The 57,671-nt window shown below is 60.9% G+C and carries 55 protein-coding genes, 1 tRNA gene and 1 riboswitch (1 of these 57 running past the window's edge); of the genes, 31 read left to right on the top strand and 25 right to left on the bottom strand.

Going from position 1 to position 57,671, the window contains the following annotated elements:
• Window positions 1–240 precede the first annotated feature (240 nt).
• The 7 genes from VSX42_RS01780 to VSX42_RS01810 all read right to left on the bottom strand — a co-directional run bounded on the left by VSX42_RS01780 (window position 241) and on the right by VSX42_RS01810 (window position 8,647).
• Window positions 241–927, bottom strand: coding sequence for an N-acetylmannosamine-6-phosphate 2-epimerase (locus VSX42_RS01780; protein WP_326502698.1), 687 nt, complete (start codon window positions 925–927; stop codon window positions 241–243).
• A gap of 10 nt (window positions 928–937) precedes the next feature.
• The gene (locus VSX42_RS01785) at window positions 938–1,873 is read right to left on the bottom strand and encodes an ROK family protein (RefSeq protein ID WP_326502699.1); all 936 of its coding nucleotides are present in this window, start codon (window positions 1,871–1,873) and stop codon (window positions 938–940) included.
• Between the two features lie 29 nt (window positions 1,874–1,902).
• A complete protein-coding gene (locus VSX42_RS01790; protein WP_326502700.1) occupies window positions 1,903–2,823 on the bottom strand; it encodes a dihydrodipicolinate synthase family protein in 921 nt (306 codons plus the stop codon).
• Between the two features lie 74 nt (window positions 2,824–2,897).
• Entirely contained in the window at window positions 2,898–3,764 is an 867-nt protein-coding gene (locus VSX42_RS01795) for an ATP-binding cassette domain-containing protein (protein ID WP_135013286.1), read from the bottom strand.
• The gene (locus VSX42_RS01800) at window positions 3,761–5,854 is read right to left on the bottom strand and encodes a dipeptide/oligopeptide/nickel ABC transporter permease/ATP-binding protein (protein WP_326502701.1); all 2,094 of its coding nucleotides are present in this window, start codon (window positions 5,852–5,854) and stop codon (window positions 3,761–3,763) included. The genes VSX42_RS01795 and VSX42_RS01800 overlap by 4 nt, the downstream gene beginning before the upstream one ends.
• A gap of 2 nt (window positions 5,855–5,856) precedes the next feature.
• Window positions 5,857–6,810 carry an ABC transporter permease gene (locus tag VSX42_RS01805; RefSeq protein WP_237207258.1) on the bottom strand — a complete coding sequence of 318 codons (954 nt, stop codon included), beginning with the start codon at window positions 6,808–6,810 and terminating at the stop codon, window positions 5,857–5,859.
• 226 nt (window positions 6,811–7,036) lie between these two features.
• Window positions 7,037–8,647 carry an ABC transporter substrate-binding protein gene (locus VSX42_RS01810; protein WP_326502702.1) on the bottom strand — a complete coding sequence of 537 codons (1,611 nt, stop codon included), beginning with the start codon at window positions 8,645–8,647 and terminating at the stop codon, window positions 7,037–7,039.
• Between the two features lie 147 nt (window positions 8,648–8,794).
• Here VSX42_RS01810 and VSX42_RS01815 point away from each other — a divergent pair, with 147 nt between their 5' ends.
• The 4 genes from VSX42_RS01815 (at window position 8,795) to VSX42_RS01830 (ending at window position 12,591) form a co-directional block, all read left to right on the top strand.
• A complete protein-coding gene (locus VSX42_RS01815) occupies window positions 8,795–9,601 on the top strand; it encodes a FadR/GntR family transcriptional regulator (protein ID WP_326502703.1) in 807 nt (268 codons plus the stop codon).
• 233 nt (window positions 9,602–9,834) lie between these two features.
• A complete protein-coding gene (locus tag VSX42_RS01820) occupies window positions 9,835–10,689 on the top strand; it encodes a MetQ/NlpA family ABC transporter substrate-binding protein (RefSeq protein ID WP_326502704.1) in 855 nt (284 codons plus the stop codon).
• Between the two features lie 190 nt (window positions 10,690–10,879).
• Entirely contained in the window at window positions 10,880–11,932 is a 1,053-nt protein-coding gene (locus VSX42_RS01825) for a methionine ABC transporter ATP-binding protein (RefSeq protein ID WP_326502705.1), read from the top strand.
• Between the two features lie 59 nt (window positions 11,933–11,991).
• Window positions 11,992–12,591, top strand: a complete 600-nt coding sequence (locus VSX42_RS01830) for a methionine ABC transporter permease (protein WP_135013287.1) — start codon at window positions 11,992–11,994, stop codon at window positions 12,589–12,591.
• Between the two features lie 190 nt (window positions 12,592–12,781).
• Here VSX42_RS01830 and VSX42_RS01835 read toward each other — a convergent pair whose 3' ends face one another.
• From VSX42_RS01835 to VSX42_RS01865, 7 genes are all read right to left on the bottom strand, one after another.
• Window positions 12,782–13,018 carry a hypothetical protein gene (locus VSX42_RS01835; protein WP_237196471.1) on the bottom strand — a complete coding sequence of 79 codons (237 nt, stop codon included), beginning with the start codon at window positions 13,016–13,018 and terminating at the stop codon, window positions 12,782–12,784.
• A gap of 85 nt (window positions 13,019–13,103) precedes the next feature.
• Window positions 13,104–13,688 carry a hypothetical protein gene (locus VSX42_RS01840; protein ID WP_326502706.1) on the bottom strand — a complete coding sequence of 195 codons (585 nt, stop codon included), beginning with the start codon at window positions 13,686–13,688 and terminating at the stop codon, window positions 13,104–13,106.
• 26 nt (window positions 13,689–13,714) lie between these two features.
• Window positions 13,715–14,455: an HAD family phosphatase gene (locus VSX42_RS01845; RefSeq protein WP_326502707.1), complete on the bottom strand. Its 741-nt coding sequence runs from the start codon at window positions 14,453–14,455 to the stop codon at window positions 13,715–13,717.
• A gap of 71 nt (window positions 14,456–14,526) precedes the next feature.
• Window positions 14,527–14,922, bottom strand: coding sequence for a hypothetical protein (locus VSX42_RS01850; RefSeq protein WP_326502708.1), 396 nt, complete (start codon window positions 14,920–14,922; stop codon window positions 14,527–14,529).
• Between the two features lie 550 nt (window positions 14,923–15,472).
• Entirely contained in the window at window positions 15,473–15,814 is a 342-nt protein-coding gene (locus VSX42_RS01855; RefSeq protein ID WP_326502709.1) for a hypothetical protein, read from the bottom strand.
• Window positions 15,807–16,427: a hypothetical protein gene (locus VSX42_RS01860; protein ID WP_326502710.1), complete on the bottom strand. Its 621-nt coding sequence runs from the start codon at window positions 16,425–16,427 to the stop codon at window positions 15,807–15,809. Before VSX42_RS01860 ends, VSX42_RS01855 begins: the two co-directional genes overlap by 8 nt.
• 82 nt (window positions 16,428–16,509) lie before the next feature.
• A protein-coding gene (locus VSX42_RS01865) for an IS3 family transposase (RefSeq protein WP_326502711.1) occupies window positions 16,510–17,726 on the bottom strand; the annotation gives its coding sequence in 2 pieces (ribosomal slippage) (window positions 16,510–17,447 and window positions 17,447–17,726; 1,218 coding nt in all).
• 492 nt (window positions 17,727–18,218) lie between these two features.
• Here VSX42_RS01865 and VSX42_RS01870 point away from each other — a divergent pair.
• The 10 genes from VSX42_RS01870 (at window position 18,219) to VSX42_RS01915 (ending at window position 30,820) form a co-directional block, all read left to right on the top strand.
• A complete protein-coding gene (locus VSX42_RS01870) occupies window positions 18,219–19,334 on the top strand; it encodes a histidine phosphatase family protein (RefSeq protein ID WP_326502712.1) in 1,116 nt (371 codons plus the stop codon).
• Window positions 19,334–19,774 (top strand): VanZ family protein, encoded by a 441-nt coding sequence (locus VSX42_RS01875; RefSeq protein ID WP_326502713.1) that lies wholly within the window; start codon window positions 19,334–19,336, stop codon window positions 19,772–19,774. The genes VSX42_RS01870 and VSX42_RS01875 overlap by 1 nt, the downstream gene beginning before the upstream one ends.
• Before the next feature lie 99 nt (window positions 19,775–19,873).
• Window positions 19,874–20,665, top strand: a complete 792-nt coding sequence (locus tag VSX42_RS01880) for a DeoR/GlpR family DNA-binding transcription regulator (protein ID WP_185174084.1) — start codon at window positions 19,874–19,876, stop codon at window positions 20,663–20,665.
• A complete protein-coding gene (locus VSX42_RS01885; protein ID WP_326502714.1) occupies window positions 20,662–21,624 on the top strand; it encodes a 1-phosphofructokinase family hexose kinase in 963 nt (320 codons plus the stop codon). The genes VSX42_RS01880 and VSX42_RS01885 overlap by 4 nt, the downstream gene beginning before the upstream one ends.
• A gap of 54 nt (window positions 21,625–21,678) precedes the next feature.
• On the top strand, window positions 21,679–23,685 hold the full coding sequence (locus VSX42_RS01890; protein ID WP_326502715.1) for a fructose-specific PTS transporter subunit EIIC: 2,007 nt from the start codon (window positions 21,679–21,681) through the stop codon (window positions 23,683–23,685).
• A gap of 30 nt (window positions 23,686–23,715) precedes the next feature.
• Window positions 23,716–25,413 (top strand): phosphoenolpyruvate--protein phosphotransferase, encoded by a 1,698-nt coding sequence (gene ptsP / locus VSX42_RS01895; RefSeq protein WP_326502716.1) that lies wholly within the window; start codon window positions 23,716–23,718, stop codon window positions 25,411–25,413.
• A gap of 122 nt (window positions 25,414–25,535) precedes the next feature.
• Window positions 25,536–25,814, top strand: coding sequence for an HPr family phosphocarrier protein (locus tag VSX42_RS01900; RefSeq protein ID WP_135013272.1), 279 nt, complete (start codon window positions 25,536–25,538; stop codon window positions 25,812–25,814).
• Between the two features lie 227 nt (window positions 25,815–26,041).
• Complete coding sequence (locus VSX42_RS01905) at window positions 26,042–27,142, top strand: lipid II:glycine glycyltransferase FemX (RefSeq protein WP_326502717.1); 1,101 nt, start codon at window positions 26,042–26,044, stop codon at window positions 27,140–27,142.
• A 101-nt stretch (window positions 27,143–27,243) separates the two neighbouring features.
• Window positions 27,244–29,352: a threonine/serine exporter family protein gene (locus VSX42_RS01910; protein ID WP_326502718.1), complete on the top strand. Its 2,109-nt coding sequence runs from the start codon at window positions 27,244–27,246 to the stop codon at window positions 29,350–29,352.
• On the top strand, window positions 29,342–30,820 hold the full coding sequence (locus tag VSX42_RS01915; RefSeq protein ID WP_326502719.1) for a threonine/serine ThrE exporter family protein: 1,479 nt from the start codon (window positions 29,342–29,344) through the stop codon (window positions 30,818–30,820). The genes VSX42_RS01910 and VSX42_RS01915 overlap by 11 nt, the downstream gene beginning before the upstream one ends.
• A 28-nt stretch (window positions 30,821–30,848) precedes the next feature.
• On the opposite strand, the gene VSX42_RS01920 is transcribed toward VSX42_RS01915, so the two are convergent.
• Window positions 30,849–31,529: a uracil-DNA glycosylase gene (locus VSX42_RS01920; protein WP_326502720.1), complete on the bottom strand. Its 681-nt coding sequence runs from the start codon at window positions 31,527–31,529 to the stop codon at window positions 30,849–30,851.
• A gap of 63 nt (window positions 31,530–31,592) precedes the next feature.
• Between VSX42_RS01920 and VSX42_RS01925 the strand changes: the two genes are divergently transcribed.
• The 9 genes from VSX42_RS01925 (at window position 31,593) to VSX42_RS01965 (ending at window position 39,453) form a co-directional block, all read left to right on the top strand.
• Window positions 31,593–31,835, top strand: a complete 243-nt coding sequence (locus VSX42_RS01925; protein ID WP_237185136.1) for a DUF3263 domain-containing protein — start codon at window positions 31,593–31,595, stop codon at window positions 31,833–31,835.
• Window positions 31,836–31,934: 99 nt separating this feature from the next.
• Window positions 31,935–32,669, top strand: coding sequence for a LytR C-terminal domain-containing protein (locus VSX42_RS01930; protein WP_326502721.1), 735 nt, complete (start codon window positions 31,935–31,937; stop codon window positions 32,667–32,669).
• Between the two features lie 325 nt (window positions 32,670–32,994).
• Window positions 32,995–34,620 carry a chaperonin GroEL gene (gene groL / locus VSX42_RS01935; RefSeq protein ID WP_135013265.1) on the top strand — a complete coding sequence of 542 codons (1,626 nt, stop codon included), beginning with the start codon at window positions 32,995–32,997 and terminating at the stop codon, window positions 34,618–34,620.
• A gap of 240 nt (window positions 34,621–34,860) precedes the next feature.
• Window positions 34,861–35,013 (top strand): hypothetical protein, encoded by a 153-nt coding sequence (locus tag VSX42_RS01940; RefSeq protein WP_326502722.1) that lies wholly within the window; start codon window positions 34,861–34,863, stop codon window positions 35,011–35,013.
• Window positions 35,014–35,130: 117 nt separating this feature from the next.
• Complete coding sequence (gene rlmC / locus VSX42_RS01945; RefSeq protein ID WP_326502723.1) at window positions 35,131–36,264, top strand: 23S rRNA (uracil(747)-C(5))-methyltransferase RlmC; 1,134 nt, start codon at window positions 35,131–35,133, stop codon at window positions 36,262–36,264.
• Window positions 36,265–36,480: 216 nt separating this feature from the next.
• Window positions 36,481–36,702 carry a hypothetical protein gene (locus VSX42_RS01950; protein WP_326502724.1) on the top strand — a complete coding sequence of 74 codons (222 nt, stop codon included), beginning with the start codon at window positions 36,481–36,483 and terminating at the stop codon, window positions 36,700–36,702.
• Window positions 36,703–36,850: 148 nt separating this feature from the next.
• Entirely contained in the window at window positions 36,851–37,507 is a 657-nt protein-coding gene (locus VSX42_RS01955) for an isochorismatase family protein (protein WP_326502725.1), read from the top strand.
• Window positions 37,504–38,286, top strand: a complete 783-nt coding sequence (locus VSX42_RS01960) for an SDR family oxidoreductase (RefSeq protein ID WP_326502726.1) — start codon at window positions 37,504–37,506, stop codon at window positions 38,284–38,286. Before VSX42_RS01955 ends, VSX42_RS01960 begins: the two co-directional genes overlap by 4 nt.
• Window positions 38,287–38,358: 72 nt before the next feature.
• Complete coding sequence (locus VSX42_RS01965; protein WP_326502727.1) at window positions 38,359–39,453, top strand: isochorismate synthase; 1,095 nt, start codon at window positions 38,359–38,361, stop codon at window positions 39,451–39,453.
• 16 nt (window positions 39,454–39,469) lie between these two features.
• Here the strand turns inward: VSX42_RS01965 and VSX42_RS01970 are convergent, their stop codons facing one another.
• On the bottom strand, window positions 39,470–40,258 hold the full coding sequence (locus VSX42_RS01970; protein WP_326502728.1) for a 4'-phosphopantetheinyl transferase family protein: 789 nt from the start codon (window positions 40,256–40,258) through the stop codon (window positions 39,470–39,472).
• Between the two features lie 69 nt (window positions 40,259–40,327).
• Between VSX42_RS01970 and VSX42_RS01975 the strand changes: the two genes are divergently transcribed.
• On the top strand, window positions 40,328–40,897 hold the full coding sequence (locus VSX42_RS01975; RefSeq protein WP_326502729.1) for a GNAT family N-acetyltransferase: 570 nt from the start codon (window positions 40,328–40,330) through the stop codon (window positions 40,895–40,897).
• Window positions 40,898–41,845 carry an RNase H family protein gene (locus tag VSX42_RS01980; protein ID WP_326502730.1) on the top strand — a complete coding sequence of 316 codons (948 nt, stop codon included), beginning with the start codon at window positions 40,898–40,900 and terminating at the stop codon, window positions 41,843–41,845. It abuts the gene before it with no gap.
• Window positions 41,846–41,900: 55 nt separating this feature from the next.
• Here VSX42_RS01980 and VSX42_RS01985 read toward each other — a convergent pair whose 3' ends face one another.
• The 4 genes from VSX42_RS01985 to VSX42_RS02000 form a co-directional block, all read right to left on the bottom strand.
• Window positions 41,901–42,191 carry a WXG100 family type VII secretion target gene (locus VSX42_RS01985; protein WP_326502731.1) on the bottom strand — a complete coding sequence of 97 codons (291 nt, stop codon included), beginning with the start codon at window positions 42,189–42,191 and terminating at the stop codon, window positions 41,901–41,903.
• Window positions 42,192–42,503: 312 nt separating this feature from the next.
• A complete protein-coding gene (locus tag VSX42_RS01990) occupies window positions 42,504–43,919 on the bottom strand; it encodes a HAMP domain-containing sensor histidine kinase (RefSeq protein ID WP_326502995.1) in 1,416 nt (471 codons plus the stop codon).
• Between the two features lie 84 nt (window positions 43,920–44,003).
• Window positions 44,004–44,714 (bottom strand): response regulator transcription factor, encoded by a 711-nt coding sequence (locus tag VSX42_RS01995; RefSeq protein ID WP_185174100.1) that lies wholly within the window; start codon window positions 44,712–44,714, stop codon window positions 44,004–44,006.
• A 118-nt stretch (window positions 44,715–44,832) separates the two neighbouring features.
• On the bottom strand, window positions 44,833–45,078 hold the full coding sequence (locus VSX42_RS02000; protein WP_326502732.1) for a hypothetical protein: 246 nt from the start codon (window positions 45,076–45,078) through the stop codon (window positions 44,833–44,835).
• A 106-nt stretch (window positions 45,079–45,184) separates the two neighbouring features.
• On the opposite strand from VSX42_RS02000, the gene VSX42_RS02005 reads away from it, so the two are divergent.
• Together VSX42_RS02005 and VSX42_RS02010 are read left to right on the top strand one after the other, a co-directional pair.
• Entirely contained in the window at window positions 45,185–45,760 is a 576-nt protein-coding gene (locus tag VSX42_RS02005) for a DUF3027 domain-containing protein (RefSeq protein WP_326502733.1), read from the top strand.
• A 29-nt stretch (window positions 45,761–45,789) separates the two neighbouring features.
• Window positions 45,790–47,127 carry an MFS transporter gene (locus VSX42_RS02010; RefSeq protein ID WP_326502734.1) on the top strand — a complete coding sequence of 446 codons (1,338 nt, stop codon included), beginning with the start codon at window positions 45,790–45,792 and terminating at the stop codon, window positions 47,125–47,127.
• 91 nt (window positions 47,128–47,218) lie between these two features.
• Here the strand turns inward: VSX42_RS02010 and serC are convergent, their stop codons facing one another.
• Window positions 47,219–48,343, bottom strand: a complete 1,125-nt coding sequence (serC, locus tag VSX42_RS02015; protein WP_418950754.1) for a phosphoserine transaminase — start codon at window positions 48,341–48,343, stop codon at window positions 47,219–47,221.
• 333 nt (window positions 48,344–48,676) lie between these two features.
• Here serC and VSX42_RS02020 point away from each other — a divergent pair, with 333 nt between their 5' ends.
• From VSX42_RS02020 to VSX42_RS02030, 3 genes are all read left to right on the top strand, one after another.
• Entirely contained in the window at window positions 48,677–49,369 is a 693-nt protein-coding gene (locus VSX42_RS02020) for a metal-dependent transcriptional regulator (RefSeq protein ID WP_326502736.1), read from the top strand.
• Window positions 49,370–49,854: 485 nt separating this feature from the next.
• A riboswitch (cyclic di-AMP (ydaO/yuaA leader) is annotated at window positions 49,855–49,999 on the top strand.
• A gap of 4 nt (window positions 50,000–50,003) precedes the next feature.
• On the top strand, window positions 50,004–50,618 hold the full coding sequence (locus tag VSX42_RS02025) for a C40 family peptidase (RefSeq protein WP_326502737.1): 615 nt from the start codon (window positions 50,004–50,006) through the stop codon (window positions 50,616–50,618).
• 230 nt (window positions 50,619–50,848) lie between these two features.
• The gene (locus VSX42_RS02030) at window positions 50,849–51,088 is read left to right on the top strand and encodes a hypothetical protein (protein ID WP_326502738.1); all 240 of its coding nucleotides are present in this window, start codon (window positions 50,849–50,851) and stop codon (window positions 51,086–51,088) included.
• Window positions 51,089–51,155: 67 nt separating this feature from the next.
• On the opposite strand, the gene VSX42_RS02035 is transcribed toward VSX42_RS02030, so the two are convergent.
• From VSX42_RS02035 to VSX42_RS02050, 4 genes are all read right to left on the bottom strand, one after another.
• Window positions 51,156–51,228 (bottom strand) — tRNA-Arg (locus VSX42_RS02035).
• A gap of 184 nt (window positions 51,229–51,412) precedes the next feature.
• Window positions 51,413–52,120: a hypothetical protein gene (locus tag VSX42_RS02040; protein ID WP_326502739.1), complete on the bottom strand. Its 708-nt coding sequence runs from the start codon at window positions 52,118–52,120 to the stop codon at window positions 51,413–51,415.
• A 101-nt stretch (window positions 52,121–52,221) separates the two neighbouring features.
• On the bottom strand, window positions 52,222–53,892 hold the full coding sequence (locus tag VSX42_RS02045; RefSeq protein ID WP_326502740.1) for an ABC transporter ATP-binding protein: 1,671 nt from the start codon (window positions 53,890–53,892) through the stop codon (window positions 52,222–52,224).
• Window positions 53,885–55,705 carry an ATP-binding cassette domain-containing protein gene (locus tag VSX42_RS02050; protein ID WP_326502741.1) on the bottom strand — a complete coding sequence of 607 codons (1,821 nt, stop codon included), beginning with the start codon at window positions 55,703–55,705 and terminating at the stop codon, window positions 53,885–53,887. The genes VSX42_RS02045 and VSX42_RS02050 overlap by 8 nt, the downstream gene beginning before the upstream one ends.
• A gap of 99 nt (window positions 55,706–55,804) precedes the next feature.
• Between VSX42_RS02050 and pcrA the strand changes: the two genes are divergently transcribed.
• Window positions 55,805–57,671: the 5' portion of a DNA helicase PcrA gene (pcrA, locus tag VSX42_RS02055; protein WP_418950755.1), read on the top strand. It continues 869 nt past the right edge of the window; only the first 1,867 of its 2,736 coding nucleotides appear in the window; the start codon lies at window positions 55,805–55,807; its stop codon lies off the right edge, out of view.

Consider the following 57,671-nt stretch of genomic DNA (forward strand, 5'->3'; position numbering starts at 1 on the left):
CCCCCCCCCCCCCCCCGCCCCCCCCCCCCCCCCCCCCCCCCCCCCCCCCCCCCCCCCCCCCCCCCCCCCCCCCCCCCCCCCCCCCCCCCCCCCCCAGTGAAACACCAATATTTCTTGATATTACGAACATTAAATGGCGGAGACCCCTGGGAAATAAGCCAAAGCTTCACCTGCACCTTCAGTGAAGGCACAGGTGAAGCTTTTATCTACCCACCAGAGTTCCAAGAAACCAGGGGCGGGCTAGCCCTTGAGGGCCTCCGTGAACCAACCCGTGATGGAGATGGGGTGGGTGATGGCTGTGCCCACAACCACCGCGTGGGCACCGGCCTCCAGGGCCTGACGGGCCTGGGCCGGGGTGTGAATACGGCCCTCAGCAATCAGGGGAACACCCAGATCTAAATCTGCAATTGCTTCTAGCAGTTCCAGGTCAGGGCCTGCTGTCTTAGGGCGGGCATCGGTGTAGCCGGCTAGGGTGGTTCCAATAAAGTCAGCGCCAGCGTCAGCGGCGGCCTGGGCAGATTCTAGCGAGTCGCAGTCTGCCATGACCAGGGCGGGGGAGTTCTGCTGAACTTCCTGAATAACCTGGCCCAGGCTCAGTCCATCGGGGCGTTCCCTTAGGGTTCCGTCAAGTGCCACAATGTGCGCCCCTGCCTGGGCGACGGCTAGGGCGTGGTGCAGGGTGGGGGTGATGAAGATTCCGTGGTGGCCGTCCTTCCAGAGCCCGATGACGGGGACCTCAACGGCGGTGCGGGTGAACTGGATATCTGCCAGGCCCTGCACGCGTACGGCGGCGGCCCCGCCGAGGACTGCTGAGGCGGCGACCTGGCCGGTGGTGCGGGGGTCGCGCATCGGTTCGCCGGGGTAGGCTTGGGCGGAGACGATGAGCTGGCCTGCGAGGAGGTTGGTGAGCTGGTCGAGAGTGAACACGGTGTTTTTCCTAGCGGGTGGCAAAGTCGGGGATGAGGGTGGCGGCGCCGAGCAGGGGGGCGTCGGAGCCCAGGGTTGCGCGGACGATGGTGGTTTCGGCTGCCTGGCCCAGGGCGGCGCCGAGGTAGGCGGCGGCCATGTCGTTCCACCAGCGGGTGCCGAGGTTGACCACGCCGCCTGAGACGACGATGAGGTGGGGGTCAAGGATGGTGGCTAGGTCGCCGAGGGCGATGCCTGCGGCCCGGGCTCCGAGGGCGATGGCGTCGGAGGCGATGGAGTCTCCGGCATCGGCCAGGTGTTCGAGGTCGAAGAGGTTTGCTGCGGGGTTTTCGCCGCCCAGGCGGTGGTAGCTGGTGACGATGCCGGTTCCTGATGCAACGGCTTCTACGTGGCCTGCTCCGCCGCAGGTGCAGTCGATGCCCACGGCCCAGGGGGATGAGAAGTGGCCGACATGCCCGGCGAGGGAGTGGGCTCCTCGCATTTGGGTGCCGCCGTTGATGTAGGACCCGCCGACTCCGGTGCCGAAGGCAACCATGAGGCTGGTTTCGGCAGCGGCGGTGGCACCCCGCCAGGCTTCGCCCAGGGCGTGGGCGTGGACGTCGTTGACGGCGTAGGCGGGTAGGCCGGTGCGGTCGGTGACGATGGCTGCTAGCGGGGTGCCGCTCCAGTTGTGGATGAGGTTGGCTGCGGTGATGACCTGCCCTTCTTCACCGATGACTCCGGCGGACCCGATTCCGATGCCAACGGGCTGGTAGCCGCGGCTGCGGGCCAGACCGGCAAGGTCTGCGAGGGCGGACGCGGTGTGCTCAGCGAGTTTGATCCCTCCGGCTTGGGCTTGGGTGGGGATTTTGTCGCGGTGCAGGACGTCGCCGGTGGGGGAGACGATGCCGAGGGCGGTTTTGGTGCCGCCGAGGTCTGCGGTGAGTGCTACGGGCTGGTTGGTCATGAAAGCGTCCCTTTCTCAGGTGGAGGGGGCTAGATGAGCTCTACTGATTCGACGATGGCGCGGATGCGTTGGGTTTCGGTGTCGCCGAGGGTTTCCATGGGCTGGGACATGGTGTTGGAGTCAAGAACTCCCATGACCTGCAGGGCGGTTTTGAAGGCGCCAAGGCCTGCTGCACCGCCGGAGACGCTGGGGGTTTCGACAAAGACGATGTCGAAGAGCTTAGCCAGGCGGTCCTGTTCAGTGCGGGCGGTTTCCCAGTCGCCTGCGCGGGCTGCCTCGTAGAGGCGCTTGTAGCCTGCGGGGTCGACGTTGCCGAGACCGGGGACCAGGCCTGCGGCGCCTGAGAGCATGGCCCCATCGCAAACAACTTCGTGGCCGGTGAAGGCGGCGAAACCGTCGATGTCGCGGGTGGCGAGGACGAGCTGGCGGAAGGAGACGTCGTCGCCGGATGAGTCTTTAACGCCCGCAATAACGCCCTCGCGGGCTAGCTTGGTGAGCAGGGGCAGCGGGAGCTTCTGCTTGGTACGGACGGGTACGTCGTAGGCGAAGACGGGCACGTCGACGGCATCGGCGATGGCGCGAAAGTGGCGTTCCTCTTCGAAGGCGTTGTCGATGGCATAGAACTGGCTGGTGACCACGATGGCGTCGCCACCGATGGCTAGTAGGCGCTGGGCTTCATCGATGACGCGGGCGGTGGTCATATCGTTGATGCCGACGATGAGGGGGACCCGGCCGTCGATGGCCTCCACACAGGTTGTGAGCACGGTTTCGCGTTCTTCGTTGGTCAGGTAGAGGACCTCGGATGAGGAACCCAGGGCGAAGATGCCGTCTACTCCGCCGTCGATGAGGTGGTCAATGAGGCGGCGCAGGGAGGGAATGTCGAGGGCACCGTCAGCGGTACGGGGGGTGAGCAGGGGCGGGATGACGCCGGAGAAAGCGGGAGCGGTCATGGGGTGTTCTCCTTGGTGGGGTGGGGACAGCGCAGTGGCTCGACTGTGAAGTACTGCGCCGCCCGGATGGTTAGTTAGACGTGGAGCAGGGTGGGGGCTGCCCCGAGCAGGGTGCGGGTGTAGTCCTGGCTGGGGGTGTCGAAGACCTGTTCGGCGCTGCCTTCTTCGACGATCTTTCCCTTATTCATCACGCAGATACGGTCAGAGACGTAGCGGACGGTCTGAATGTCGTGAGAAATGAAGACCATGCCGAGGAAGAGCTCTTCCTTGAGATCTGAGAGCAGGTTGAGCACCTGGGCGCGCACCGAGACGTCGAGGGCGCTGGTGGGCTCGTCCGCCACAATGACCTTGGGTTCTAGGGCCAGGGCGCGGGCGATGGCGACGCGCTGGCGCTGGCCGCCGGAGATCTGGGAGGGCAGGGCATCCGCTGCTGAGGCGGGTAGGCCCACCAGGTGTAGGAGCTCGCGGACGCGGCGGTCGCGCCCGGCCTTGTCACCGATGCCGTGTACGTCCAGGGGGTCCTTGAGGATGTCTTGCACGGTCATGCGAGGGTTGAGGGCGGTGGAGGGGTCCTGGAAGACGATGGAAACGTCCGAACCGAACTCCTTGCGCAGGGCGGCGTTGCGCTTGAGGGCGCTTTTACCCTTGAAGAGCACGTCGCCGCCGGTGGGCTTTTGCAGGCCCACGATGAGGGAGGCCAGGGTGGACTTGCCGCAGCCCGATTCGCCGACCAGGCCGATGGTTTCGCCACGGCGGACGGCCAGGTTCACCCCGTCCACAGCCTTGACGATATTGGGCTTGAAGATGCCGCCGGTACGGGCCCGGTAGTGTACCTGCACGTCTTTGAGCTCGATGATGGGTTCGCTGACGCGGCGGACGGCGGCCCGGCCGGTGGTGTTGAGCAGGTTTTCTGCTGCGGGGGTCACAGGTTGGGTGTTCATGCTGTCTCCTGTGAGGTAGGGGCGGGGGCCAGGTGGGAGGCCCAGTGGTGGTCGGTATCGCCGGTGACGGGGGTGAAGACCAGCTTCTGCTCGGGGTCAGCGTCGGGGCGCTGGGAGCGGGGGGCGAAGCGGTCGCCGGTGGCGAAGTCGGAGGGGGAGGGCACGGTGCCGGGAATCTGGTAGAGGCGCTCTGAGCCGGACTCGATGGAGAGCACAGAGCCGAGCAGGCCCCGGGTGTACTCGTGCATGGGGTTGCTCAGGAGCTGGCTGGTGGCGCCTGCTTCTACGATTTGGCCGGCGTACATGACCGAGATTCGGTGGGCGACCTGGGCTACCAGGGCTAGGTCGTGGGATACGAAGATCATGGCGAAGCCCAGCTGTTCCCGCAGCTCGTTAAGGAGCTTAATAACCTCGGCCTGGACGGTGACATCGAGGGCCGTTGTGGGCTCGTCGGCAATGACCAGCTTGGGGGAGCGGGACAGGGCCATAGCGATGAGGACGCGCTGGCGCTGACCGCCGGAGAGCTCGTGGGGGTAGGAGGCCAGGGTACGCTCGGGGTCGAGCTTGACCAGGCGCAGGAGCTCTTCGGGGCTCTTGCGGCCACCGCGGCGGGTGAGCTGCTTCATCTGGTCCTTGATGAGCATGGAGGGGTTCAGGGAACTCAGGGCGTCCTGGTAGACCATGGAAATCACTGAGCCACGCAGCTTCTGGAAGTCGTCCTCTGAGGCCCCCACCAGTTCCTGGCCCTCAAAGAGCACGGAACCGGTAATCTTGGCCTTCTTATCGAGCAGGCCGATAATCGCCAGGGAGGTGATGGACTTACCCGAACCGGATTCACCGACCAGGCCCATAGTCTGGCCCTCGGTGACGGTGAAGGAGACCCGGTCAACGACCGGAGTGTCGCCGAAGCGTTCGGGGAAGTAGATGGAGAGGTCCTTGACTTCCAGGATGACGCGGGCGGACGCGTCCGCCCGCAGCCGGTCGGTGCGGCGGGCTTCTGCCCCCTTGAGCTCTTCAAGCACACCTGCCAGGTTAGCTGCGGCGACGGCGTCCCTTTCGGCTGCCGAGCGGGAGCCAGCGTGCTTGATGGGCCCGCCCCAGGGGGCGGCATCCTGCCCTTGTGCCTCGGGGGAGGTGGCCGCGATGGACTTGTCGTCGGCGGTGGAGGGTGCTGCGGTCAGAGCACCGGCGGTGTTGCCAGCCATAACGGAGGAGTCGTCAATCTTGACCTTGCGGCGCAGCTTGGGGTTGACCATGGCGTCGGTCATGCCCTCAGAGAGCACGTTGAGGGCCAGCACGGTCAGCAGGATGACAGCACCTGCGAAGGTGGTAGCCCACCAGCCGCCTGCCAGTACCAGGGCACGGCCGTCGGCGATGACGTTACCCCAGGAGGGGTTGGGCGGGCGCACACCGGCTGAGAGGAAGCTCAGAGATGCCTCCAAGATGATGGCATCGGCGACCATGACGGTAGCGAAGACCAGTACGGGGGCGATGGTGTTGCGGACGACGTGCTTGAGCAGGATGTAGAAGCGGGGGGCTCCCATGACGCGCTCAGCACGCACGTAGTCTTCGTCCCAGGCAGCGAGCACCTGGGCGCGGACCACGCGGGCCAGCTGCGGGGTGTAGACCACGGCGATGGTGAAGATGATGGTGCCTACCGAGTTACCCAGGGAAGCCAGCAAGACGGCTGCCAGGGCAATGCCGGGGAAGGCCATGAGCACGTCCATGACGCGCATAATTAGCTCGGAGACGAACTTGGAGCTGGTCGCTGCTAGGGCACCGAGAATGCCGCCCATGATGAGAGCTAGGGCAACAGCACCCAGGCCGACCTGCAGGGAGGCGCGGGCACCGTACATGAGACGGGAGAGGATGTCGCGGCCCTGGCGGTCGGTACCGAAGAGGTACTCGGAGTTGGGTGCACCGATGGGGGCACCTGTGGAGGCTAGCGGGTCGTGGGGGGCCAGCCAGGGGGCAAAAATTGCGACCAGGGCGATGATGGCGAGGAAGCTGAGGGCGATTTTAGAGCCTGTGGGGAGCGCCCTGAATCGGATGCCTGGCGCTGAGAGGCGTTCTGCTAGTCCGCTACGCATGGTTAGACGCTCCTGATACGGGGGTTGATGAGTAGGTAGAGCAGGTCAACGATGATGTTGACGAGCACAAAGGTGACTGCGATGGTGAGCACGACGCCCTGAACCAGGTTGATGTCGTTGCCGGTGATACCGATGAAGATGAGGTTGCCCATGCCGTTGAGGGAGAAAATCATTTCGATGACCACGGCGCCGCCGAGCAGGTAGCCGATGCGCAGACCGAGCACGGTGACCGGGGTGATGAGGGCGTTGCGCAGCACGTTCTTGGTGATGACCTCGCGGCGGGGTACGCCGTTGCCGATGGCGGTGCGCACGTAGTCCTTGTCGAGTTCTTCGACCATGGAGGTGCGGACGGTGCGGGTCAGCGAGGCGCTGACCGGGATAGCGAGGGCCACCGCGGGCAGGAACATGTGCGAGAGCCAGGTGCCAAAGCCGCTCCCGGGAGGGGCGGAGCCGCCGGTGGGGAACCAGCCCAGGCCCAGGGCGAAGTACTGAATCATCAGAATACCCAGCCAGAAGGAGGGGGTTGCGATGGAGGCCATGGAGAGCACACGGATAATCTGGTCGGGCCAGCGGTCGCGGTAGAGGGCGGCGATGACGCCGAGAATCAGGGAGGCTACCGCCGCAATCAGCACGCCCAGGAAAGTCAGCTGCAAGGTGGTGGGGAAGGCGACCTTGATCTGGTCGATGACGGGTTGAGCCGGCGGAGTGGTCATGCCCAGGTCGAATCGGATAAGCCGGGAGAGGAAGGCGAAGTACTGGACGATGAGCGGGTCGTTGAGGCCCCGTGACTCTCGGTAGGCTTCTTTGGCTTCTTCTGAGGCACCCTCACCCAGGGCGATGGTTGCCGGGTCCCCGGGGGTGAATTGCAGGATGACGAAGACCAAGATGGTGACGCCCAGAATCATGATGGGCAGGGCGATAAGGCGCCTGCCGAGCAGTCTGAGAAAGTTTGACACGGGTCTGGCTCCCTAAAGTTTTTAGGACGGAGCCGGGGCGGCTCGGGGGTATGATGGGCGGCCCCGGTGGGGTAAGAGGTCTTGTGTGGGCTCGGCACCTGCCCAAGAGTGGGCGGGCAGGTGCCGAGCAGGGTGTGAAAAGGGGATGTAATGTGTGGAATTGGGATGCCCTTTTCACGGGGTACCGGGTAAACCAGCTGGGGGAGGCTGGTGCCGGTGGAACCACCTAGGCCTGGGTTGTGCCTACGTTCTGGAAGGACAGGCCGGTGGTGGGAATGGGGGCGAAGTCGGTGAGGGTATCAGCCGACCAGGCGGCGGGCAGCTTGCGGTGGAAGAGGGGGTAGAGGGGGACGTTCTCTGCCACGATGTCGAAGATGCCCTTCCAGTCGGGGCTGTCAGATGCGACAGCCTCGGCCATGGCATCCTGCAGCTGGGTGTACTCGGCGGTGGTTGACCAGCGGAAGCGCTTTTCGGGCCAGGTGGCACCGCGGTACCACCAGGAGAGCAACAGATCGGGGTCGTTGCCGAAGACGGAGGGGTCGCCGGGGGCCAGGACGACGTCGAAGTCGCCGGTGTCGACGTAGTCGGAGTAGAGGGAGGAGCTCTGGGAGTCCTGCAGGTTGACCTCGATACCGGCGTCCTTCAGGGATTCCTGAACCAGCTGGGAGCACTGCTTGACCCAGTCATGGTCGGTGGTGCGCAGGGTGATGGAGAGGTTCTCGACCCCGGCGTCCTTGAGCAGCTGCTGGGCCCTGGCCTTGTCGTAGCTGTAGACGGTGGAGGCCTCGGCGTAGTCGGGGTGTTCCTTGTGCAGGAAGGAGGTGGCTGCGGTGGCGTTGCCTAGCAAGCCGGTGGAGATAACTTTCTCGATGTCGATGGCGTAGAAGAGGGCCTGGCGAACTTCCTTCTTATCGAAGGGAGCCTTGGCACAGTTGAACATCATGAAGAGCAGACCGAAAGACTGAACCGACTCGACAGTAACGCCGTTGGTGTTCTCCAGTACGGGGATGCTGTCGTAGGGCACGGACTCGATGGCCTGGACGCGCTGGGAGCTCATGGCGGTAACACGGGCTGAGGACTCTACCAGAATCAGCCACTTCATGTTCTTGGCCAGGGCGGGGCGGGGGCCGTTGTAGTCGTCGAAGCGCTCAAAGGCGATGTGATCACCCTTGGTGGCAGAAACGAACTTGTAGGGGCCCGAACCGATGGGGCTGGCTCCGAAAGCCTCAATGTCGTCGCTGGCCGAGGCGGGCATGATGTTGACCAGGGCGATACGGTCAGCGAAGAGGGGGAAGGGCTGGTTGAGCTTGAACTCTACGGTGGCATCGTCAACAGCGGTGACGGTGTCGATGAAGTAGAGGAACTGGCTGAAGAGGGATTCTTCTGAGGTGTAGAGCTCGAAGGTCTTGACAACGTCTGCTGCGGTAACAGCTGCACCGTCGTGGAACTTAGCGCCCTCGCGCAGGGAGACACGGTAGGTGGTCTCGTCAACGACCTCGGGGTCGCCGGTTGCCAGGGCATTGTAGCGCTCGCGGGTGGCAGGGTCGAGGCCGTAGAGGCCTTCGAAGATGTGCATGTTGGCGGCGAAGGGGGCGGCCCCTGATGCCTGTGAGGGGTCGAAGGTGGTGGAGACGTCGTAGGCGATGGCGGCGGTGATGGTGCCGTCGTTGTTGGCACCTGCGGCGCTGCCGCTCGCGGACGAGTCGGTGGTGGTTGATGAGTTACCGCAGGCTGCGATGGAGGCGGCGAAGGCGGTTGCTGCGCTGATACCACCGGCGATCTTGAAGAAGCCGCGGCGTGAGGTGTCAAATTCTTTGACGCGGGTGAGCTGTGACATCGATGTCTCACTCCTTTAGGGGGCAGCGCTCCTGGGGTGGAGCGGGAGGTTGTCTAACTAAAGTGGAGGTAGGACATCCTACCTATATCCTGTATGGTAGTGACGAACGTCTAATTTGGTCAAGCAGAAGATGTAAGAATCAGTAGTATGAACCACCACGACTCACTCACCAGCCCCCGAGCAGAGCGGCCCGCGCCCGCTTTCTTGCAGCGGGCCTCCTCACTGAGCGCCGCCCAAAAACGCCAGCTGCAACTGCAAAATGACATCATCGACCTCATCTTCCAGCGGCAACTGGGCCAGGGCGACCCCCTGCCCACCGAACAAGAGCTCATTGATGAGCTCGGGGTGGGCCGCAACTCAATCCGCGAGGCCCTCAAAGTGCTTGAAGCCCTCGGCATCGTTGAGGTGCGCCACGGTTTTGGCACCTTCGTGGGCGGCAACGCCCTGACCTCGATGGTGCGGGCTCTTGGCTTCCGAGGACAGTTGGCCCTCTACCACGGCGGCCAAGAAGCCCTGGAACTTGTTGAAGTGCGAGAAGCCCTAGAAGTCGGTTTGTTACGCTCGGTCATTCCCGTGATGACCCAAGAACAGCTCGCCCGCGTCAAAGAAGCCTACGACGCCATGGAAGCTAGCGTGCACCAGGGAACCTGGCTGGCAGAACACGACCAGCGCTTCCACGCGGCAATCTTTGAGCCCCTGGGTAATGAACTGCTGTCCCGGCTTCTGGATGTCTTTTGGCAGGTCTATGACACCATCGCCGGGGTGCTCGACACTGTCGCCCCCCTCGACGAAGGGCAGACCTGCACCCTGCTTGAAGCCCACCGCAAACTTTACGAGGCCATCAGCGATAAGGATGTGGATGCCGCCACCACGCTCATGCGAGAGCATTTTGTGGGCATTCGGGCCCGCCTTACCTCCTGGCAGGCCAACTGGCTTGCAGGAAATAAGGGCTAAAACCCGACCATCCTTTTATGACGTTTTATGACGCCGTAACTTTTTGTTGCGGTCATACACGTGACATATGACCCAAAAAGAAGCCTCGTGGGGGAGCAATGGCGCCACAGTGGTCTAATAGAAGAGGTGTCTAGCCTGGACACCCGAAACCACATCAGCACACAGCGCTAGAGACGGTGCCGCTGAACCGTGGCCGCACACACCACTATTTCTCAACAGAAAGATTCATAGCCGTGAAGAAGTTTGTTGCCACTCTGGCTCTCGTACCCCTTGCATTCGGTCTTGCAGCCTGCGGCTCATCCTCCAGCGACGACGTCGTCAAAATCGGCGTAGTAGGCACCGACCCCGCCAACGACAAGCTCGTCGAGGTTGCAAAGGCAGAGGGAATCAACATCGAAATCGTTGAGTTCTCTGACTACACCCAGCCCAACCCCGCCCTGAGCTCCGGCGAAATCGACCTCAACTGGTTTCAGCACATCGCCTACCTCTCCAACTACAACGTAGAAGCTAACGACGACCTGCAGATTGTTGGCCCCACCGTTATCTACCCCATGGCGCTGTTCTCCAACAAGCACGACTCCATCTCAGCCCTGCCCCAGGGCGCCGAAATCGCAATCCCCAACGACACCGTCAACGAAGCCCGCGCCCTGCTGTTGCTTGAAGCTAACGGTCTGGTCTCCTTCACCTCAGAAACCACCAGCCCCACCGTTGACGACGTCGATACTGCTGCCTCCAAGGTCACCGTCACCCCCGTCGACGCAGCCCAGACCGTTCTCGCCCTCGAATCTGTTGACGGCTCCGTCATCAACAACGACTTCCTCAAGGACGCCGGTCTGAACCCCAAGGACGCCCTGGCCCAGGACGACCCCGCTAACGAATCAGCCCGCCCCTACGTCAACCTCTTTGTCTCCACCGCCGATAATGCCGACAACGAGACCTACAAGAAGATTGTAGAGCTCTACCACACCGAAGAAGTACAGGCAGTGGTACAGGAAGACACCCAGGGCACCGCAGTTGAAGTCACCACTGACCTCTCCGAACTGCGCTCCACCCTGGCCACCCTCGAAGAGCAGAAGCGCAACGGCTAAAACACTAGGCAAAGCTCACCCTTGAGCTAGCTCACGCACCCCCAACAGCGGCAGCCAACTGCGGTAGGCTAGACACTTCGGCCCCGTCCGGTGCCCAGCTCTAGCCCCGCAATGGCTGCCGCTTTGCGCACCCACCCCAGCAGGTGCGTCCGCCCGCAGCCACCGCAAGCCCCCAACCGAAGAAGAAGACATGACCGAACAGCGACTACAGCCAACCGGGCCCCAGCCCATGGTCGTGCTGAACAACGTGACCAAAGAGTTCAAGGTCGGCAAAAAAACCGTCACCGCCGTCAACGGCGTAGACCTCACCATCAACAAGGGTGAAATCTTCGCCATCATCGGCTACTCCGGTGCCGGTAAATCAACCCTGGTACGCCTAATCAACGGCCTAGAATCCATTACCCAGGGCTCACTGACCGTCGACGGCTTTGAAATCGCCGGTAAGCGCGAATCGCAGCTGCGCCAGGTGCGCACCAACATCGGCATGATCTTCCAGCAGTTCAACCTCATGAACTCCCGCACCGTCGCCGGCAACGTCGAATTCCCGCTCATCATCGCTGGCTGGGACAAGGCCAAGCGCGCCGAACGCGTCGCCGAACTGCTCGACTTCGTAGGGCTCGCTGACAAGGCCAAAAACTACCCCGATCAGCTCTCAGGCGGCCAGAAGCAGCGTGTCGGTATCGCCCGTGCCCTCGCCACCTCGCCCTCCCTGCTGCTGGCTGACGAATCCACCAGCGCCCTGGACCCCGAAACCACCGCTGAAGTGCTCGACCTGCTCAAAAAAGTCAACGCCGAGCTGGGTATCACCGTTATCGTCATCACCCACGAAATGGACGTCGTCTCCACCATTGCCGACCGCGTAGCCGTCATGGAAAACGGCCGCGTCGTCGAATCAGGCAACGTCTACGACGTCTTCTCCAACCCCCAAACCGAGGTCGCCCGCCGCTTCGTCGGCACCACCGTCAAGTCCCTACCCGTAGGCGACGAAGCCGCCGACCTCAAAGCCCGTCACAAGGGCTACCTCATCAACATCGAAATCACCGAAGGTAACAACGGCATCGGTAAGGTCCTCTCCTACCTGGGCTCCCGCAACGTTTCCTTCAACATCGTGCAGGGCGGCCTCGAAACCCTGCAAGGTAAGAGCTACGGCAACCTCACCCTCGAACTGCTCGGTGACGTCACCAGCCTCGACGCCGTGGTCGCTGAGCTCAAGACCGTCACCCGCGTGCAGGAGGTACGCTAACCGTGGACTCAACCTTCGTCACCGACAAACTCATCCCCGCCCTCGGCGATACCCTCTACATGGTCTCACTGACCATGCTGGTCGCCGGTGCCCTAGGCATGATCTTTGGTCTGCTGCTCTACACCACCCGCCAGGGCAACATCCTGGCTAACCGCTTCGTCAACATCCTGCTGAACGTCGTGGTTAACGTGGTACGCCCCATCCCCTTCATTATCCTGCTCGCAGCCCTGGGCCCCCTAACCCAGATGGTGGTCGGTACCCGCCTGGGCGTCAACGCCGCCATCTTCGCCATGGTCTTTGGCGCTACCTTCGCTATCGCCCGCATCGTCGAGCAGAACATGGTCTCCATCGACCCCGGCGTAATCGAAGCGGCCCGAGCCATGGGCGCCTCCAAGATGCGCATCCTTTTCACCGTCATGATTCCCGAAGCCCTCGGCCCGCTGATCCTGGGCTACACCTTCCTGGTCATCGGCGTAGTCGACATGTCAGCTATGGCCGGTTATATCGGCGGTGGCGGCCTGGGTAAGGTCGCCCTGGTGGACGGCTACCAGCGCTTCAACGAAGTCATCACCTGGTCTGTTGTTGCCGTAATCATTGTTTTGGTGCAGCTTATCCAGCTGGTGGGCAACATGCTGGCCCGCAAGGTCATGCGCCGATAAGGCAGACCGAAGGACGCGCGGATGCGCTTTTGCCGGCTAACCTTCTTGCTGGTTCGCTGACGCTCACAAGCAATTCATGCCAGCCCCAGCCAGCCGGCTCCAAGCGCATCCGCACGTCCTCTTCTGTTATCCCACCGCCTAAAACGGGATAGCTAAGGGTCGGTTCCCCTTCGGGAGCCGGCCCTAAATCTTAGAGACCTAGCTCAGCCCGAATCTCTGCGGTGCTGTAGGTTGCTCTTTCCCCTTTCTGGATAGCCTGGACCTTGGCGTGCAGCTGCGCTGCATGTTCAGCTTCAGCGATATGCTCTTCAATGATGCTCCGGGCACAATACGCCACAGAACGGTCAGACTCACTAGCGAGTTTGCTGAGACGTTCTTTCAAGGAAGAGGGAATGCGGATGGTGAGGACGCTATCGGCAACAGTCATGTATTCATTGTATGACAGTGAATACACGAAAGAAATGGATATAGCTAAGGGTCGGTTCCCCTTCGGGAGCCGGCCCTTTTGCTCTCTAGTCGTTTTTCTTGCCGCTAATCCAGGACGAGTCGTAGAGCCCTCCCACCCCCGGCCCGTTCCCGCCGTTTCGGCCGGTACCGCGCTCAAGCTCCTGCTCGTAGAGGCGCTCAGCAAAATCGGTGGGGCGCATGAGCCGATCGTCATCCTCATCGTCGTGGTCGGTGAACCGCGAGAGCGCAAAGATACCGTACAGCAGGGCCGCAAAAAGCAGGAAGAAGAAGGCAAGCTCAGCCCACATAATCACGTAGTTACGGCGTAGCTCCGGGGTTGCGTCGCTGTAGATGGCGGGCACCACCAGAAAAGAGGCCACCGCCAGAATCACTGCCACGATAGTGAGGGAGTGCGGTAGCCAGTACCAGCGGCTGCGGGACCGTTTGCCCTGCTGGGCGTCGGGGACCGTCCGCGCCGGGTGGGCGGCGTCCGCTGACTCTAGCGGGGCGGACGCCTGCCCCGCCACCTGCTCCCCGGTAAAGGCCTGGGGCGGGAGGAATTCGCGGTAGTAGGCGCGTTCGTCGTCGCTGAGGTCTTCGAGGCGGCGGCCGTAGCGGGAGGGGCGCGGGTTCTTTTCGGGGTCTGTCACTGCTCGTCCTTGAGAAGTTGGCGGGGTTAGCGGTCGCGGTCGGGCAGGTGCCCTACCCAGTCGTCGAGCTGGGCGAGGAAGACTGGGTCGGTGAAGGAACTGAACCGCCCGATACCTGCTGTCAGTAGGGGAGCGGGGGTGGCGGCGTCCGGCTCTGGCTGGTAAATCAGGCAGTTGGTGCCAGCATTGGTTGCGGCAGTCATGCCGGTGACGGAGTCTTCAACGGTGAGGGCCTGCTCGGGGGCAAAGCCCAGGCGGCGGGTTGCTTCGAGGTAGATGTCGGGGGCGGGCTTGCCCTCTTCGACGTCGTGGAAGGAGACCCAGGTATCCAGGTAGGGGGCGTAGCCGAAGTGGGTGAGTTTTTTGGTCAGTAGCTTGCCGCCGGAGTTGGACGCTACCGCCACGGGGATTTTTGCTGAGAGCAGTTTGATGGCTTCGAGGGCGCCGTCGATTGCGGTGACGCCGCGGTCGATGATGTCGAATTCGGTGGTGGTGATGGTGGTGTAGACGCTGTCGCGGAAGGCTTCGGGGGAGCCGTCGAATTCGGAGGCCAGCGGGGTGAGGGCTGAGAGACGGTCGGCAAGATCGCCGGCTGAGATGCCGACGAGGGAGGCTTCGAGTTCGGGGGTGAGCTCTACCTGGTAGTGTTTGAACATTTCGGCCTGGATTTCGCCCCAGAGGGTTTCGGAGTCGAGCAGGACGCCGTCGCAGTCGAAGACGGCGCAGGCAGGGGCAAAGTGGGCGGGGGCTGAGTGAAGTTCAAACATGGTTCTATGCTCTCATACCGGGGTGGGCGGGAGCACCTGCGGCGTGGATTATGAGTGGGGCACCCCTCTTTCTAGAAGGATTCGAAGTGGATCTGTTCTAAGAATTCCTCAAATTTTTGTGGCGAAAAAGCTGCGTGAACAGCTTTGGGGTCGAGATTCATAAAACAAAGTACCCACCAGTGTTCCGGAATATCTGCTACCTGTTTTTCGAATAAGGACGTCTTTGGGGCCCAATCTACATTTGCGATAAATGCTGGGCCGTCTGGAGAGGAAGCCGACTCAGCTATCTGTTTGCTGTTGAAGAATTTCTTAGTGAGTTCGTGGGCGCTAAATTCAGCCCATGTGCTACCGGCGCTTATTCGGATATAATGAGTTTTCTTGATTTTACCAAAAAGTCCTTTCTTTTCTTGGGTGATGTGGGTTATGTGTAGTTCCTGATTGTATGAATCTCGAAAAATAATGGTCATGCTTTCTCTTTTCTATTTTTAGTTGCTCTTTTTTCTTGGAGTGGTGCAGGTGGGTGTACTTGGAAGGTGTACGGCTGATTTGCGGGTTCTGCCCTAAATCAAGTTCCTGTCGTATGAGCTAAGCATAAACTAGTAAGGATGGGGGGGGCATAGCCCCCTCGTTTTAGAGGCTCATTTAAAAATTCCACCAGTGACTACAAGTGCTAACCTCTATACCATCGAAAAGTCTTACCCATACTACCAATAGCCACCTAAACTCAGAGTGTACAATCCGCTGCGTATTAACCTAGGCAATAACTCGCCCAACTGCTTGGCGCAGTCGCTTATGTATCCGACTATTTTTCTTCTGTCTCCGCCTCAATCCTTGACCAGACCCACGCAGCAGAGGAACTGTTGGTCCCATGGTTATATATCCTTTATCTGCAAACATTGATAAATAAAATAGCTAATTAAATCTATGAGCCTTGAAAGAATAAGCATTATATCAGGCGCCAGATAGCGGGTTATTAATCGCCAATAGACTTTCTTCAAAAGAGTAGAAAACTACAAATCACTTTTTCTCCCTCTTGATCTGAGTATTCTCCCTATTTCTGGCATTAGCACCAAGTTGCATCCCCGGTAAATACCCCGTAAAAAAGACAGGAAGGGCAATGTGCCATGCACTCTCGCCGGCAGAGCTCGCACCAAAGACAGCAATGAAAAGAATAAAGGATAGCCATCCAGCCTTGTTCGGGTTAAGGTGCCGGAAGAGCAAATAGCCTATAAACCCAAAAGAAATAGCAACAATAAATAATTCTCTGAAGTAATCCCACCCTATAAAATTGCAAAATAGGATAAATAATCCCACAGTGAGCGAGCATAGAGTTAGCGTGTCTTTAGATTTTTTACTCACCTTTAAGTGTGCTTCCTAATGATATATCACTTATACCAGATAGAACTGAACCTTGCGCTCCGCCTCTCCACATGCGGGAAGACTGAACCCCTGTAAACGCACCCCTGAAAGTACTCGGAGATGTATAGCTGGCTTGATTTAGTGTATTACTGTTAACAGGCTTTGAAACAGGAACCTGAGAAAAAACAGCAGAAGTCCCACCTGAAACTAGAATTTTCCTTAGATTGGTCTCTTCGCCAGAGATGGTAGAGCTCAATGCTTCAGCACCGACCCCACCAGCAAAATTTATTCCAATTTCCGTTACCTTCTTGTTTAGATAAGGAGATCCTTTTGATAGGGTGCCTGAACCTGGTCCGAAAAAGCCCCCAACGGCAGCTCCGAATCCACCGCCTACGCTGTTCCCCATAAATTTATTAAAACTCCACTTCTCACCCTTGATAGCAGATTGAACAGAATACGTAGCACCACCGCCTACTGCCCCGGTAGTAAAGTTTATACCAGCGTTAACTGCAACAGAGCCCACGAATCTTGAGGCTGATTTTGTAACTGCCATAGTTAATTTTGTAGCTGCTGTACCAGCACCAGCAATAGTACCTGTTGCTGCTCCAATCAAGGTGTCTAAACCAACCTTGCCCCAATCAACATGATATGTACTGGCTTTCGGTCACACTCACCACCCAATAGATTCACATACTTTACGCAACATCGACTAACGCACCATCAACCACCTCCTGCGGAGTCCGATAACCAAGAGACGCATGCAACCGCCGCTGATTCCACCAATTCACCCAACCCGCCGTAGTAGCCTCCAACTGAGCAACAGATTCAAAGAACCGGCCACGCACCAGCTCAGCTTTATAAGCCCCATTCACCGACTCAGCCAAAGCATTATCGTATGAATCTCCAGTAGATCCTACAGACAACTGAACACCCAGCCGCCTCAACTCACGCGTGTAATCCTCAGCAAGATACTGCGAACCACGGTCCGAGTGATGCACCACCTGCGTCAAATCAGACCCTGACCGCCTGGCTTCAAACAAAGCCTGCTTCAAAGCCATCAGCGGCATCCCCAGCGTATGCATACTCGAGGAAACACCCCAACCCACAATCTTTCGACTGAACACATCAGTGATGAAGGCCGTGTAGCAGAAGCCACTGGCAGTACGGACATAGGTGAAGTCCGCAACCCACAAGCGGTTCGGCGCTTTAGCGGTGAACTGGCGGTTGACCAGATCAGGGCGGTGATCAGGAGCCTTGGTAGCCCTGGTGGTCACAGGCTTACGGCCCCGATGCACACCCTGAATACCAGCTGCACGCATGAGCCGGTAGGTTTGGTCCCGGCCAATAGCCCAGCCTGCCCGTTTCATGGCCTGCCACATTTTGCGCACGCCATAGACTCCATAGTTCTCCTGGTAGATTCTTACCAGTTCGGGGATGAGCAGCTGGTCGGAGAGTGACCTGGCTGAAGCGACACGGCTCATTGCGCGGTAATAGCCGCTAGCCGTCATGAAGCCACCGTCAAGGTGCTCGGATAGGACTCGGCAAATGGGCTCGACCCCGAAAAGATCCTTATAAGTGTTGATGTAGCGGATCATCATCGGGCCGGTCGGTCGAGCTCTGCTGCGAAAAAAGCTGAGGCTGTCTTCAGGATTTCGTTGGCCCTGCGTAGTTCCGCGTTTTCTCGTTTTAGGCGTCTGATTTCGGCCGCCGCGTCACTCGTAGTAGTGATTTCTTTGCCGGTGTCGAGGGCGGCGTTGTTGCACCAGCGGGCCAGAGTGTTGTGGGAAATTCCTAGCCGAGGGGCGATGTCTTTGATTGCTGCGGTTATGGACGGGGCGTCGGGGTGGTTCAGTCGGTCACCGACGAGTCGTACCGCTCGTTCTTTGAATTCTTGGGGGTATTTGTTGGGCATGGTTTTATTATTCCTTCCGGTGGGGTGTGGGTGGAAGGTGTGGACTGAACCCAGTACATATCATAGTGGTCCAAAGGGCGGCGGGGTGGGCTGCGACTGGTCCAAAGGCTGGTGGGGTGGGCCGTGTGTGGTCCAAAGGACGGTGGGGTGAGCGAGCCGGGTCGTAGTTGCATTGGGTTTGGACCAGAATCAGCGCACCGCTGTGAAGTTTGGACCGTATTCAGCGCAAAATGTAGGTAATTTTGGGGTGTTTTTGAGCTGGTAGTGGTCCAAAGGACGACGGGGTGGGCCGTGCGCGGTCCAAAGGCTGGTGAAAAGGGCGGGACGGACGGCGGGGCGGGCCGTGTATGGTCCAAAGGTTAGCCAAGTGAGCTGTATATGGTCCAAAGGGGTAGCGCTGGTCTGGTTTACCTTCAACACAAGGATAGACCCCAGCTACAGTCATCGCACAGAACCCAACACAAACCCACGGAAAGTGCGATAATAGACCACATGCCTAGCGTACTCATTCGACACGGACAGACCGACTGGAACCTCGTACACCGCCTGCAGGGCTCCAGCGACATACCCCTCAACGACACCGGCCGTGCCCAGGCGCTTGCCGCCGCCCACAACGTGCTCGAATACGCCAAGACCCAAGCGGACGCCCACCCCGGCTTCACCTGGCACGGCGTCGTCACCTCCCCCCTCTCCCGCGCCGCAGAAACCGGTGCCATCATCGCCGACGAACTGGGCCTACCCGTCCTCGGCTCCTACCCGGGCCTAGCAGAACGCTCCTTCAAAGACCTCGAAGGCGTACAGAACAACCCCGCCCTCTGGGAGACAGTAGAAAACGAAACCGCAGACATCGAACCCCTGGCCGACTTCCTCGCCCGCGTTGAAGACGCCCTCGACCGGGTGGAAGCCGACTACCCGGGGCAGAACCTGATTATCGTGGTGCACGGTATGCTGATTTCCCGCCTGCAAACCGCCCGCACCGGCCAGAAGGTGCTGGTGCCCCACAACGGTGAGGTGGTGCCCCTGGCACCTGCCCGCCGGGCGTCCTCCATCATGCTAATCCGCCACGGCCAGACCGACTGGAACAAGGCCCACCTCATGCAGGGCTCCAGCGATATTCCCCTCAACGAAACCGGCCGTGCCCAGGCCCACGAGACTGCTGCCTCCCTCAAAGCCCGGGGTTTTGAGTTCGACGTGGTGGTGTCGTCCCCGCTCTCCCGCGCCCACGAGACCGCAGAAATTATCGGCGCAGCCTTCGGTCTGACCGTCGACCGCACCTACGACGACCTGGTCGAACGCGGCTACGGCGAAGCTGAAGGGCTCGACATTTCAGCCGAGGCCCGCAAGGAACCCGACGCCTACTACAGCGGCGTTGAAAGCGAACGCTCCGTCTACTTGCGCGGCATTAGGGTGCTGCGCCAGATTGCCCGCGACTACCCGGGCCAGCGCGTCATTGCCGTCTCTCACGGCTCCCTGATTCGCCGTGCCCTCTCTGCCACCCACGGCCGGGAGTTCGGTACCATCGCTAACGCTGAACCCTTCGAAGTTGACCTGCCGGGTCTTGCCCACTGGCTAGAGGCCAAGGAACCCCTGCTGGTGGGTAAGCCCTAGTGGGGCGTATCTTCCTCTGGGGCATCACCTGCCTGTACGTTGCTGCCGTTGCTTTTATCGTCCTCTGGCCCACCCACGTTGACTCCGGAGAATCGGGTGAAACCCTAGCCCGGATACTTGCGGACGGCCACGCTCGCGGCTGGCTGCCCGGCTGGTTTGGCTATGGGCAGGTGGAATGGCTGTCGAACGTGGTCATGTTTGTGCCCGGTGGCCTGCTCTTTACCTGGTTGCTGCGCCCGGCCCGCACCTGGCTTGTGCCCCTGGGCGGTCTGGCCTGTACCTTGGCGATCGAAACCACCCAGCACTTCATGCCCGGGCGTACCAGCTCACCCCTGGACGTCCTCGCCAACACTCTCGGGTGTGCTATCGGTTGGGTTTTGGCACTGGCCCTAGTGAAATTGACCGAAAAACCCAACCAAAACACCGAAATACACCCGTAACCGTGGGTTTTACATTGACGTGCCCACAGAAACCCACATAAAATCAACTGTAGATAGGGTCGCCCGACCCACCTTCCAGTTGTATAAGGTGATAAACACATGTTCGCTGAAGAACGACGTGCCGAAATAGCGAAGCTCGTGGCTTCTGCACGCCGTGTCAACGGCGCAGACCTGGCTAGACGCTACGAAGTCACGATGGAAACCGTCCGCCGTGACCTAGCAGCCCTCGAAGCTGACGGTAAGCTGCGCCGTGTACACGGCGGTGCCGTAACTGTAGAGCAGTCGACCTCTGTAGAGTCGTCTATCGCCCTACGTCAAAACATGAACACCCCCGAAAAACAGAAAATCGCCCTGCGTGCCTACGAGCTGCTGCGCGACTCGGACGCCGGTGCGGTAGTTCTCGACGCCGGTACCACCATCGAAATCCTCGCCGACCGTATCGCCGCCGCTGATTTCTCCCTCAAGTCAGGCGCCGACCGCCTCATCATCACCCACGCCCTTCACATCGCAGTGAAGCTGGCTGAGGCCGACGGCGTGGTGCTCGATATGGTAGGCGGCCAGCTCCGCAAAATGACCTGGGCCGCCGTTGGCACCCGGGCCGCCGCCCACTTCGAAACCATCCGTCCCGACATCGCCTTTATCGGCGTGAACGGCCTGGACGCCGAATTTGGGCTCTCCACCCCCGGTCTGAACGAAGCCATCGTTAAGACCGCCATCGTCAAGTCAGCCCGCCGCGTGGTGCTCCTGTGCGACTCCGCCAAGTTCGGCCAGGAGTCCCTGGTGCGTTTTGCCGGGCTTGAAGACATCGATACTCTCATTACCGATAAAGCGCCAGAAGGCGAACTCGCCGCAGCGCTTGAAGAATCCAACGTAGAGGTGCTTATCGCATGATCGTTACCCTAACCGCTAACCCCAGCATGGACCGCACCGTGGAGCTGAACCACGAAATCAAGCGCGGTGCCGTTCAGCGCGCCGTCGCGGCGGTGTCCGACCCCGGTGGCAAGGGCGTGAACATTGCCCGCGCCCTCAATATCTCCGGCTTCGAAACCGTAGCGGTGCTGCCCGGCGACAACGAAGACCCCGTACTGGCCAGCCTCAAAGAGGCAGAGGTGCCCTTCGTCAACATGCCCATCGGCGCCCCGATCCGCTCCAACATCACCATCGTTGAGCCCGACGGCACCACCACCAAGATCAACGCCCCCGGTGAACCCCTGAACGACGTGGCCCAGCAGCAGCTGACCCGCCTCATGATCAAGGAAACCATCGAGGCCTCCTGGCTAGTGCTGGCAGGTTCCCTGCCCGCCGGCGTCCCCTCCGACTACTACGCCGTTGTGGGCCGCTCAATCCGCGAGTCCCTGGGCGAGAAAGCCCCCCGCATCGCCGTTGACACCTCCGGTGCCGCCCTGCGCGACGCCCTCGTTGGCCTGGATGGCATGCCCAACCTCATCAAGCCCAACTCCGAAGAACTCGCTGAGCTAGTCGGCAAGATCGAAATGGCGGACGAGCTTGAAGCCAGCCCCGAACTCACCGCAGCTACCGCCAAGGAACTGGTTGACCGCGGTGTCGAAATGGTCCTTGCCACCCTGGGTGGGGGAGGAGCCGTGCTGGTCACCGCAGAAGGTGCCTGGCACGCCGTGCACGCCCCCGTCAAGGTGCGCTCCACCGTGGGTGCAGGTGACTGCTCCCTGGCCGGCTTCCTGATCGCCCACGAGCAGGGCAAAACCCTGCCTGAATGCCTGGTGCAGGCGGTAGCCCACGGCTCAGCCGCAGCCTCCCTCCCCGGCACCCAGGTGCCCACCCTAGAATCGACCACGCCCGAAGCAGTCACCCTGCGCGAGCTGGCCCTCTAAACCCCAACCGAACCACATTCTCAAACCCCTAAAACACAATCCGAGGAGGAGCACATGTCTGCTCTTATCACTGCGGATCTCATCAGCCTCGATGAGAACCTCGGCGAGACCCGCTTCGATGTCATCGAGCATCTAGCAGGCGCCGTCGTAGGTGCTGGCCGCGCCACCGACTTTGAGACCCTCTACGCCGCTGCGCGTGCCCGCGAGGAAAAGACCGATACCGGCATCCCCGGTGGTATCGCTATTCCCCACTGCCGCAGTGAAGCAGTCACCGAGCCCACCCTGGCTATGGCCCGCCCCAACCCCGCCGTTGACTTCGGCGCTAAGGACGGCCCCGCCGATCTCATCTTCTTCATCGCAGCTCCTGCAGACGGTGACGAAGCCCACCTGAAGATCCTTTCTCAGATGGCTCGCTCCCTCATGAAGAAGTCCTTCACCACTGCGCTACGCGAAGCCAAGACCGCTGACGAGGTCGTCGTCCTCGTCGAAGAGGCCCTGGGCCTGCGCGAAAAGGCAGCTGAGGCACCCGCTGCCGCTGCTGCGTCCGGCTCCGTAGCTGCTGCAGGCACCGCCGAAGCAGAGGCACCTGCCCGCCGCAAGAAGATTGTGGCTGTGACCAACTGCCCCACCGGCATCGCCCACACCTACATGGCAGCGGACGGCCTCAAGTACGCCGCCGAAGAGCTAGGCTACGACTTCAAGGTTGAGCCCCAGGGCTCATCCGGTGGCGAGAAGCTCACCCAGGCTGAAATCGACGAAGCTGACGCTGTTGTCTTCGCCGTTGCCCTGCCCGTGCGCGGCCGCGAACGTTTTGCCGGTAAGCCCTATGTTGAGGCCCCCGTCAAGCGCGGTATCGACGAGCCCAAGGCCATGATCGAAGAAGCCCTTGCCGAAGCTGAGAAGCCCAACGGCAAGCGCGTCGCCGCAGGTGCAGCTGACTCCTCTGAAACCGCTGAAGAAGGCGGCTCCTGGGGCACCCGCATCTACAAGGCCCTGATGACCGGCGTCTCCTACATGATTCCCTTCGTGGCAGCAGGCGGCATCATCCTGGCTATCGGCTTCATGCTCGAAGCCATCACCATGCCCAACCTGGGTGACGTAGACACCGAAGCCATTCTCTCCGGCGCCTCCCTCACCAACCTGGGCGACACCCCGCTCTCCCTCTACCTGGGCGCTGCCCTGCACACTATCGGTGCCTTTGGCCTGGGAGCTATGGTTCCGATTCTGGCAGCCTACATCGCCTACGGCCTGGCCCAGCGCCCAGGTATCGCCCCCGGCTTTATCGCCGGTTCTGTCGCCGTTATGGTGGGCGGTGGCTTCCTCGGCGGCATCGTCGCCGGTCTGCTCGCAGGTCTGTGCGCCTACTGGCTCTCCCTGCTCAAGCTGCCCCGCTGGCTCGCCTCCATGATGCCCGTGGTCATTACCCCTCTGGTTGCCACCCTCTTCGCAGGCGGCCTCATGTTCTTCCTGCTCGGCGGCCCCCTGGCCTGGGTCACCACCTCACTTGAGAACTGGCTCAACTCCATGACCGGTGCCTCAGCTGTACTGCTCGGCATCATCCTGGGCGCCATGATGGGCTTCGACCTCGGTGGTCCCGTCAACAAGGCAGCCTACCTCTTCGCCACCGCAGGCCTCTCCGCCGGTACCCTGGCCTCCCAGCAGGTCATGGCAGCCGTCATCATCTCCGGCATGGTACCCCCGCTAGCTATGGCCCTGGCCACCGCCGTCCGCCCCAAGCTCTTTAGCGCCCCCGAACGCGAAAACGGCAAGGCCGCCTGGCTGCTGGGTGCCTCCTTCATCTCCGAAGGTGCCATCCCCTTCGCCACTGCCGACCCCCTGCGCGTCATCCCCTCATCCGTCGTTGGTGCAGCCGTTGCCGGTGCTATCTCCATGGGCGCAGGCGTCGCCTCACCCGCTCCCCACGGTGGTGTCTGGATCATCGCCCTGGTTGAGAACCCCCTCATGTTCCTTGTGGCTGCTATCGCAGGTACCGTAGTGGGTGCACTCATGTATATTGTTCTCAAGTCACTTGCAGGCCGTAAGGCCGAGGCAACTGCCTAAATCACTTCAACCTCTTAGAAGGAAAACACTATGACTACCTACAAGGGCGTCGGCGTCTACGCCGGCCGCGTTATCGGCAAAGTCCTTCAGATGCCCGAGCCCATCAAGGCTCCCTCATCATCCCTGAAGATTTCCGCCGACGAAACCCCCGAGCAGGCCGCCGAGCGTATCAAGGCAGCTGCCGAAGCCGTCAAGAACGGTCTGCTGGAGCGCGCCGAGCACGCCAGCCGCGACGGCAAGGCTGTGCTCAAGTCCACCTCCCAGATGGCAACCGACCGCGCCCTGCTTAAGAGCGCCATCAAGATTGTCGAGAAGCAGGGCAAGGCCCCCGAACTGGCAGTCTGGGAAGCCGCATCAGCCTTCGCCGACCAGATGGCAGCCCTCGGCGGCTACATGGCCGAGCGCGTCACCGATATCCACGACGTCCGCGCCCGCATCGTTGCCGAGCTGACCGGCCAGCAGGCCCCCGGTATCCCCGTCTCTACCGAGCCCTTCATCCTGGCAGCCATCGACCTTGCACCGGCAGACACCGCCACTCTTGACCCCAAGCAGGTCATCGCTCTGATCACCTCCGACGGTGGCCCCCAGGCCCACACCGCGATTCTTGCTCGCGGTCTCGGCCTGCCCGCCATCGTTGCAGCCAAGGGCGTCACCGACATCGAAAACGGCACCGAAGTCTACGTTGACTCCAACGAAGGCACCGTCAACACCGAGGTCACCGACGAGCACCGCGACCTGGCCGAAAAGTACGCCAACCGCAAGGAACTGCCCGACTTCGACGGCACCGGAGCCATGGCAGACGGCACCCTCGTACCCCTCTACGCCAACGTCGGCGACGGCAAGAGCGCAGAAAAGGCAGCCGGCCTCAAGGCCGAAGGCGTGGGCCTGCTCCGCACCGAATTCGGCTTCCTGGGCCACGACGCTGAACCCTCAGTAGAAACCCAGACCGCCAGCTACAAGGCAGTCTTCGACGCCTTCCCCGGCCAGCACATCGTCGTCCGCACCCTCGACGCAGGCGCAGATAAGCCCCTGCCCTTCCTTAACGTCAAGGAAGAAGAGAACCCCGCCCTCGGCGTCCGCGGCTACCGCACCGACTGGACCGTGCCCGGCGTCCTCGAACGCCAGCTCGAAGCCATCAAGGCAGCAGCCGACGGCTCCGATGCCGACATCTGGGTTATGGCCCCCATGATCTCAACCACCTCAGAGGCCCGCCGCTTCAAGGAAATGGTTGATGAGGTCGGTCTTCAGACCCGCGGCGTCATGGTCGAGACCCCCGCAGCAGCCGTCAACGCTGAAGCGATCCTCGGTGAAGTCGACTTCGTCTCCATCGGCACCAACGACTTGACCCAGTACACTATGGCAGCAGACCGTCTGCTCGGTGACCTGGCCCACCTCAATAACCCCTGGCAGCCCGCCGTCCTTAAGATGATCAAGCTGACCGTCGAAGGCGCCAAGCGAGCATCCGCCAAGGCCGGCGTCAAGAAGTACGTCTCTGTCTGTGGTGAAGCAGCAGCCGACCCCGCCCTGGCGGTCGTCCTCGTTGGCCTGGGCGTCGACACCCTCTCCATGAACGCCGGTGCTATGGCCGCCGTTTCTGCCGTGCTCAAGTCGGTCACCCCTGAAAAGGCCCAGCAGATCGCCAACGACGCCCTGGATCAGATCTCCTCAGCAGAAGCTAAGGAAGCAGCGCGCAAGCACCTGCCGATCCTGGACGAGCTCGGCCTCTAAGCTAAGAGCCCACTCCTGAATAAATCACACTAAAATAAGCGGTTAACGCGCGCGAAACATACGCACCCTGATTTAGACTCAGTAGTGGACAACAAATCCGCACCCTTTGTAAGGAGAACCCCATGGCAGAACGTATTGCCACCATCGCAAGCCGTGTTGGCCTGCACGCCCGCCCCGCAGCGATCTTCGCTGAAGCAGCAGGCGACCTCCCCGTAGAAGTCACCATCGCAGCTGAAGGCGAGCCCGCAGACGAGGCAATGGACGCAGCATCCATCCTCTCCCTGATGTCACTCGGCGCTAAGCACGGCGACAAGGTCGTTCTGCGCGCAGAGGGCGAAGGCGCTGAAGAGGCACTCGACACCCTGGTCAAGATCCTCGAAACTGACCACGACGCCGAATAATACGGTTTAGTCGAGTAATCTCAGCCTAACGGTTTGAATGTGAAGCCCCCGCTTATCGTAAGTGGGGGCTTTGCTGTGCCCGGATAAGGGGTGATAGAGCAGGTACCCAGCTACACCAGACGAAACTCACGGCCCCGGCAGGGTGCATAGCCCGCCCAGTCTCGATAGACTGGGAAGCTGAAACCTTTCCCGCGCCCACTCGCGCACCGAAAAGAAAAAGAGGGACCTTGCGACAGTTCACAGCCCGCTTCGCTACCGACGCCGAAATTGCTTCCTGGGATGACCACGTCATCGCCAGCCCCGGTGGCGGCAACCTGCTGCAGTCAGCGTCCTTCGCCTCCGTCAAAGCCAAGCACGGCTGGAAGCCCCTCTACCTGGTCTACGAAGGCACCACCGTCCTTGACGGTGCGGAGGCCTCCTTTGCCAGCTACAACCTGGTACTCGAAAAGTCCGTACCTGCCCTAGGCAAAATCTGGTACATGATTAAGGGCCCCGGCGTGAACTCCGTTGAAGAGATCCCCGCGATTCTCGATGCCAACAAGGACTTCATCAAGCGCGAGAAGCTGGGTGTCTTCGCGGTCAAGATTGAGCCCGATATCATCGCAGACGATTCCATCAACGCCTTTATGGCGAAGACCGGCCTGGTCAAGAGCTGGAACATCCAGCCCAACGACTCCACCGCCATTCTCGATACCGACAAGAGCGAAGAAGACGTGCTCAAGTCTCTCTCCTCCCGCGGACGCAACGCCGTGCGCCGTTCGTTGCGTGAGGGCTGCGAAGTCGAGCGCGTGCCTCTGACCGAAGAGAACATGAAGAAGATGTACGCCCTCATGGATACCGTGGGTCAGGGCAACGCCAACGTGCATCTGCGCTCCTACGACTACTATCGCGATTTCTGGACCACCTTTGAGCAGGCTGGCCAGGGCCGTCTCTACTTCACCTACGAGGACGGCGAGCCCTCCGTAGGCGCCTACGTGATTCGCTACGGAGAGAAGGGCACCTACAAGGACGGCGGCTCCAAGCCCCGTCGCAAGCAGTACGGCGACTCCCACCAGGTGCAGTGGACCGCCCTGACCGACCTGATGAAGGAATTCGACATCAAGAGCTACGACTTCTGCGGCACCCCGCCCAAGAGCGAGCTCAAGAACAAGGACCACCACCACTACGGCCTGGGTCTCTTCAAGACCTCCTTCACCAAGGACGTCATCGACTACGTTGGTGTCTGGGACCAGGTGCTTTCACCGGTCAAGTACAAGGCCTGGAACCAGGCTGTTGAGAAGGTCATGCGCCAGCTCTGGGTCCGCAAGACCGGCCAGCCCTTCTACTAAACCGACCCCGGTTCATACTGGGCGCAGCGGACGCTGTGCCTGAACAACTTTCACCGTAAGAGGCGGAAGGAGTAATCCCTTTGACCCCAAGCAAGCCCCCCTTGCAGCAAAAGGCTTACCCTTCCGCCTCCGCCTTTGATATGGCCCCCACCGAGGAGGGCACCGCAGCCGGTGCTTTCGGTCAGACAGCTCTGCTGCCAAGAGCAGAAGCAGCCCAGAAAGTAGCTGTTGGGCAGGGGAGCACCGGGCAACCGCTACCAGGTACGGACACCAGTGGTCAGGACGCGCCCGCCCCCTCGTCCGCGCCAGCCTGGGTGCCCCTGCCGGTTGTGTCGCTTGATGAGGTGCGGGACCCGCAGCTGCGCAACCGCCTGGCCCACCTGGGGCAGGGGGAGCCTGCTAGTGCTTTTGATACTCCCGCAGAAGCTACAGGGCCTACGGTGAAGGGTGCCGCTGACGCACCGGCGTCCGCCTTTGATTTGGCGACCCCTGCGACCTACAGTGTGCCCTCAGCCTTCGGCCCGGCTACCGACCTAAGCCTGGGTAGGGCTGATACCGAGGGCGACTCCGGCCCGGTAACGGCGGGGATTCCCACTGTCGATGAAGCAACCGGTCTGCAGCAGGCCTCCTACCCCTCAGCGGCTGGACCTCATACCGTTGCGCTCCCCACAGCCCCTCGCCGGGCGAGTAAGCGCCCCTCGCGGGTACGCTCCTCTCTGAAATCTTTTGTGAGCACCGACCAGTCGCTCACCAAACCCATGCGAGGCATTGCCCGCCTGGCCCAGCGCCCCTTCAATATCGCTGCCGCCCACCGGGCTGAGTACGTGCGTGAGAAAGAAGAGGCCCGCGAGGTCCTCAACTTCTCCCTGCGTCTAGCCGAGACTATGTTCCACTACGGGGCAGATACCGTCGATGTGGACTCGGCGATTGTGGCCGTGTGTGCAGCCTACGGTCTGGACGATGTAGAAATCGATATCACCAACCAGTCGGTGATCATTAACTACGTCTCTGATATCGACGAGGTCGATGATCGTACGCGGGCTATTAACCTGAGCGAGCCCGAAGACTCCGCACCCGGTAAAGAACGGTTTAGCCACACGGTTATGCGCGTGGTGCGGTCCTGGTCAGAGAACTACGCTGCCCTGGACGACATCTACAAGCTCATTAACGACATCACCGCGGGTGGGTTGCCCCGCCACCGGGCCGAGCGTCGCCTGCACAAAATCAACACCGCTAAAAAGCCCTACTCACCCATGGTCATTATGCTGGCCAACATCGTGGCGGCTTTCTCCCTGGTCCTGGCCCTGGGCGGGTCCCTGGCGGCGGGAGCTGTGGGCGGTATCGTCTTCCTAGCGATTCACTTCGTCAACAGCCTGATTTCTAAGCTCAAGATGCCCGGCTTCTTTAACATGGCAGCGGGTGCCGGTGTGGTTACCTTCGCCGCTATTTATATATCGGATGAGGCATCTATCTTCTCTCGGGTGGGCTTCCACGTCTCAGCCCCCCACATTGTGGCGGCCGGGCTCATCATGCTCCTGCCCACCGCTCGACTGGTCTCGACAGTGCAGGACGCCCTCAACGGCTTCCCGCTCACAGCGGCGGGTAAGTTCGTGTCAACGGGCATGTCCTTCCTGGGTATCGTGGTGGGACTGGCCTCGGCGGTAGCGGTGCTGTCGGTACTGGGCGTGAGTGAACTCGATATCACCGAAACCCGATTCGTGGGGGCGGGGCTGGGTGTCAGCTACACCTTCTTCATGCTGGCCTCTTTAGCCTTTGCTGTGACTACCCACGCCCGCTGGCGAACACTGCTGTGGATCTTGCTGATTTCAACCTGCGGCTTCTGGGTCTACCAGGGGTACACCCTTATGTTTGGTGCCGGTGCTGGGCGAGCCAACACGGCTTTTGCCGCTCTAGTGATTGGCCTGATGAGCACCTTCCTGGCTTATCGCCTACATGCCCCGGCCTCTATCTTCTACGTTCCTGCCCTGACCTTCCTGCTGCCCGGTCTCTCGGTCTTCCGCGGCCTCTACCTGTTTACCGTCGAAGCTAACTCCGATGCCGGTGTGCCCGGCATGGTCGCGGCTATCGCCATTATTCTTTCCATGGCCTCTGGAGTGGTGCTGGGGAGCTACCTTATGCAGTACATCATCCAGCGCTATCTGAGCCCCGCTCTTGAGGGCGGCGAGCAGAAAGAAAAGCGTGACCGCTAACGGGGGCTTTCGTTCTTTTGCCCAGCCCCAGCAAGCCCTGACTGTCCCTATTCGTGGCCTTGCCCGTGTGGCCCAGCGTCAGGTGGCGCAGGTGGCCTTAGCCCGCTACCGGCAGCGGATTCGGCAGAAGAAAGAAACCCATGAGATTCTGGCTTTCGCCCTTCGCCTGGCCGAGACTATGTTCCACTACGGGGCTGACGCTGCGGACGTAGACGCAGCTGTCGTGACCGTATGCGCTATGTACGGTATTCACGATGTGGAGGTTGATATCACCTACCAGTCCATCATGATTAACTATGTCTCTGAATTTGATGAGGCGGCGGAGCGCGGGCAGTTGCCCGAAGCCGGTGGGCTGGGTGTTGAGAAGCTGGGGCTGACCCTGGTGCGGGTGGTGCGGTCAACCTCTGAGAATTACCTAGCCCTGCACCAGCTCTACCGCCTGGTACACGATATTGCCCAGGGGAGCGTGAGTCGGGGCCGGGCTGAGCGCCGTCTGGCTCAGATCAATGCGCAGAAGAAGCCCTATTCACCGGCTGTTTTGTTGGCCTGGAACCTGTTGATGGCCGGGGCTTTTACCCTGGGCGTGGGAGGGTCCTGGCGGGCCGCTGTGACTTCTCTAGCGGTGTTTACCGTGGTGAACTTTGTGCTGGTGTGGACGGGGCGTTTGCGCCTGCCCAGCTACTTCATGATGGCCCTGGGCGCTGTAACGATTACGGTGCTGGCCCTCTTGGTCTCTGACCCCGAGAGTTGGTTTTATGCCAGGGGCTTCTACGTATCTGCCCCGCATATCGTGGCGGCAGGGCTGATGATGCTGCTCCCCACCTTCCGCCTGGTATCAGCGGTTCAGGATGCCCTGCACGGCTTCCCCCTCACCGCGGCCGGTAAGTTTGTCATTACAGGGGCTAATTTCACCGGGATTATTGCGGGAATCGCGGTGGCCGTGACGGTCATGAATTATTTCGATGCCACCAGCCTGGACGTACAGCAGTCAGTTTTTAGCCCGCCGCCCCTGTGGGTTTCTATAGCCGGTATGGCGGTGGGAAGCGCCATGTCGGCAGCTGTCTGGCAGGGCTCTGCTCAGACTATCTGGCTGACCCTGCTGGTGTCTTTGCTGGGGCAGGCAGGCTACTACGGGCTGGGTGCTATAACGGGGTTAGAGGGCGGACGCCTGCAGATACTCGCCGGGGCAACCCTGGTGGGCTTGAGCTCGGCCTTCTTGGGTTATCTTTTGCATAGCCCGGCCTCTATTTACTATGTGCCGGGCATGATGTTCATGCTGCCGGGTCTCACTATTTTCCGCTCCTCCTACCTGGTTTTGGGAGGGGAGGACGTCTTTGCCGGGGGCCAGGGCCTCACTGCCGCCGGGGTGACGGTTCTGCTAATGGCCACGGGGATTGTGTTCGGCACTTACCTGTGGGATGACATGACAGGGCGTTTACGGTCGAGGAACTCACGGAATCTGGCGTAACCTAGTTATATGCCCCTATGGCTATTTTTTACTGGGGGAGTGCCCAGTCCACGGGCCGAGCCCCTTGCTGCACCAGGAGTTCATTGACCCGGCTAAATGGCCGCGAGCCGAAGAAACCCCGCGAGGCCGAAAGCGGTGACGGATGGGGAGACTCAACACAGGGGTAGCCGCCAAGCAGGGGCCTGCATTTGCGGGCGTCCGCACCCCAGAGCAGCCCCACCAGGGGCGTGCCCCGCTGCGCCAGCGCCTCGATGGCGGCGGTCGTGATGTGCTCCCAGCCCAGATTACGGTGCGAGCCTGCCTGGCCTGCCCCTACCGAAAGCACCCGGTTCATGAGCATAACCCCCTGGGCGCTCCACGCCGTAAGATCACCGTGGGGTGGGGGCACCAGCTCGGTATCGGCCTGGAGTTCCTTATAAATGTTCTGTAGAGACCGGGGAATCGGGCGCACCTCGGGGCGTACCGAAAAGCTCAACCCCATCGCGTGGCCGGGAGTGGGGTAGGGGTCCTGCCCAATCACCAGCACCTTGACCTCGCTCATGGGGTAGGTGAAAGCGCGGAAAATATCGGCCCCCGGGGGCAGCGTTGCCCGCCCAGCCTTGTGCTCTGCTCGCAGGAAGTTACCCATAGCTCGAATCTGGGGTTCCACCGGGGCGAGGGCTTGAGCCCAGTCAGGGGCCATAATCTCATGCAGGGGGCGGGCTGGCACGGTACTCCTTGGGCGTCGGTGCGGTATTCTCCCTACTAAGACTAGACCACCGAAAGTGAAGAGATGAGCAGCGAGACCACCGAACCCGAAGAGGGCCTCACCGAGAACGAAGCGGCAATTCTCAATCTTGAGAAAAAACGCTTCAAGTACCAGGGCAGCAAAGAACAGGCTATTACCCGCACCCTGGGGCTCACCCCGGTGGCCTACTACCAGCAGCTCAACGCCCTCATCGACAACCCCAGAGCAATCGCCGCCGAACCCGCGCTCACCCGCCGCCTACGTCTCAAGCGCGATGCTCTGACTTAAGCCTCTTGGTTGGCAGCGAGCGTGAGCCCGCTTCACCGGTACCTAGCGTGTACCCTAGTAACTAAAACCCCGCCACCGTGCACGATCATGAGGATGCCCTTGAACAGCTACCCCCGCGATGAGTTCGACGATATCGACGAAAACACCTCCCGCCGAGGCGCCTATCGCGGTGCCCCTGTTGATAACGCAACCTCCGGCGCCGGGCTACTGGCAATTATTATCAGCGGTGTGCTGGCCCTTATCGTAGGTGGCACCATGTACGTGATTTCTCCGCGTACCGCTGCACCCGAGGCGTCCGGATCCAGTAGCGCCACCGCTACCGCTTCGGCAAGCCCGAGCACTGAAGCTACTCCCACCACTAACCCCTCCAGCGTGACCGTTGAGGTCTACAACTCCAGCGCCCCGGCCGGTGCTGCCGCCCAGGCCACCGCAGCCCTCGAAGCGGCCGGCTACACCGTTACCTCTACCGCTAACTGGGCGGGGGCCTACACCGCTGAATCCATGGTCTACTTTGCCACCGGGGCCTCATCAGAAGCTAATGAAATAGCTGATACCCTGGGCCTGCCCATCATCGCCCAGGACTACCAGGCTGAGACCGGCCTTGTCTACGTGGTTCTGGGAGCTGATTTCGACCCTACCAGCCTAGCCGGGGCGTCCTCATCAGCTACGGACTCTGCCACCAACGGTACCGGGGCCGCCGATTCTCCCTCTACCTCCTCCACACCTATCTCGGTAGAGCGCTACAGTTACGACCCGGCCACCGCCACCTTCTACCTAGATCCCACCGGTAACTACATCTACGACTCGGCAACCGGCACCTACCAGCTAGGGTAGCGCCCACTGGCAAAGAAGACGGGCGGTCCCGCCCCCCTATCTCATCAGCTTTGTGCGCTGTGGGCGATTAAGGTTTGGCTATAGGAGCAATAGGTTTGCGCCCCTAGAGCTCAAGTGCCAAGATTGGTATTAGCACTCTAAGGGCTCGACTGCTAAATCATGTGCTAGATTCAGCTGCCGACCACCCCACGAGTAAAACACCTGAAGCGATGCTCTGGTGAGGTGCACCCCACCCACCCCGACGGTGGGAGCTGGGCTGCGCCGTCCGTCGCGGGCACCGAAGAATCGCGCTCACCCCGAATGTTCCAGAAGGAGCGAAAGCCATATGGCAAAGCTGATTGCTTTTGATGAAGAGGCACGCCGCGGTCTTGAAAAGGGTCTGAACACCCTAGCAGACGCAGTGAAGGTAACCCTCGGCCCCCGCGGTCGCAACGTTGTACTGGAGAAGGCCTGGGGCGCACCCACCATCACCAACGACGGTGTTTCCATCGCCAAGGAAATCGAACTCGAAGACCCCTACGAAAAGATCGGCGCAGAGCTGGTCAAGGAAGTCGCCAAGAAGACCGACGACATCGCCGGTGACGGCACCACCACCGCAACCGTCCTGGCTCAGGCTCTCGTCCGCGAAGGCCTGCGCAACGTCGCCGCTGGCGCCGACCCCCTCTCCCTCAAGCGCGGCATCGAAAAGGCTGTAGAAGCCGTCACCGCCGAACTGCTGGAGTCAGCTAAGGAAGTAGAAACCGAAGAAGAGATCGCTGCAACCGCATCTATCTCAGCCGGCGACCCCGAAATTGGTAAGCTGATTGCCCAGGCCATGGAAAAGGTCGGCAAGGAAGGCGTCATCACCGTCGAAGAGTCCAACACCTTCGGCCTGACCCTGGAACTGACCGAGGGTATGCGCTTCGACAAGGGCTTCCTCTCCGGCTACTTCGTCACCGACGCTGACCGCCAGGAAGCTGTTCTTGAAGACCCCTACATCCTGATCGTTAGCTCCAAGATTTCTAACGTCAAGGACCTCGTCCCCGTCCTCGAAAAGGTCATGCAGTCCGGCAAGCCCCTGCTGATCGTCGCTGAGGACGTCGAGGGTGAAGCTCTGGCTCTGCTGGTACTCAACAAGATGCGCGGCTCCATCAAGTCTGTAGCTGTTAAGGCTCCCGGCTTCGGCGACCGCCGTAAGGCCCAGCTGGCCGACATCGCTATTCTCACCGGCGGCCAGGTCATCACCGAAGAGGTCGGCCTCTCTCTCGACACCGCAACCATTGACCTGCTCGGCCAGGCCCGCAAGGTTGTTGTCACCAAGGACGAGACCACCATCATCGAGGGCGCCGGCGATGCCGACGCTATCGAGGGTCGCGTAGCCCAGATCCGCGGTGAAATCGCTAACTCTGATTCCGACTACGACCGCGAGAAGCTGCAGGAGCGCCTGGCCAAGCTGGCTGGCGGCGTTGCAGTTCTCAAGGCAGGTGCCGCTACCGAGGTTGAACTCAAGGAACGCAAGCACCGCATCGAGGACGCCGTCCGCAACGCTAAGGCAGCCGTTGAAGAGGGCATCGTCCCCGGCGGCGGCGTAGCCCTGATTCAGGCCGGCGTTAAGGCCTTCGAGAAGCTGGAACTTTCCGGCGACGAAGCAACCGGTGCCAACATCGTCCGCGTCGCTATCGATGCCCCCCTTAAGCAGATCGCCTTCAACGCAGGCCTGGAGCCCGGCGTTGTTGTCGACAAGGTCCGCAACCTGCCCGCAGGTACCGGCCTGAACGCTGCAACCGGCGAATACGAAGACCTCATGGCAGCAGGCATCAACGACCCCGTGAAGGTAACCCGCTCTGCCCTGCAGAACGCTGCCTCCATCGCAGGTCTCTTCCTGACCACCGAGGCTGTCGTTGCCGACAAGCCCGAGCCCGCAGCAGCAGCTGCCGCCCCCGACATGGGGGGCATGGGCGGCATGATGTAATCATGTCCGCCTGAGAAAACCGGCGAAACCCGGCTTTCGATGCGCTCAAAGCTCCGCCGTTTCTTGCCCTCGGGCAAGGGGCGGCGGAGTTTTTGCACCCCACCAAAAAATATGACTAAAAAATTTAGATAATAGTATTGCACTTCACATGCATCTATAGGTATGCTTTAAATCACTAAAGAGGTCTTCTCTTACTTTTACTCATCAGTATCAAAGGCGAAACTGAAAGGTGTGGGGTATATGGTTACCATTGCCGATTTTGTTCTCTACGCAATTATCGTAGGACTCCTGGCGATGCTACTTGTTGCCTACGCATCCGACGGCTGGACCAAGCTCGAGAAGAAGAGTGCTGAGGCTCTCCATCGCGATCTTGTATTTGGTGCAGGTGGCTAAGAGTTAATAGTGATTGTGTTTTCCTGGAACCGGCGTCTCGGCAACGAGGCGCCGGTTTCTCTTTGCCAGAAGCCCCGCCTATACGCCCGGTGGCTGGGGTTGTAAAATAGTGAAGCTATGCGTTGCCACTACTTCGATGCCGGCCTCTGCCGCTCATGCTCCCTGCTTGAAACCCCCTATGTCGACCAGCTGGCGGGCAAGCAGCATGACGCCCAGGCCCTGCTTGAACCCTGGGGCAACCTCAGCTGGCTCCCACCCGTAGCAAGCGCAGACCAAGCCTTTCGCAACAAGGCCAAGCTGGTTGTAGGTGGAACCTCCCAGCAGCCTACCCTCGGTATCCTCGATAGGCAGGGGCAGGGCGTTGACCTCACCGGCTGCCAGCTTTACCTGCCCGCAATTAGCCGGGCCATACCCGTCCTTGCTGATTTAATCCGGCGGGCTGACCTTACCCCCTACAGCGTTCAGAAGCGCAAAGGGGAACTGAAAAACATTCTGGTGACAGCTTCCGATAGCGGCGAACTGATGGTCCGCTTTGTTTTGCGCTCGAAGAAACTCATTGTTGCGCTCAAACGAGAACTGCCCTGGTTCCACGAACAGCTACCCCAGCTGGCGGTGGTGAGCGTCAACCTGCTGCGCGAACACGTTGCCCTGGTTGAGGGCGATGAGGAAATTATTCTGACCGAGCGGCAGACCCTGCCCATGCAGGTGAATGACCTAACCCTGCACCTGCGCCCGCAGAGCTTCTTCCAGACCAACACCGAGATTGCCGCTGCCCTCTACCGGCAGGGGCAGGAATGGGTGGCTAAGGCGCAGCCGGGTACCCTCTGGGACCTGTACTGCGGTGTGGGCGGCTTTGCCCTGCACGCCGCGCAGGTGATGGGGGAGGGCTCCACCGTGACCGGTATTGAGGTGAGCGCTGAGGCTATCGAGTCTGCCCGGCGTACTGTTGCCGAGTACGGGCTGGACGGGATTACCTTTGCCGCCGGGGATGCCACCACCTTTGCACTGGGGCAGGTTGAGCCGCCGGAGGTTTTGGTGGTGAACCCGCCGCGCCGGGGTATCGGCGGGGAGCTGGCTCATTGGATCGAAAAATCAGGGATTGACATGGTTATATACTCCAGCTGCAATGCAAAGTCGCTGGTGAAGGACCTTGCCTCTATGCCCTCGCTCAAGCCCGTAACAGCCCGCGTAGTGGATATGTTCCCGCACTCCACCCACTACGAAACCATCGTGCTACTTCAGCGAGCCTAGCGCCCCGCTAAAACCCACCGGCCCGAAAAGGAAGCACCATGGGTAAAGTCATCTTCCTCGACATCGACGGAACCGTCTGCAACTACGAGGGTGTCCCCCCCCCACCAGCGCCGTCGACGCGACTGGAAAGCAACAGCGGGCTCTGCGCCTCACCCGACTTCGAGACTGCCGCCGACACCGGTATCCGCACCCTCAATAACACCCAGCCCGTGCGCATTGAGGACACCCAGGACGCCGTACATCCACCTGCGCATCGCCGTCCCCAACACCATCTTCACCAACCTGCCCCTGGCATCCGTAGGGCTTACCGCCCGCCAGGCACAGGAGGAGGGGTGTACCGTCCGCACCGCCACCACGGCAACCGAATTGCGGGACGGAATCTACACCCACCCCTCATCCGCCGAGGCGCTCAACGAGGTGCTTGCAAAGAATTCCTAACGCCCGGTTAGTGACGACTCGTCAATAAAACAGTTAAGGCTCACTGCTTGATTAGGTGAGCCTTAATTATTTAGAGTTAGGTGTAACTGTGCACAGCGATGACGCAGTGCCCCGCCCACAGACCCAACCCCGCAGAGGACACCCCACCGTGGCACTACCCAAGATCCACCCCTACACCTACACCGTCACCGACCACCCCAACAAGGTCAACTGGTCCCTAGACCCCAGCCGCGCCGCCCTGCTCGTCCACGACATGCAACACCACTTCGTCGACGTCTTCGACCGTGAGGACGACAGCGCCCAAATCAACGTCGCCATTCGTCACATCGCCGGTATGCTCCGCCACGCCCGCGAGAACAACGTGCCGGTCTACTTCACCGCCCAGCCCCCGCGCCAGGACCCTGCAGACCGCCAGCTCCTCACCGACTTCTGGGGCCCCGGCCTGGCAGAAGACTCCGCCGCCCAAATTATCGCCGAGGTAGCCCCCGAGGACGGCGATACCGTCCTAGACAAATGGCGCTACTCAGCTTTCGCCAAGAGCACCTTTGAGCAGGAGCTCAAGGACGCCGGGCGCGACCAGCTGGTCATCTGCGGCGTCTACGCTCACATCGGCTGCCTCACCACTGCAACCGATGCTTTCATGCGCGACATTCAGCCCTTCCTGGTGGCAGACTCACTGGCAGATTTCACCGCCGACGAGCACACCATGGCATGCGACTACGCCGCCCAGCGTTGCGCCCGCGTCGTAGATTCCGACTACATCGACCGCGCCTTCGCCATGGATGAGGCCCGCCGCGCAGCATGAGCCTCATTGTTGTAACCGGGGCAGGTGGAGGAATCGGTGCCGCCGTCTGTGCCCGCCTGCTGGAAGACGGCTACAGCGTGCTTGCCACCGACCTCGCCCCGGAACCCGCCCTTGCTAAGGCTCCGTCTCTTGCCACTGCATATGCCGAGGGCAGACTCAGCTACCTGCCCGTGGACGTCACCAGCGAGCAGTCCGTTGCGGCTCTGGGGGAGTACCTGCGCCAGCTGGGCAGGCCCCTTCAGGGGCTGGTGAACTGCGCAGGAATCGTCCACACCGCGCCCCTCCTGGAAACCAGCTACGCCGACTGGAAACGGGTGAATGCAGTGAACGCCGACGGCGTCTTCCTGGTGACTCGTGAGGTCACCCGGCTCATGCTTGAACAAGCAGACACCGACCCCACCAACTCTCGTGGAATCGTCACCGTCAGCTCCAACGCCGCCACCACACCCCGCACAGAATTCGGTGCATATGGTGCTTCCAAGGCGGCCGCCCTCCAGGTTAGCCGCAGCTTCGGGCTCCAACTGGCTGCCCACGGCATCCGCGTCAATACCGTCTGCCCCGGCACCACCCGAACCCCCATGGTCACCGACCCCTGGGACGGGCAAGACCTCTCTGCCCAACCCATTGCCGGGAACCCCGCCAGCTACCGGCTCGGCATACCCCTGGGCAGAATCGCAGACCCCCAAGACATCGCCGAACCCATCGCCTTTCTCACCAGCCCCGCCGCCCGCCACATCACCCTGCAAAACCTCACCGTAGATGGCGGCGCAACCTTCTAACCATGCGTCCACCGCTCCCGTAGCGTAGCCTGGAATAGCCCCTTGCCCACACCCATGCTCAGAAAGACACCCATGACCACCCCCAGCGCCCTGCCCTCACCCTTTATGCTCGCCCACGGCAACCGGGTGATGACGGCAACCGGCACCCTGGAACAGGTCACCGAAGAAACAGCCCTGGCGGTAGCCCGCGCCAAGGGCAGCGCCGTCATCGGAGCTATCCCCTTTGACCCCGCCCAGCCCGCCTACCTGGCGGTTCCCGACGCCCTGGCCAGCACCGAAGAAGCACCCGCCAGCGTCCACACCCAGCCGGCACCTGCCTACCTGGACGGGCTGGATAACCCCGGTTTCCGACAGGCAGTAGGCACCGCCATCGCCGCCATGAACCGGGGCGACTACGAAAAAGTGGTGCTAGCCCGCCTGCTCACCGCCAGCTATAGCACCCCCCTCAACCTGCCCGGGCTCTACTCCACCCTGCGCGTCCAACAACCCCGCGCCACCGTCTTTAGTCTCGCCCTGCCCGGTGGGGACTACCTCATGGGAGCCTCCCCGGAACTAGTCTTCAAAACCACCCCGGAGGGCTTCGCCACCGGTCCCCTCGCCGGGTCCGCCTCCCGCACCAAACCGGCAGGTAGCACCGAGGACGCCCAAATCGGTGAAGCCCTGCTGCGCTCGCCCAAGGACCGGGCAGAGCACGCCACCGTGGTAGACGATATTCGGGCCCGCCTGGAACCCATCACCACCGCGCTCAATGTCCCGGCAACCCCCAGCCTCAAAGCCACACCCCAGCTCTGGCACCTGGGAACAGATATCACCGGGCAGCTACAGGACGGGCTAACCTCCTTAGACGGTGCCCGCGCCATCCACCCCACTCCGGCTATCTGTGGCACCCCCACAGAACTCACCCGGCGGGTTATTGACGAGCTAGAACCCTTTGAACGCGGCTACTTTGGCGGGCTAGTGGGCTACATGGACGCCGATGGCTACGGCGAGTGGTACCTGACCCTGCGCTGTGCACAGGTGAATGAGAGCAGGGCGGTGCTCTTTGCCGGGGCAGGAATCGTTAAAAACTCCACCCCCGCCGGTGAACACGCAGAAACCGCCGCCAAGCTGGGCACCTTCGCCCGGGCGCTGGGGCTGAACCTGGAACTAGGGGACGCTAAGGGCTAGGTACGCGGGGTAGGAACTAGGTGCGCGGGTCAAGAACCTGGCGGACAGCCAAGGGGGTTGCAACCTCGTGCACCCGCACGTTGTGGGGCGCGTTGGTAGCTACCGCTAGCACAAACTCTCCACGAACCCGCCAACTGACCCAAAAATCCTGTGGCTCTTCGCCCTCTAGGGCAAGGGTAGCACGGGTACTAAACCCGTCTGCCGCGTCAACGGTAGCGGGGAAATCAGCCACGGGAAGAGACACACGGTGGGGACCCGCTACCAGCCCGTGCCCCGTCGCCTTAAGCACCGCCTCCTTAGCGGTCCACAGCAGGTGCCGGGCAACCTGAGCCGGGGTCTGCGTCATGGTAGCGAGGGCGGTTTTCTCTGCCTCGCCCAGGGCTATGCGGTCAAAGCCAGAAAAATAGGACCCGCGAATCCGCTCAATATCCGCTCCCAGCTGCCCACCGGATCGGGTCAGTGCGCCCGCCACCATACCGGTGGAACGGGACATGCTGAACTCAACTCCCTCTACCCTGGGCTTGCCGTGCTGGGCACCGGCGGCACACACCCGGCAGGTGCGATCAACCGGAATTTCTGCCGCAGCCGTCGGGCGTACCCCCAGAGCGGACGCCAGCATACAGCGCATGAGGGTGTGCTGGGCGGCAAAATTCAGGGCGTCCTCGGGGTTCTTGAACTCCGCCGCCCTCATCTGCTCGCGGATGCCTACGTAGGCAAGCCAGCTTACCCCGTGACCGGTGCGAAGCGCCCGGGAGGGGAGCAGGAAGAGGTCAATGCTCTGCTGCTGGACGGTGGAGTTTGACATAAACCTCATTCTACAGCCGGGCGCCCCCGCAGTTCGCGGGTTGGTGGGTGCTGGGGCTAGGCTGGTGGCATGGCAACCTTCCTCATTGAGACCCCGGTACCGGAGCTCCCAGCCCTAGAGTTTGTTCGTGTTCACCCGGCTGACCCTCGCGCTACCTTCCTGCTGGCTGATTTGCAGGCAGAGTATGACCGCCTTTATCCTTCCCAGGCAGAGGCAGCTAAGGCAGATAAGGAAATCAATGCTTACCCCGCTGAGGTTTTTACGCCCGAACAGGGGGGTGATTTTGTGCTGCTACTGAGCAAGGGCGAAGCGGTGGCGGGAGGTGCCATGATGCGCACCGGCGACCGCCTGGCACCGCGGGGAGCCGTAGAGTTCAAACGTATCTGGACCCACCCCAACTACCGGGGCAGGGGGCTCTCCAAGTACCTGCTGCGGGAACTAGAACTGAGGGCGGCAGCCGCCGGCTACCGGCACATCTACCTGACCACCGGCCCCGCTCAGCCCACCGCCGTCAAACTCTATGAGGGGTACGGCTACAAGACGGTAGATCTGGGTGCAGACACTGGCACCTACCACGCCTTCACCAAGCCCCTGGATGAACACCGCACCGTGCTAGAACAGAGAGAAGGACGCCACTAAATGACGCTCAATATCACCGCCGCCGCTGACGGCTCCGCCCTGGGCAACCCCGGCCCGGCAGGCTGGGCGTGGTACATCGACGATGCCAACTGGGCTGCCGGGGGCTGGGACCACGGCACCAACAACATGGGCGAACTCAAAGCTGTGCTTGACCTCTTTGAAGCAACAGCCCACCTGGGCGATACCCACCTGACCGTGATTTGCGATAGCCAGTACGTCATCAACTCCGTGACCAAATGGATGCCCGGCTGGAAGAAGAAGGGCTGGAAGAAAGCAGACGGCAAGCCCGTGCTCAATGTTGACCTGATGAAGGCTCTGGATGCTGCTCTGGCGGGGCGTTCCTACGCCTTTGAGTGGGTTAAGGGGCACACCGGTCACCCCCTTAACGAGCAGGCTGATAGTCATGCCAATGCTGCCGCCAAAGCCCACCAGCAGGGGGCAGAACCGGATGCCGGGCCTGGCTATACCGGGCAGGACGTACCCGCGAAAGGCACAGAACCGGCGGCAGCTGCCAGCACCGGGGCGGGGACTGGCACCACCCCAGCTAACCCTACCCCGGCTCCCCAAAGCTCTGCTGACTCTCAGCCAGCTAGGCCTACCGGTGCTGACGCCCTTGCCCAGGTACGTGCTCGGGAGGAGCAGTTGGCGAAGGCGTCCGTCTATCGCTCCCAAAAGTTGGTATCTGGACTGCTGGCACCTGACTTTAGCTGGGTGGTACCCGCCGGAAATCTCGTGGACCGCGCCACGGTTCTAGAGCACCGTGAACGTGCCTTTGCCCTGGCAGCTGAACCCGTCTACCTGGCAGAGTTGGAACCTATCCCCGGTACGGTGCTCCTGGTGAGTGCGGTGTGTACTGCTCGGGGCGAGGTGACGCGCTCCAGCACCTGGTCCTTTACCTCAGGCTCCTGGCGGCTGACCTACCGGCAGGACACGGCAAGAACCCGGTAGGGCAGGGACTCACACCAGGACCCCGCACCCACCGGGCTGAACTTACTAGGCTGGGCTAGCCCACGAACATGGCGGCGTTCGCCATTTCGGTATCGGAGTAGTTAATACCGGCGCGGGAGAGCGCCTCGTTAATCTGGGCGATAGACTCTTCAACCTGGCGCTGGGTAGCCCGCCAATGGGCGAGCACGCCCTGGAAATTAGCGGACGCCGAGCCCGTCCACGACCCCTGAAGGTCCTGGAGTGAGGCGGTGAGGGCATTGACCTCGGAAACGATGGTCTCTACCTGGGCGCGGGCTTGGGCTGATTTGCTGGCAATGAGGTCTGCATCGACATTGAACTGGGCCATGGGGCTCTCCTTTGAACAGTGGTATGTAAGGGGTACCAGGTACCGCTAGGGTGAGCTACCTGATGCCTTTGAGCCTACGGGGGAGCTAGTTCTGGCCGGAAGCAAAAGAGTGCCTGTGGAAAACCCCGCTCCGGTAGTCGAGCTGCCAGGGCGGGGTTCTGCACACTTCTAGAAGAAAGTATGGTGCAGTGATGACGTCTCTATGACGGCTTCTAGCGGCTATCCACAGGGCCTCTGCACCAGGGACGTAGCAGGCTGCTGAAGACAGGAAGGCCCCGACCAAACTTCTAGAGCGCCAGGACAAGGCCTGGTCTAGGCCTGCTCACCTGCTGCAAGCGGAATAGGGCCGGCGTGGTCACTGTACTGGGGAATGCGAATAGTGAAGGTAGCTCCGCCGCCTTCTGTTTCTTCAACCCGCACCGTGCCGTCATGCTGGCCTACAATCGCAGCCACGATTGCTAGACCCAGGCCGGTTCCACCCGTCTCACGGGTACGTGAGGTATCGGCCCGGTAGAAGCGCTCAAAGACGCGCTCGGCGTCCTCACCATGAATACCCGGGCCGTGATCGCGCACCTGGAGCACGGACGTCCAGGTGCCATCAACGCCCGGTACCGACCCGACCGCAATTTCAATCGGGGAGCCCGCCGGGGTGTAGCGCAGGGCGTTGGTCATCAGGTTGGCTATGACCTGGCGCAGTCTTTGCTCATCGCCCCAGACCAGGGACGTGAGGGCTTCTGCGCCCTCTAGCCCCACCACCTCGATGGTGCGGTCGGGGGCCGAGGCGAAGGCGTCATTAGCGGCGTCTGTAGCCAGCTTCAGCAGATCTACTCGGGCGTTCTCGGCAACCCGGCGCTCGTCGAGACGAGCCAGGGTCAAGAGGTCTTCTACCAGCTGGCCCATACGCTTAGACTCTGACTCAATGCGGTCCATAGCCATTGCCACGGCTTCATCGTTGGGCAGACCGCCCATACGGTAGAGCTCAGAATACCCCCGAATCGACACCAGCGGGGTGCGAAGTTCGTGCGAAGCATCGCCCACGAAACGCCTCATCTTCACCTCTGACCTCTTTTGGGCGTCAAAGGCCTCTTCAATGTGAGAGAGCATGGTGTTCAAAGAGGTGGTGAGGTGGCCAATCTCGTTATAGGGGCTGTAGTTCACAATACGCTGGGAGAGGTCGCCCGCGGCAATCTGGGCTGCGGTCTGTTCCACGCGGGCGAGGGGCTCAAAGGCTCGGGTGACGATTACCCAGGTCAGCGCGATGGAGGCAAGAAGGGTAGCTACACCAAAGAGCATGGTGAGGCCCCCTACGATAGCTACCGTCTGGTTGATCTGGGTCAGAGGGGCGGCGATCACTAGGGTCTGGTTGGTGTCCTCAACCGGGAAGGCGATTAGCCGCCATTCGGTGTGGCCGCTGGCTGAATGCACCGTCAGCGCTGCCTTGTTGTAGCGCTTGACGTTATCAGCGGTCAGGCCAGAGATGACGGGGGAGGATGACTCATCGGCCAGCGTTGCTACCGGCCGCACGATATTCCCGTCGCTATCTAGCAAATATGCTTCATAGGGAATAAAAGTTCCCTGGGTCTGTGACAGCTGCTGGTCAGCATAAACAGCTGTGACCAGGTAGCTGTAGCTGGCAGTAATCTCGTCATCGAGTTGATCCATCATCTTACCTCGAATCGCTGAAATAGCGACCAGAGACATCACAGAGATAGCCAGGGCCAGCAGCATAGATGTTAAAAGCACGAGCTGGGTTCGCAAGGACAGCGAACCCAGCCGGTGCACAGAGAGACGAGAGCGCAAACTCGTAACCCCTTAGTTTTTGTTAGCGGTACGAAGCAGGTAGCCGACGCCGCGCTTGGTATGAATCAGCGGGGGTAGGTTCTGGTCGTTATCAATCTTGCGGCGCAGGTAGGAGATGTAGGACTCCACAATGGAGGCATCGCCGTTGAAGTCGTATTCCCATACGTGATCCAGTATCTGGGCCTTAGAGAGCACACGGTTGGGGTTAAGCATCAGGTAGCGCAGGAGCTTGAACTCGGTGGGAGAAAGATCGATTTCGCGATCGCCACGGAAGACCTCGTGGGCATCGTCGTCCAGCACCAGATCATCTACGCGCAGGCGGGAATCTTCTTCGATGTGGGGCTGGGTGCGGCGCAGGACGGCGCGGATGCGGGCCACAACCTCGTCCAGACTGAAGGGCTTGGTGACGTAGTCGTCGCCGCCTACGGTGAGGCCAGTAACCTTGTCTTCGGTGTCGTCCTTAGCGGTGAGGAAGAGGACGGGGAAGAGGCGGCCGGAGCTACGCAGTTTACGGGTGACGGTGAAGCCGTCCATATCGGGCAGCATGACATCGAGTACGGCCAAATCGGGCGACTCAGTCTCAGCCTTCTCAAGGGCCTCCCGGCCGTTGGCTGCGGTGACAACCTCAAAGCCCGCAAACCGCAGGGAGGTTGCGAGGAGCTCTAGAATGTTGGGTTCGTCGTCGACGACCAGCAGTTTTGCTTCAGGTTCTTTGGTATTCACGCTTTTAATTGTGCGCTTACTACCTGTGCACTAGCTGTGTGCAGCTGTATGTTCTGCTGAGTTTGCTTTAGTCATGCTGGGAAAAGGCAGTAAATACGCCGTCAGCTAAAGGGCGGTTTTAGCTAGCCCGGCGACGGAGCAGAGTGAGAAATAGGGCGCCTAACAAGGCCAAAAAAGCTAGCGGTAGAGTCAGCAGCGGTGTAATGCTCAAGACCTCGGGAGCGGCTCCGGTAGCCCACTTGAGCAGGAGCATGGTGACGCCGCAGATGGTTCCCACCAGCATGAGGACGCCGGCGGCAAGCCCCAGCACCCGGATAGCTCCGCCGTAGGGCAGCTCTGGAATTTCGGTTCGTTCAGAAGACATACCTCTACGCTATCAGGGCCAGCTATACCTACCTAAAGAAGCAACGGTATTACGCCGCGAGGAGGAGCGGTGATCACACCTCCCACCGGCCTGCTTTAATAGGAGTATGACTGAAGAGGTAAAAGACGAGCTAACGGCCCCCGTCGCTTCGAGCGCAGAAAGCTACGAACAGCCCGGCCTTGAGACTGCCGAGCAGGCCCCGGCGCCCGCCCCCGAACCTACCCTGGGCGAGCCCACTCGCCGCCGCCGTACCAGCAAGGTCGACGCCGTCCTTGCCGCTGCCAAAGATGTTGCCCTCGCTGGCCTAGCCGATATCGCACCCGAAAACTCCATCGGCCCCGTCCACCACCTGCGCGGTGAAGAAGAGCGCCTGACCACCCACCTCTTTGAGTGCACCCTACCGGGCTACCGCGGCTGGTTCTGGTTTGCCACCCTCTCACGCGCTCCCCGCTCGAAGGTCGCAACCGTTTGCGAAATTGGCCTCCTGCCCGGCGATGACGCCCTGCTCGCCCCGGCCTGGGTACCCTGGGCCGACCGCCTGCTCCCCGAAGACCAGGAAGCGCAAGACTACGACCACGAGGACGTAGATTACAGCGACGTTTCCTCAGAAAACGAGGACAGTACTGAAGCTGCCGAAGAGAATTCCGCTGAAGATACCCAGGACGGTGCCAACGCTGAATGACCTCCACCCAGAGACGAGAACCTCAGCCCGTGAATGGGAGGAACAAAACCTTCCGCTCACTGTGGATTTTTAACTACCGTCTCTGGTTCATTGGTGCCCTTGTCTCTAACATCGGTACCTGGATGCAGCGCACCGCCCAGGACTGGCTGGTCTTCAACGACCTCTCAAGCCATGACTCTACCCAGATGGGCATCGTCATCGCTTTGCAGTTCGCCCCGCCCCTCTTCCTAGCCCCCTATGCCGGGGCGCTTGCCGATAGGGGCGATCGGCGAAAAATTCTCCTATGGACCCAGAGCACCATGGGTCTGCTGGCCCTTGGGCTAGGCCTCCTGGTGCTATCGGGCCATGTTGCTATCTGGCACGTCTACCTCTTCGCGCTTGCCCTGGGCATCGTCTCAGCCCTGGACTCCCCGGCGCGGTCAACTTTCGTCTCAGAGCTTGTCTCAGACGCAGACCTGCCTAATGCCGTAGCGCTCAACTCCATGTCGTTCAACGTCGCCCGCATGATTGGGCCGGCGGTTGCCGGCCTGCTGGTTGTTGCAGTGGGCACCGGGCCGGTCTTCCTGCTGAACACCCTGACCTTCATCGCCATGATCCTGGCAATCGCCGCTATCCGTGAGAATGAATTACGGCAGTTGCCGCGGTCGTCCGCCGCTCACAACCGGGTGAGGGACGGCCTTACTTACCTCAAACACCGCCCCGACATCATCGTGGTCATGGTGGCAGCCTTCCTGATTGGTACTTTCGGCCTGAATACAGCCCTCAATATTGCTGCTATGGCCACCACCGAATTCGGTCAGGGCGCGGGCGAATTCGGGCTGCTGAACTCCGTTGTTGCCATCGGCTCGGTGGCAGGTACCCTACTGGCAGCCCGAAGAGATACCCCACGCATGCGGTTCATGTTCGCCTCCTGCCTGGGTTTTGGCGTGGCAACCCTGCTAGCGGCGCTCGCCCCCAACCTCTGGCTGTTTGCCCTGGCCCTGATTCCACTCGGGCTCATGGCACTGACCATCATCACCTCAGCAAACGCCTATGTGCAGGTAACAACCGAGCCTGCCATGCGGGGGCGGGTTATGAGCGTGTATATGGCAGTTTTTATTGGGGGTACCCCTATCGGCTCGCCCCTGGTCGGGTTGGTTAACGACGTCTTCGGTGCCCGCTGGGGTCTGGGTGTTGCCTCTGCCTCTGGCTTTTTGGCGGCCCTGATTGGGCTGATCTGGATCATGAAATATAAGCACCTGCACCTGCACTACGATAGGCAGGCCCGCACCCGCCTGGTGCTGCGTCCGCGCCCTGAAACTACCAAGGGTCCTGACCGGGAGCCGCCGCCGGTCACAGCAGCAATCGATCTGCAAGAACCCCGCTAGAGTTTAAGAAAAGAAGGACGCCGCCTCCCGCCTTCCTGCCCGGTGGCAGGTTAGCGGGAGAGCGGCGTCCTTATCTTTGCCTGGCTAAAAACTACTTGAGCTTTTCGACCACGTAGTCGATGCAGGCGAGTAGAGCCGAGACGTCCTCGGGGTCGATAGCGGTGAAGGTGGCAATACGCAGCTGGTTGCGGCCCAGCTTGCGGTAGGGCTCGGTGTCCACGATGCCGTTGGCGCGCAGGGCCTTAGCAATAGCAGCGGCATCGATGCTCTCATCAAAATCAACGGTAGCGATGACGTTAGAACGCTCAGCCGGGTTAGCCACAAAGGGGGTGGCATAGTCGCTGGCCTCAGCCCAGGCGTAGACGCGCCCGGCAGAATCAGCGGTACGGGCTGCTGCAAAAGCCAGGCCGCCCTGCTCATTCATCCACTTGATCTGCTCATTGAGCATAATCATGGTAGCCAGAGCTGGGGTGTTGTAGGTCTGATTGAGGCGGGAATTGCTAATAGCAGTAACCAGGTTCAGGGAATCGGGGATCCATCGGTCAGAAGCGGAGATACGCTCGGCGCGCTCAATCGCTGCCGGCGACCAGAGCCCTAGCCAGAGGCCGCCATCGGAGGCGAAGTTCTTCTGGGGTGAGAAGTAGTAGACGTCGGACTCGGCCACATTGACATCGAGGCCACCAGCTGCGCTGGTAGCGTCAATCAGAACGAGGGCATCGTCGGCGATACCTTCGGGGCGGACGACGGGGGCGAACACACCGGTTGAGGTTTCATTGTGGGGCCAGGCGTAAACGTCTACGCCCTCTTCAGCACGGGCTTCGGGGCGGGTGCCAGCTTCAGAAGAAATAACGGTGGAGTCGGCCAGGAAAGGGGCGGCCTTAGTTGCTGAAGCAAACTTAGAGCCAAACTCGCCGAAGGTTAGGTGCTGGGCCTTGTTCTCGACCAGGCCGAAGGTAGCGGCGTCCCAGAAAGCGGTGGCGCCGCCGTTGCCCAAAATGACCTCGTGACCATCGGGTGCTGAGTAGAAAGCGCGCAGGCCCTCGCGAATCTCACCGACCAGGTTCTTGACCGGCGCCTGGCGGTGGGAGGTACCTAGCAGTGTAGTGGCAGCTGCTGAAACAGCGGCAACCTGCTCGGGGCGTACCTTAGAGGGGCCAGCACCGAAGCGACCGTCGGCAGGTAGTATCTCGGTGGGAATCACGGGAAAAGTGGTCACTGAATATCTCCTAGACATGAGCAGCACATGTGCCGGGGCGGCTATGCGTTGATGTGAGGGAGGGGGGGGCCGCCGGCATCCTGCTGTTTCTATTGTGCAACCTGCGCGGGTCCCGCGGCCCTCAAGCACCCCGCACCAACCCAAAATATGGGGAATAAATTTATATAGTGAGATGGTTTCGGGGTGTAGTAGCTGAGGCGCGGGCGCAACAATTTCAGCTCTTGAAGAGAGTAAACGTTTCCCTGACCTAGTAGCGCATACAATTAAGGGCAAAACCACTGCACCTAATAACCCGCGCACCGTGCGGGCTGGCCCAAGGAGATTCAAGAAGGCATGACTGACCTCATTGATACCACTGAAATGTATCTACGCACCGTGCTAGAGCTTGAGGAAGAGGGCATCACTCCCATGCGTGCCCGCATCGCAGAGCGCCTAGAGCACTCCGGCCCCACCGTTTCTCAGACCGTTGCTCGCATGGAGCGACACGGCCTGCTGACCGTTGCAAGCGACCGCTCCCTTCAGCTCACCGAAGAGGGGCGCCAGAAGGCAGTGGAGGTGATGCGCAAGCATCGTCTAGCTGAGCGCCTGCTCGCTGACGTGATTGGTCTTGATCTGGAATACATCCACGAAGAGGCCTGCCGCTGGGAACACGTCATGAGTGAACGCGTGGAGCGCCGCCTGCTGGAACTGCTCAACGAACCCAAGTTCTCCCCCTACGGCAACGCGATTCCTGGCCTGGAGGAGCTGGGCGCTGAGAGCGAAGAGAATGACGACCGCACCGTTACCATGTCGATTGCGGGCCGCGACTCGTCTGAAGATGACCGCTTTACCGTGTCTCGCCTGCCCGAGTTCATTCAGACCGATGTGCAGTTGCTGAAGCGTTTGGGTGATGCAGGCATCGTCTACGGCGCAACGGTGTCGATTCTGGGTAATAAGGACGGCTCCGTGCTGGTTCACGCGGACGGCGAGGACGAATCACTCACTCTTAGCGCCGAAGTAGCAGAAGCGATTATCGTCAAAAGATAACAGTTTGATAACGAAAAGGGTGCCTGCCTGGTTGGTGGGCGCCTTTTTGTTATCAAATTGTGATGTTTTGGGGATGAAAAGGTGTTTTTAGTGTTACGTAAGGTGCTGATGGGGGCTGTGTGAGAGGTTGTGGAGTGGAGGTAGGGAGGGTGTGGGGCCTTAAGTGGTCGGCTTCTCAGTTAAATTAAGACTGGCAAAACCCTGATAGGAGGCTGGTGGGAGGGTGTTGCGAGACTGCTTTAAAAGTCTTTTATTTCCCCTTGTCAAAACTAACTCTATGCGCCCCATAAGCCCCAGCTGGGTGCATCCTGAAAGCCAAAAAATCAATCACCCTGCTTTGCATTTCGGGGGTCTTGTAACAAAACCGTGACCAAAGCGTGACAAACCAGCCCAGGCTGTGTAATGTTCTATTTCGTGCTCATCACTGGTCGGATTAGCACCCTACGAACAGCACCGCCTAGTTCTGCCACTGTTCACAGGAAAACAAACAAAATAACATCACGGCAGAAGCGGGGGACCCACCTTTCGGGATCTCCACCGAGAACCCTAGGGGTTAAGTCGCAGATTCTGCGGCCGAGCGAACTTCATGCTCGAACCCGACAGCTCACCTCGTTCGGCAATGGAGGAAAACAAAATGGCTAAGTCAACCATCGTACGCACCGCAGGTATCGTTGTAGCATCAGGCGCCATGCTCGCCGCAACCGTTGCACCCGCAAACGCATTCGCAGTAGCTGAAGTATCAGCACCCGCCCACTCAGCACCTGCACTGGCTTCACACTCTTACAACTACAACACCTGGGGCTACGAGGCTACCTCAACTACCACCGTTGAGACCACCTCAACCGTTACCGCCCAGGCAACCACCACCACCGAGGTTTCCAGCAACGTTGACCTGTCAACCGCTCGCGAAACCGTCCTGGCAGCTGCCTACGACGGCATCGGCGGCTCCTACGTTTGGGGCGGCAAGACCTACAAGGCATGGGACTGCTCAGGCTTCGTCTCCTACGTTTACGCACAGGCTGGCATCAACCTGACCGCCTACACCTACACCATGGCAACCGAGCTGACCCCCACTTCAAACCCCCAGCCCGGTGACATCGTCTTCACTAACGGCTACGCACACGTAGGCATCTACGTTGGCGACGGCCAGATGATTTCAGCTCTCAACCCCTCACAGGGTACCCAGCTGACCGCTGTTGACGGTGGCGGCTTCATGCCCGTCGACGGTTACTACACCGCTGGCATCTAAGACTTCTCACACGGTACGGGGTAGATAACACTCTGCCCCAGCCGGTGACGTTTATTCAGTAGCTGGTCACTTTCCTACTGAAAAACGAACACAAGAATTCCTACCACACATCACACGGTATGGATCCCCCGCAAACATAGGTTTGCATATGCGCACCAGACGACCAGCTGGGGCGCATTTTTTATACCCACTTTTCGACTCTGACAGAAGGCACAGCTAGGATTGGAACTATGTCGCAGAAGTTAAACAGCCCCCAACTCGAAAGCCCAGCCGGTTCATCCGACCAAGAATTCACCTACATGGCCATCGGAATGGTAGCCGGCGCCGTACCCGGCATCGTCCTCGGCCTCATCATCGCCATCTTCGTCGGGCACGCAGCCATGTGGGTCTCCATCACCGGCGGCATCGGCATCGTCCTCGGCCTAGTTATCGCCCACCTGATCTACCGTAAAAAGAATCCCCGCCCCTAAAGAGGGCACAAAAAGGGAGGGTATGCCGGCGCTTGGCGCAATATGGCATACCCTCCCTTTCTTTGTGTGCCCCCGAGACGATTCGAACGTCCGACACCCGCTTTAGGAGAGCGGTGCTCTATCCCCTGAGCTACGAGGGCGCAACCCTACCATTTTACACCAAAACTTAGGTTCCCCCTGAAAAGTGCACATGCCTGTCACTTTTGCACAGGCACGTACACTTTTTGTGGCGGAGGGGCCAGAGCTTGAGTGGGTGGGGAGAACCCGGGGGATGGGCAGACGCGGACGGGTGGACCTAGGCTGGCAGGGCGCAGACTGGGTGGCCTACTGCCCGGGGAGCTCTCCGCGGGCGAAGGCATCGACTTTTTGTTTGACCAGGCGCAGGGCTAGGTAACCTAACTGCACTAGGCAAAGGATAAAGAGGGCCCAGCGGCTTGTCATGAGCAGGGAAGCCACAGCTGTGGTGCCGCCCAAGGGGTTGGCCAGGGCTGAATCAATGGCAAAACCACCGGCTGCGAAAACAAAAGCGTAGGCAAGTGGCAGGGTTAGCATGAGCCTGCCCCAGAGTAGTTCAAAGTCTGAGGCCCGCACCATGTTCCACCAGGTGAAGGCGAAGATCAGGGGCAGGATAAGCCCGGTGGAGCGGTGCAATACCTGATAGGCCTGGAGCCCTTCAACTCCGAGGCCGGCTGCTACTGCCTGGAGGTGCTGGGCGTCGAAGCGCAGCATGAGTTCTGGGGCGGTGGCCCCGGCTGCTGCTGAGACCCCAGGTAGCAGCATGAGGTAGTAGTAGAGCAAGAAGAGGACTGTTACCACAAAGGCAACGCCTAGGAAAATATAGGAGCCTCCGCCTTTTTCTGGTTGGGCAGCTAGTTCTGCCCGGCTGTAGTCGGTGACTAAGCGCGGGCCAGCTTCCTGCTGGCGAGCGCGGGCGGATACCTGCCTCGCCTGGGAGGGAGATGAAGACTCCGGCGGGGGAGCCTGCGTCTTGGAGCCGTAGAGACGTTTTTTCTGACCTTTTGAAAGACCCATACTGTCTATTATTGCCTAGATGGGCTGACGGTACCTGGGTAGGCGTACGGGCCAAACCGGGAAGGGAGGGGTTTTCGCAAGCAGGGCAGGGCCGCGAAGGCCTAGGCCAGGGCCTTAACCTGGCCCTGATCAAAGGTGTAGATGGCGTCTGCTTCTGGTAGGTGTTCGGTGCGGTGGGAAATTTCGATGATGGTAACCTGCCCCTGTAGCTGGCTCAGGTTCTTACGGATCTGGGTTTCGAGCTGGCTGTTGAGGCTGGCTGTGAATTCGTCCAGTATGAGGATTCGGGGCTGGGCGACCAGAGCCCGGGCTAGGGCTAGGCGCTGGATTTGGCCGCCGGAGAGCTGGGTGCCGCTGTTGCCGATGGGGGTGGTAAGGCCCTGGGGTAGGGCGCGGATTTCATCGGCCAGGCAGGCGGTGGTAAGGGCCTGCCAGAGTTGGTCATCGCTGGCCTGGGGGGCCCCGAGGCGGAGGTTATCGGCTAGGGTTCCATCGAGCATGTAACTGGTTTGGGGCACTAAGGCGGCCTGGGCTTGGAGGGAGTGGCTGGTGTAGTCGCTGATGGGGGTTCCATCGACCCTAATCTGGCCGTCGGCTAGATCATCGAAGCGTAGCAGTAGTTGGGTGGCTGTGCTCTTGCCAGAGCCTGATGGGCCGATGAGTACGGTGTGCTGGCCTGCTGGGGCGGTGAAGCTGGCGGAGCAGAGGGCAGGGGGAGCGCCGGGGGCTGCTGTGGGGTAGTGGTAGGTGACCTTGTCCCAGCTGATCTGCGGCGCCTGGGTGAGGGTTAGCTGGCGGCTTCCTTCGGTGATGGGGTTGGGGCTGGTGGAGAGTTGCCAGAGTCTGCGGGCAGCTGAGAGGGAGTAGTCCAGGTAGCTGACGGCGTTTTCGATACCGCGGGGGGCTTCAAAGAGGCGGAGGGCTCCCAGGGCTAGGGCAAGTGACCAGGTTAGGGGTAAATCTAGGTGGACGGCGGTGAGGATGACGCTGGCCAGGGTGATGAGGCTGAGCAGGAGGTTGGCGGCCCGGCGTCCGCCTTTGATACGGGCCGGGACCAGGGAGGTGAGACGGACATGCTGCCCCAGGGCGGCGGCCCCAGCTAGCCGGTCTGCCTGCCTGCCGTAGGTGAGGGTTTCGCGGGTGCCGTGGAGGGTATCTGAGAGGTGGGCTGCGAGGACGGTGCGGGCAGCCAGGATAGCTTCGGTGGAGGTTATAGATTTTTTAAAGCCGAGGAGGGGGATCACCAGCATGGAGATCAGAATACAGAGGGTAGGCACCAGGGTCAGTTCAGGCCCGAAGGCTGCCCCTGCGCTTCCCAGGGCCAGGGCTGGGACAAGCAGGGCGGAGATGAGAGGGGCTAGGGTGTGGGCATAGACGACCTCGATGCGGTCAATGTCGCGGGTGAGGTTGGTCAGCAGGGAACTACTGTGCTGGCCGAGGGTAATGCCGGGGGCCTTGGGCCAGGTTTGGGCGAAGGCATGGCCTCGTAGCACCTCTAGGGATTTGAAGGCAACGTAGTGGCCGGTGAACTGTTCGAGGTAGTGGGTGAGGGCCCTGGCGAGGGCTAGTAGGACGATTAGGCCCAGGAGCCAGGGCTTGAAATGCCCGGTGAGGGCTCCGGCGAGGGTGTAGCCTGCCAGGGCGAAGAGGGCAATATCCAGACTTTGGGTGAGCACCCGGAAGAGGACGGAGGCCAGGAGGGGAGCGTGGACTGGGCGGGTGATTCCTGCCATCCAGCGAATTAGGGCCGGGGTGGAGATGTTCTTAGCCACGGGGAGTCTCCTGGTGAAGCGGGGTGAGGGTGGCTTGACCGGCTTCTAGGGTGAGCAGGCTATCTGCCAGGTCCAGTAGGGAGGGGCGGTGGGTGACCATGATTAGGGTGTAGTCCTTCCCTAGTTGGGTAAGGGCCTGGATGATGCCTTGTTCTGAGGCCGGGTCCAGGTGGGCGGTGGGCTCATCTAGGAGCAGGATTTTTCGGCCGCTCAGCAGGGCCCTGGCTAGGGCTAGCCGCTGGGCCTGCCCGCCAGAAAGTAGGGAGCCTTCTTCGCCAACATCGGTGGCAAGCCCCTGGGGTAGGGTACGGACGTCCTGGGCCAGGTGGGCGCTAGCCAGGGCCTGCCAGAGTTGGTCATCGGTGGCCTCGGGCCGGGCGAAGCGGAGGTTGTCGGCTATGGTGCCGCTTACCAGCCAGCTGCGCTGGGCCAGGACTGCGGCCTGCTGGTGGCGCAAATCGGCGGTCATGCTTGCTAGGTTTTTTCCATTGACGGCGATAGCCCCGGCCTGGATGGGCAGGCCCCCTGCCAGCAGGGTAAGCAGGGTGGACTTACCCACTCCGGAGGGGCCCATGATGGCTAGGCGGGCTCCGGTGGGGACGTCTAGGTTGAGGTCTGTCAGCACCGGTCCGCGCCCGTAGGTATGGCTAAGCCCCCGGACGCTAATGGCTGCTGATAGGTCTAGGGTAGAGCTGGCCTCCTGCTGCTTTTGGGGGGATTGGCTGCTAGGGAGCTGCCCGCTAGCGGAGAAGGTAGGGGCCTGGTACTGGGTAGCGGGGGGCCGGTGGGCAGCCTGCGGAGGCTGCCCACCGGGGTGCCCCCTGCCTGACTTACCGGGGTGGCCTGAACCCAGGGTGCCACTTGCCAGGTAGCGGCTGATGACCCGCTGGGAGGCCCGTCCGCCCATACCGATATAGAAGAAACCGGCCACCTGGGCTAAGGGCTCAAGCAGCAGGGGCAGGAGCAGGAGGGCAGTAATCGCCTCCTGGGGCGTGAGGGCCCCTGCCGAGGTCCGCCAGGAAATCACGTAAACAGACCAGCAAATCAGGAGCACCAGAAAGACAGCGTCCATGACGATAATGACCAGCTGGTTTGCTGCCAGTAGCTTCATAACCGCCTGCCGGTTGGCCTCCCCGCCTGCCCGCAGGGAGTTCTCAACCCGCTGGCCTGCCCCGTAGAGACGGATAATAGTGAGCTGGCGCAGGGCATCTAGGTAAGAGACCGTCAGACGCTCACGGGCTGCCCTAGAGTTACCAGAAACCTTACGGAAGAAGCGGAAGAAGAACCAGATAATGAGGGGCACCAGGGGAAGGAGGGCAAAAATAGTAAGCCCAGCCACCCAGTCTAGGGTTGCTATATAGAGCACCAGCAGCAGGGGCGCCACCACAGAGGCCACTGTAGCTCCCCAATAAACCTGCCGGTACTCGGTCACCCGCTCAATACTTTCGGTCAGCAGGGCCAGGTAGCGGGCAGGTGGGGAAGCGGAGGGACCGCTAGTTTTTCCCTGGGCAACAGAGGCGAAATAGGTGCGCAAGAGACGCTCGCGCAGCTGACGCTCCTGGGTGCGGGCACCGGAGATACCGGTGCTTATCTCGGCGTAGGCACAGATAGCAGCGCCCAGGGCAGCAAGGGCCGCTAACCACCAGCGTCCTGCCCTCACATGGTCTAGAGATTGGCCAAGTAGGGGGAGGGCTAGAAGCGGGGCTAGGGTAGCTACAGCCACCCCTGTGAGTAGGATGGAGGCCGCGCGCAGGGCACCTGTCCGCAGGGTTATAGATTGCCCGCCGAGTACGGGAACGGTTTGGGGTTTCACTCTGCCTTCTCACCTGGTTAGCTAGCTACCGGCTCCATCATAGCCCACCGCGAAAGCCCGTAGCCTCTACCTTGGATGCGCTCTAGACTAAGGAGTGCCATGCATAGTTTTTTTGATGATGAGAACCAGGGCCCCACCCCTGATCAAGAGGCACCCTTTGACTCCTTCTTCGATGCTGGGCCCTACCCGCCCTACGAGGAAGAACCTCCCTACACCCCGGAAGTTGAGCCAGAACCTAACCTCGAGGTTCCTGCCGACCTGGCTGAACTCGATTTCATGCCCCCGGCCTACCAGGTGGGCGGTTTTATGGCCGATTTTACAGAGGCCCGCCCCGCTCCCAGCACTGACCCCCAGGCCCTGGTAGCTGGCCTGAATAAGCACCAGGCTCAGGCCGTTCAGCACGCCGGTAGCCCCCTGCTGATTGTGGCCGGTGCAGGTTCCGGTAAGACCCGTGTGCTCACCCACCGTATCGCCTATCTGCTGGCTACAGGTCGGGCCCACCAGGGGCAGATTCTGGCCATTACCTTCACCAATAAGGCTGCCGCTGAGATGCGGGAACGCATTACAGCCCTGGTGGGGCCGCGGGCCCAGAGCATGTGGATCTCAACCTTCCACTCCTTCTGCGTGCGGGTGCTTCGCCGAGAGGCAAAGGCCCTGGGCCTCAAATCAACCTTCTCCATCTATGACTCTGCTGACTCCCAGCGTCTGCTGACCCTCATCATCAAGCAGATGAACCTTGATAGCAAGAAGTTCACAGCTAAGGCGGTGGGTAGCCGTATCTCTAACCTCAAAAATGAGCTGGTGAGTGCCCAGCAGTTTGCGGCCGAGACCAGCCCCACTGACCCCTGGGAAGGGGTCATTTCTAAGGTCTACACGGCCTATACTGAGCGTCTACGGGCGGCTAACTCCCTCGATTTCGATGACCTTATCTTCGAGACCGTTAACCTTCTGAAGAACCACCCCCAGGTGGCCGAGTACTACCGCCGTCGCTTCCGCCATATCCTGGTTGACGAATACCAAGACACCAACCACGCCCAGTACCAGCTGGTGCGGCAGCTGGTGGGGGGTGCGGCGTCCCTGCGCCCCGAGACCGGCCCCGCCGATAACGGACCCTACCCCGACGCCTATCCGCCCGCGGAGCTGACGGTGGTGGGTGACTCTGACCAGTCCATCTATGCCTTCCGCGGGGCTGATATTCGCAATATCACCGACTTTGAGCAGGACTATCCGGCGGCCCACACGATTCTGCTGGAGCAGAACTACCGCTCTACCCAGAACATCCTCTCGGCGGCAAACGCCGTGATTGAGCGCAACAAGGGCCGCCGCCCCAAGAAGCTCTGGACGGCCAGCGGCGACGGTGCCAAAATCACCGGCTACGTGGCAGAGTCCGAGCATGCCGAGGCCCGCTACATTGCCCAGGAAATTGACCGCCTGCGCGATGAGCACGGCACTGCCCCCGGCGATGTAGCGGTCTTCTACCGCACCAACGCCCAGTCCCGCACACTCGAAGAAATGCTCATGCGCGTGGGCCTGCCCTACCGCGTGGTCGGCGGTACCCGCTTCTACGAGCGCAAGGAAATCAAGGACGCCCTGGCCTACCTGCGAGTACTTGTTAACCCCGATGACGACATTAATCTGCGCCGGGTGCTCAACGAACCCAAGCGCGGTATTGGGGCCAAGTCTGAGGGCCTGGTTGCCGACCATGCCCGTGCCACCGGTATCTCCTTCATGGCAGCCCTGCGCCAGGGAAGCCAGGTACCCGGCCTGGGCGCTGCGGCTGTCAAGAAGATGGCAGCTTTTGCTCAGATGATTGATGATCTAGCCCAGCTAGCTGCCACCGAGTCAGCTGCCCCCTGTCTGGAAGCTGTGCTGGAGCAGACCGGCTACCTGGCCGCCTTACGTGAGTCTAAGGAACTTCAGGACGAATCCCGCGTCGAAAACCTCTCAGAGCTGGTGGACGCCGTGC

The organism is Rothia nasimurium, assembly GCF_035916755.1.
Taxonomy (GTDB): domain Bacteria; phylum Actinomycetota; class Actinomycetes; order Actinomycetales; family Micrococcaceae; genus Rothia.

Coding starts and splice junctions, on each gene's coding strand:
- VSX42_RS01785 (WP_326502699.1), bottom strand. CDS start 1,873: ATGACCAACCAGCCCGTAGCACTCACCGCAGACCTCGGCGGCACCAAA.
- VSX42_RS01885 (WP_326502714.1), top strand. CDS start 20,662: ATGATCGTTACCCTAACCGCTAACCCCAGCATGGACCGCACCGTGGAG.
- VSX42_RS02030 (WP_326502738.1), top strand. CDS start 50,849: ATGTCGCAGAAGTTAAACAGCCCCCAACTCGAAAGCCCAGCCGGTTCA.
- VSX42_RS01800 (WP_326502701.1), bottom strand. CDS start 5,854: ATGCGTAGCGGACTAGCAGAACGCCTCTCAGCGCCAGGCATCCGATTC.
- VSX42_RS01870 (WP_326502712.1), top strand. CDS start 18,219: ATGCCTAGCGTACTCATTCGACACGGACAGACCGACTGGAACCTCGTA.
- VSX42_RS01830 (WP_135013287.1), top strand. CDS start 11,992: ATGGTCTCACTGACCATGCTGGTCGCCGGTGCCCTAGGCATGATCTTT.
- VSX42_RS01990 (WP_326502995.1), bottom strand. CDS start 43,919: ATGCTGCTGGCCCTGGCTATCTCTGTGATGTCTCTGGTCGCTATTTCA.
- VSX42_RS02005 (WP_326502733.1), top strand. CDS start 45,185: ATGACTGAAGAGGTAAAAGACGAGCTAACGGCCCCCGTCGCTTCGAGC.
- VSX42_RS01975 (WP_326502729.1), top strand. CDS start 40,328: ATGGCAACCTTCCTCATTGAGACCCCGGTACCGGAGCTCCCAGCCCTA.
- VSX42_RS02025 (WP_326502737.1), top strand. CDS start 50,004: ATGGCTAAGTCAACCATCGTACGCACCGCAGGTATCGTTGTAGCATCA.
- VSX42_RS01790 (WP_326502700.1), bottom strand. CDS start 2,823: ATGACCGCTCCCGCTTTCTCCGGCGTCATCCCGCCCCTGCTCACCCCC.
- VSX42_RS01810 (WP_326502702.1), bottom strand. CDS start 8,647: ATGTCACAGCTCACCCGCGTCAAAGAATTTGACACCTCACGCCGCGGC.
- VSX42_RS01970 (WP_326502728.1), bottom strand. CDS start 40,258: ATGTCAAACTCCACCGTCCAGCAGCAGAGCATTGACCTCTTCCTGCTC.
- VSX42_RS01965 (WP_326502727.1), top strand. CDS start 38,359: ATGACCACCCCCAGCGCCCTGCCCTCACCCTTTATGCTCGCCCACGGC.
- groL (WP_135013265.1), top strand. CDS start 32,995: ATGGCAAAGCTGATTGCTTTTGATGAAGAGGCACGCCGCGGTCTTGAA.
- rlmC (WP_326502723.1), top strand. CDS start 35,131: ATGCGTTGCCACTACTTCGATGCCGGCCTCTGCCGCTCATGCTCCCTG.
- VSX42_RS01890 (WP_326502715.1), top strand. CDS start 21,679: ATGTCTGCTCTTATCACTGCGGATCTCATCAGCCTCGATGAGAACCTC.
- VSX42_RS01925 (WP_237185136.1), top strand. CDS start 31,593: ATGAGCAGCGAGACCACCGAACCCGAAGAGGGCCTCACCGAGAACGAA.
- VSX42_RS01795 (WP_135013286.1), bottom strand. CDS start 3,764: ATGAACACCCAACCTGTGACCCCCGCAGCAGAAAACCTGCTCAACACC.
- ptsP (WP_326502716.1), top strand. CDS start 23,716: ATGACTACCTACAAGGGCGTCGGCGTCTACGCCGGCCGCGTTATCGGC.
- VSX42_RS01845 (WP_326502707.1), bottom strand. CDS start 14,455: ATGTTTGAACTTCACTCAGCCCCCGCCCACTTTGCCCCTGCCTGCGCC.
- VSX42_RS01835 (WP_237196471.1), bottom strand. CDS start 13,018: ATGACTGTTGCCGATAGCGTCCTCACCATCCGCATTCCCTCTTCCTTG.
- VSX42_RS01900 (WP_135013272.1), top strand. CDS start 25,536: ATGGCAGAACGTATTGCCACCATCGCAAGCCGTGTTGGCCTGCACGCC.
- VSX42_RS01850 (WP_326502708.1), bottom strand. CDS start 14,922: ATGACCATTATTTTTCGAGATTCATACAATCAGGAACTACACATAACC.
- VSX42_RS01825 (WP_326502705.1), top strand. CDS start 10,880: ATGACCGAACAGCGACTACAGCCAACCGGGCCCCAGCCCATGGTCGTG.
- VSX42_RS01985 (WP_326502731.1), bottom strand. CDS start 42,191: ATGGCCCAGTTCAATGTCGATGCAGACCTCATTGCCAGCAAATCAGCC.
- VSX42_RS01880 (WP_185174084.1), top strand. CDS start 19,874: ATGTTCGCTGAAGAACGACGTGCCGAAATAGCGAAGCTCGTGGCTTCT.
- VSX42_RS01960 (WP_326502726.1), top strand. CDS start 37,504: ATGAGCCTCATTGTTGTAACCGGGGCAGGTGGAGGAATCGGTGCCGCC.
- VSX42_RS02020 (WP_326502736.1), top strand. CDS start 48,677: ATGACTGACCTCATTGATACCACTGAAATGTATCTACGCACCGTGCTA.
- VSX42_RS02040 (WP_326502739.1), bottom strand. CDS start 52,120: ATGGGTCTTTCAAAAGGTCAGAAAAAACGTCTCTACGGCTCCAAGACG.
- VSX42_RS01980 (WP_326502730.1), top strand. CDS start 40,898: ATGACGCTCAATATCACCGCCGCCGCTGACGGCTCCGCCCTGGGCAAC.
- VSX42_RS01815 (WP_326502703.1), top strand. CDS start 8,795: ATGAACCACCACGACTCACTCACCAGCCCCCGAGCAGAGCGGCCCGCG.
- VSX42_RS02000 (WP_326502732.1), bottom strand. CDS start 45,078: ATGTCTTCTGAACGAACCGAAATTCCAGAGCTGCCCTACGGCGGAGCT.
- VSX42_RS01940 (WP_326502722.1), top strand. CDS start 34,861: ATGGTTACCATTGCCGATTTTGTTCTCTACGCAATTATCGTAGGACTC.